This is a genomic window from Paenibacillus massiliensis subsp. panacisoli DSM 21345, from assembly GCF_000426545.1.
Lineage (GTDB): Bacteria > Bacillota > Bacilli > Paenibacillales > Paenibacillaceae > Paenibacillus > Paenibacillus panacisoli.
Genome location: NZ_KE384536.1, coordinates 164253 through 221923, shown reverse-complemented (window position 1 = coordinate 221923; position 57671 = coordinate 164253). Strand labels below are relative to the sequence as shown.

49 protein-coding genes, 1 tRNA gene and 1 other RNA gene (1 of these 51 only partly in view) are annotated in these 57671 nt (G+C 47.3%); 43 read left to right on the top strand and 8 right to left on the bottom strand.

Going from position 1 to position 57671, the window contains the following annotated elements:
- The 21 genes from K331_RS0128040 to K331_RS0127940 all read left to right on the top strand — a co-directional run.
- A protein-coding gene (locus K331_RS0128040) for an acyltransferase (RefSeq protein ID WP_028592894.1) crosses the window boundary here: on the top strand, nt 1-478 show its 3' portion. It extends 17 nt beyond the left edge of the window; the window shows 478 of its 495 coding nt (coding positions 18-495); its start codon lies beyond the left edge, outside the window; it ends in the stop codon at nt 476-478.
- A 292-nt stretch (nt 479-770) separates the two neighbouring features.
- Entirely contained in the window at nt 771-1961 is a 1191-nt protein-coding gene (locus K331_RS0128035) for an acyltransferase (RefSeq protein ID WP_084165608.1), read from the top strand.
- Nucleotides 1962-2399: 438 nt separating this feature from the next.
- Nucleotides 2400-3617: an ATP phosphoribosyltransferase regulatory subunit gene (locus K331_RS0128030; protein ID WP_028592892.1), complete on the top strand. Its 1218-nt coding sequence runs from the start codon at nt 2400-2402 to the stop codon at nt 3615-3617.
- 20 nt (nt 3618-3637) lie between these two features.
- Nucleotides 3638-4282, top strand: coding sequence for an ATP phosphoribosyltransferase (gene hisG, locus K331_RS0128025; RefSeq protein ID WP_025681433.1), 645 nt, complete (start codon nt 3638-3640; stop codon nt 4280-4282).
- Nucleotides 4283-4365: 83 nt separating this feature from the next.
- Nucleotides 4366-5655, top strand: a complete 1290-nt coding sequence (gene hisD, locus K331_RS0128020) for a histidinol dehydrogenase (protein ID WP_028592891.1) — start codon at nt 4366-4368, stop codon at nt 5653-5655.
- A gap of 7 nt (nt 5656-5662) precedes the next feature.
- A complete protein-coding gene (gene hisB / locus K331_RS0128015) occupies nt 5663-6271 on the top strand; it encodes an imidazoleglycerol-phosphate dehydratase HisB (protein WP_018888143.1) in 609 nt (202 codons plus the stop codon).
- Between the two features lies 1 nt (nt 6272).
- A complete protein-coding gene (gene hisH, locus K331_RS0128010) occupies nt 6273-6896 on the top strand; it encodes an imidazole glycerol phosphate synthase subunit HisH (RefSeq protein ID WP_028592890.1) in 624 nt (207 codons plus the stop codon).
- 54 nt (nt 6897-6950) lie between these two features.
- Nucleotides 6951-7685 (top strand): 1-(5-phosphoribosyl)-5-[(5-phosphoribosylamino)methylideneamino]imidazole-4-carboxamide isomerase, encoded by a 735-nt coding sequence (gene hisA, locus K331_RS0128005; RefSeq protein ID WP_028592889.1) that lies wholly within the window; start codon nt 6951-6953, stop codon nt 7683-7685.
- Between the two features lie 120 nt (nt 7686-7805).
- Nucleotides 7806-8564: an imidazole glycerol phosphate synthase subunit HisF gene (hisF, locus tag K331_RS0128000; RefSeq protein WP_028592888.1), complete on the top strand. Its 759-nt coding sequence runs from the start codon at nt 7806-7808 to the stop codon at nt 8562-8564.
- Entirely contained in the window at nt 8561-9265 is a 705-nt protein-coding gene (gene hisIE, locus K331_RS0127995; protein ID WP_028592887.1) for a bifunctional phosphoribosyl-AMP cyclohydrolase/phosphoribosyl-ATP diphosphatase HisIE, read from the top strand. Before hisF ends, hisIE begins: the two co-directional genes overlap by 4 nt.
- A gap of 184 nt (nt 9266-9449) precedes the next feature.
- Nucleotides 9450-10271 (top strand): histidinol-phosphatase HisJ, encoded by an 822-nt coding sequence (gene hisJ, locus K331_RS0127990; RefSeq protein WP_028592886.1) that lies wholly within the window; start codon nt 9450-9452, stop codon nt 10269-10271.
- Between the two features lie 236 nt (nt 10272-10507).
- Nucleotides 10508-11455, top strand: a complete 948-nt coding sequence (locus tag K331_RS0127985) for a ribose-phosphate diphosphokinase (protein WP_028592885.1) — start codon at nt 10508-10510, stop codon at nt 11453-11455.
- A 284-nt stretch (nt 11456-11739) separates the two neighbouring features.
- Nucleotides 11740-13485 (top strand): tetratricopeptide repeat protein, encoded by a 1746-nt coding sequence (locus K331_RS0127980; RefSeq protein ID WP_028592884.1) that lies wholly within the window; start codon nt 11740-11742, stop codon nt 13483-13485.
- 70 nt (nt 13486-13555) lie between these two features.
- A complete protein-coding gene (gene trxB / locus K331_RS0127975; protein ID WP_025681425.1) occupies nt 13556-14509 on the top strand; it encodes a thioredoxin-disulfide reductase in 954 nt (317 codons plus the stop codon).
- A 259-nt stretch (nt 14510-14768) separates the two neighbouring features.
- Nucleotides 14769-15719, top strand: coding sequence for an ROK family glucokinase (locus K331_RS0127970; RefSeq protein WP_028592883.1), 951 nt, complete (start codon nt 14769-14771; stop codon nt 15717-15719).
- A gap of 48 nt (nt 15720-15767) precedes the next feature.
- Complete coding sequence (gene rapZ, locus K331_RS0127965) at nt 15768-16667, top strand: RNase adapter RapZ (protein WP_018888153.1); 900 nt, start codon at nt 15768-15770, stop codon at nt 16665-16667.
- A gap of 15 nt (nt 16668-16682) precedes the next feature.
- Nucleotides 16683-17672 (top strand): gluconeogenesis factor YvcK family protein, encoded by a 990-nt coding sequence (locus K331_RS0127960; RefSeq protein ID WP_018888154.1) that lies wholly within the window; start codon nt 16683-16685, stop codon nt 17670-17672.
- Nucleotides 17673-17678: 6 nt separating this feature from the next.
- On the top strand, nt 17679-18614 hold the full coding sequence (gene whiA / locus K331_RS0127955; RefSeq protein ID WP_028592882.1) for a DNA-binding protein WhiA: 936 nt from the start codon (nt 17679-17681) through the stop codon (nt 18612-18614).
- 160 nt (nt 18615-18774) lie between these two features.
- Nucleotides 18775-19044, top strand: a complete 270-nt coding sequence (locus tag K331_RS0127950) for an HPr family phosphocarrier protein (protein WP_018888156.1) — start codon at nt 18775-18777, stop codon at nt 19042-19044.
- A gap of 271 nt (nt 19045-19315) precedes the next feature.
- On the top strand, nt 19316-20080 hold the full coding sequence (locus K331_RS0127945) for an SIMPL domain-containing protein (RefSeq protein WP_028592881.1): 765 nt from the start codon (nt 19316-19318) through the stop codon (nt 20078-20080).
- 213 nt (nt 20081-20293) lie between these two features.
- Nucleotides 20294-21370, top strand: coding sequence for a DUF3298 domain-containing protein (locus tag K331_RS0127940; RefSeq protein ID WP_028592880.1), 1077 nt, complete (start codon nt 20294-20296; stop codon nt 21368-21370).
- A gap of 227 nt (nt 21371-21597) precedes the next feature.
- Here the strand turns inward: K331_RS0127940 and clpP are convergent, their stop codons facing one another.
- Nucleotides 21598-22194 carry an ATP-dependent Clp endopeptidase proteolytic subunit ClpP gene (gene clpP, locus K331_RS0127935; RefSeq protein ID WP_018888159.1) on the bottom strand — a complete coding sequence of 199 codons (597 nt, stop codon included), beginning with the start codon at nt 22192-22194 and terminating at the stop codon, nt 21598-21600.
- A 224-nt stretch (nt 22195-22418) separates the two neighbouring features.
- A tRNA-Arg gene (locus K331_RS0127930) sits at nt 22419-22493 on the bottom strand.
- A 474-nt stretch (nt 22494-22967) separates the two neighbouring features.
- Between K331_RS0127930 and K331_RS0127925 the strand changes: the two genes are divergently transcribed.
- From K331_RS0127925 to eno, 6 genes are all read left to right on the top strand, one after another.
- Complete coding sequence (locus K331_RS0127925) at nt 22968-23996, top strand: sugar-binding transcriptional regulator (RefSeq protein ID WP_028592879.1); 1029 nt, start codon at nt 22968-22970, stop codon at nt 23994-23996.
- A gap of 104 nt (nt 23997-24100) precedes the next feature.
- Entirely contained in the window at nt 24101-25111 is a 1011-nt protein-coding gene (gene gap, locus K331_RS0127920; RefSeq protein WP_018888161.1) for a type I glyceraldehyde-3-phosphate dehydrogenase, read from the top strand.
- Between the two features lie 170 nt (nt 25112-25281).
- Nucleotides 25282-26463: a phosphoglycerate kinase gene (locus tag K331_RS0127915; RefSeq protein WP_028592878.1), complete on the top strand. Its 1182-nt coding sequence runs from the start codon at nt 25282-25284 to the stop codon at nt 26461-26463.
- Between the two features lie 22 nt (nt 26464-26485).
- Entirely contained in the window at nt 26486-27238 is a 753-nt protein-coding gene (gene tpiA / locus K331_RS0127910; protein WP_018888163.1) for a triose-phosphate isomerase, read from the top strand.
- 1 nt (nt 27239) lies between these two features.
- Nucleotides 27240-28784 (top strand): 2,3-bisphosphoglycerate-independent phosphoglycerate mutase, encoded by a 1545-nt coding sequence (gene gpmI, locus K331_RS0127905; RefSeq protein WP_028592877.1) that lies wholly within the window; start codon nt 27240-27242, stop codon nt 28782-28784.
- A gap of 85 nt (nt 28785-28869) precedes the next feature.
- Nucleotides 28870-30156, top strand: coding sequence for a phosphopyruvate hydratase (eno, locus tag K331_RS0127900; RefSeq protein WP_018888165.1), 1287 nt, complete (start codon nt 28870-28872; stop codon nt 30154-30156).
- A gap of 280 nt (nt 30157-30436) precedes the next feature.
- Here eno and K331_RS0127895 read toward each other — a convergent pair whose 3' ends face one another.
- The 3 genes from K331_RS0127895 to K331_RS0127885 form a co-directional block, all read right to left on the bottom strand.
- Nucleotides 30437-31066, bottom strand: coding sequence for a DJ-1/PfpI family protein (locus tag K331_RS0127895; protein ID WP_028592876.1), 630 nt, complete (start codon nt 31064-31066; stop codon nt 30437-30439).
- 27 nt (nt 31067-31093) lie between these two features.
- The gene (locus K331_RS0127890) at nt 31094-31570 is read right to left on the bottom strand and encodes a GyrI-like domain-containing protein (RefSeq protein ID WP_028592875.1); all 477 of its coding nucleotides are present in this window, start codon (nt 31568-31570) and stop codon (nt 31094-31096) included.
- Between the two features lie 66 nt (nt 31571-31636).
- The gene (locus tag K331_RS0127885) at nt 31637-32788 is read right to left on the bottom strand and encodes a DUF4261 domain-containing protein (RefSeq protein ID WP_028592874.1); all 1152 of its coding nucleotides are present in this window, start codon (nt 32786-32788) and stop codon (nt 31637-31639) included.
- 386 nt (nt 32789-33174) lie between these two features.
- On the opposite strand from K331_RS0127885, the gene secG reads away from it, so the two are divergent.
- From secG to K331_RS0127850, 8 genes are all read left to right on the top strand, one after another.
- On the top strand, nt 33175-33405 hold the full coding sequence (gene secG / locus K331_RS0127880) for a preprotein translocase subunit SecG (protein WP_028592873.1): 231 nt from the start codon (nt 33175-33177) through the stop codon (nt 33403-33405).
- Nucleotides 33406-33690: 285 nt separating this feature from the next.
- Nucleotides 33691-36294 carry a ribonuclease R gene (gene rnr / locus K331_RS0127875; protein ID WP_028592872.1) on the top strand — a complete coding sequence of 868 codons (2604 nt, stop codon included), beginning with the start codon at nt 33691-33693 and terminating at the stop codon, nt 36292-36294.
- Between the two features lie 567 nt (nt 36295-36861).
- Nucleotides 36862-37341: an SsrA-binding protein SmpB gene (gene smpB, locus K331_RS0127870; protein ID WP_028592871.1), complete on the top strand. Its 480-nt coding sequence runs from the start codon at nt 36862-36864 to the stop codon at nt 37339-37341.
- A 383-nt stretch (nt 37342-37724) separates the two neighbouring features.
- Nucleotides 37725-38089, top strand: a transfer-messenger RNA (tmRNA) gene (ssrA, locus tag K331_RS31795).
- 569 nt (nt 38090-38658) lie between these two features.
- Nucleotides 38659-40743 (top strand): carboxypeptidase regulatory-like domain-containing protein, encoded by a 2085-nt coding sequence (locus K331_RS31290; RefSeq protein ID WP_051290084.1) that lies wholly within the window; start codon nt 38659-38661, stop codon nt 40741-40743.
- 459 nt (nt 40744-41202) lie between these two features.
- Nucleotides 41203-41430: a DUF896 domain-containing protein gene (locus tag K331_RS0127860; protein ID WP_028592870.1), complete on the top strand. Its 228-nt coding sequence runs from the start codon at nt 41203-41205 to the stop codon at nt 41428-41430.
- A gap of 719 nt (nt 41431-42149) precedes the next feature.
- A complete protein-coding gene (locus K331_RS0127855; RefSeq protein ID WP_028592869.1) occupies nt 42150-43436 on the top strand; it encodes an SLC13 family permease in 1287 nt (428 codons plus the stop codon).
- Between the two features lie 52 nt (nt 43437-43488).
- Nucleotides 43489-44460 carry an alpha/beta hydrolase gene (locus K331_RS0127850; RefSeq protein WP_028592868.1) on the top strand — a complete coding sequence of 324 codons (972 nt, stop codon included), beginning with the start codon at nt 43489-43491 and terminating at the stop codon, nt 44458-44460.
- Nucleotides 44461-44738: 278 nt separating this feature from the next.
- On the opposite strand, the gene K331_RS0127845 is transcribed toward K331_RS0127850, so the two are convergent.
- Nucleotides 44739-46517, bottom strand: a complete 1779-nt coding sequence (locus tag K331_RS0127845) for a PrpR N-terminal domain-containing protein (protein ID WP_028592867.1) — start codon at nt 46515-46517, stop codon at nt 44739-44741.
- Between the two features lie 178 nt (nt 46518-46695).
- Between K331_RS0127845 and K331_RS0127840 the strand changes: the two genes are divergently transcribed.
- The 6 genes from K331_RS0127840 (at nt 46696) to K331_RS0127815 (ending at nt 52802) form a co-directional block, all read left to right on the top strand.
- Nucleotides 46696-47955 (top strand): four-carbon acid sugar kinase family protein, encoded by a 1260-nt coding sequence (locus tag K331_RS0127840; RefSeq protein ID WP_028592866.1) that lies wholly within the window; start codon nt 46696-46698, stop codon nt 47953-47955.
- Nucleotides 47949-49106, top strand: a complete 1158-nt coding sequence (locus K331_RS0127835; protein ID WP_028592865.1) for an iron-containing alcohol dehydrogenase — start codon at nt 47949-47951, stop codon at nt 49104-49106. Before K331_RS0127840 ends, K331_RS0127835 begins: the two co-directional genes overlap by 7 nt.
- A 47-nt stretch (nt 49107-49153) precedes the next feature.
- Nucleotides 49154-50050, top strand: a complete 897-nt coding sequence (dapA, locus tag K331_RS0127830) for a 4-hydroxy-tetrahydrodipicolinate synthase (RefSeq protein ID WP_025678111.1) — start codon at nt 49154-49156, stop codon at nt 50048-50050.
- 12 nt (nt 50051-50062) lie between these two features.
- Nucleotides 50063-51091, top strand: a complete 1029-nt coding sequence (gene pdxA / locus K331_RS0127825) for a 4-hydroxythreonine-4-phosphate dehydrogenase PdxA (protein ID WP_036636067.1) — start codon at nt 50063-50065, stop codon at nt 51089-51091.
- 16 nt (nt 51092-51107) lie between these two features.
- Nucleotides 51108-51554, top strand: a complete 447-nt coding sequence (locus tag K331_RS0127820) for a YhcH/YjgK/YiaL family protein (RefSeq protein WP_028592863.1) — start codon at nt 51108-51110, stop codon at nt 51552-51554.
- Between the two features lie 72 nt (nt 51555-51626).
- Nucleotides 51627-52802, top strand: a complete 1176-nt coding sequence (locus K331_RS0127815) for a sialidase family protein (RefSeq protein ID WP_028592862.1) — start codon at nt 51627-51629, stop codon at nt 52800-52802.
- Nucleotides 52803-52994: 192 nt separating this feature from the next.
- Here K331_RS0127815 and K331_RS0127810 read toward each other — a convergent pair whose 3' ends face one another.
- On the bottom strand, nt 52995-53465 hold the full coding sequence (locus K331_RS0127810; protein WP_028592861.1) for a DinB family protein: 471 nt from the start codon (nt 53463-53465) through the stop codon (nt 52995-52997).
- Between the two features lie 380 nt (nt 53466-53845).
- Between K331_RS0127810 and K331_RS0127805 the strand changes: the two genes are divergently transcribed.
- Entirely contained in the window at nt 53846-55006 is a 1161-nt protein-coding gene (locus tag K331_RS0127805) for a cobalamin-independent methionine synthase II family protein (protein WP_028592860.1), read from the top strand.
- 146 nt (nt 55007-55152) lie between these two features.
- On the opposite strand, the gene K331_RS31790 is transcribed toward K331_RS0127805, so the two are convergent.
- Nucleotides 55153-55350 (bottom strand): hypothetical protein, encoded by a 198-nt coding sequence (locus tag K331_RS31790; RefSeq protein ID WP_081625325.1) that lies wholly within the window; start codon nt 55348-55350, stop codon nt 55153-55155.
- 594 nt (nt 55351-55944) lie between these two features.
- Here K331_RS31790 and K331_RS30770 point away from each other — a divergent pair.
- Nucleotides 55945-57671: pectate lyase family protein (locus K331_RS30770; RefSeq protein WP_036636064.1), on the top strand; the 1727-nt coding region annotated here is incomplete at its 3' end.

Below are 57671 nucleotides of genomic sequence, written 5' to 3'. Positions count from 1 at the left end.
TTATCCTGTTGAAGGCGCGAATGCACTATGGCAGATCTACAGAAGTGTAAGCCCCTGGAAGGGCGTCAAGAATTTCATATGCATTCAGGCTGCACGATATTGCCCAGTGCTTCCCCTTAAGAACTGGATTTACCGCAGGCTGCTCGGCATGCAGATTGGTGAGCACACGGCCTTCGGGCTGATGGTCATGGTCGATGTCTTCTTTCCCGAGAAGATCAAGATCGGTACCAATAGCGTAATTGGGTACAACACGACCATTCTTGCCCATGAATATTTGATTCAGGAGTACCGCCTTGGCGAGGTCATTATTGGCGATGGGGTGCTGATTGGAGCGAATACGACCATCCTACCTGGTGTAACCATTGGGGATGGTGCAGTAGTTGCAGCTGGCTCTATTGTGCATAAGGACGTCCCGGCAGGAGCCTTTGTGGGAGGGAATCCTCTGCGGGAGCTGAAGCAGTCTGAGCCGCGTTCGTAGTACATACCGATTCAGTGCAGATACTTGACAGACGTGAAGTGATCGAACAAGGCCGGACAGCTTCAGTCGGGCCTTTTTTGTTGGTAAATGGCAGGTGCGTCTTTATAACATTCAGTTTGCTCTCAGGGTGCATTTGGCTAGTAGTCAGAATCAGCCTGTATACTAGCGAGGTACCGGCGAATGTGAAACAAGTTACATTGTGGCATTTAGGTAACTATTGGGATATTAGTTGATCTAACCTGGCGAATCGTCTAAGGTAATGGAGAGGCTTGTCTCAGAAGGAGGAATGATGATGGCACGGCAGCAAAAGGAAAGGTTGCCGCAACTTGATATATTCCGAGCCCTGGCTATTCTCGGCGTGCTCCATGTTCATGCTACATCCTATGCAGCAGGCATACAGGCAATGGAATCACCTTATTACTGGATATTGAATTTTGTGAATATCTTCTTTAAGTTCGGCACCCCTTCATTTATATTCTTGAGCAGCTTTGTGTTGTTCTACAATTATTATGATCGTCCGATTGATCGAGGGATGATTGGCCGCTTTTACGGGAAGCGAATGAGCTATATTCTCCTCCCCTATTTCATCATCTCACTTGGCTATTTCGTATTGGCCCAGACCGTGAACGGAGAGCTATATTTACCGATTACAGAGCAGTTGCAGTTTTTTTTGTACAGACTCCTGACAGGATCTAATTATACGCACTTGTACTTTGTATTCATCAGTATTCAATTCTACATTTTGTTCCCGTTCCTGTTGAAAATGTTTCAATCCTCACGCTGGCTTGTACGCTGGGCGATTCCCGTCGGACTTTTATTGCAGTGGGCATTTATCTTCATGAACAAATTTGAATGGCAGATTGTGAATAAGGGAAGCTTGTCGATCTCCTATCTTGCTTATTATTTTATGGGTGCTTTTGTGGCGGTTTATTTTGATCGATTCAAAGTATGGCTGAACTCTTCATGGTCTGAGCTATCTGCTACGCTTCGCTGGCGTACGATACTGCTGTGGGGAAGCTGGCTTATGGTATCGATTATACATGTACTCTTGTGGCTGTATGCCCGCCGAGATGGCGTATGGGTGGATACGCTATGGTACGAGCTGCTGTGGAACGCGCACACCATGCTATCGGCACTAGTCCTACTGCATAGCGCCTTCAGGCTGTATGCGAGAGCAAATCAGGCTGTGGTGACCTTCCTGATTCGGATGGGGGAGGCATCCTTTGCCATCTATCTGATCCATCCACTGGTGCTGGCTGTATATCGCCGTTTCCGGTACCACATCCCGATTGATTCCTTTACCTATGTTGTATGGATCGCTGGGGGGCTGGTGGTTGCTCTGTTCCTTACCTGGCTGATGGTTGCCTTCGGCTTCCGTTATGTCCCATTCGTTAGAATTTTCCTGGGGAGTGTGCCCAGGTCCTATCTGCCTACAGCAGGGAAGGACTCATCCAAGGTTCAGCCACGTCGAGCTAACATTTAGGGAACGCCCATTGAATCTATAGATTGTCGGCCGTCTTTGGGCATTGGGGCCGTTTTCGTATGATCAGGTTAGCCAGCAATTGCTGGTTGGCCTTTTTTGTGTATGTATTGCTATGATTCTTACTAGCTACGCAGACTATAGATAACATTGTAGATTAGAGATAACAATCGTATTTGTGCCTTGCCGCTCTAAGGCTAGCCAAAGGTTCGCAATTGACTGAATAAGGGTATTCATGTTAATATAGCGAAATATCGAACGCTTTAATTTGTTAGCACTTTACCATAGTGAAGTGAATTGCAGTAATGGGTACAATGTAGTCATGGATGTACACGTGACGATGAATATAAGTGTAATGCTGGTACTTTTAGAAAAGAACAAGACTTTCTACGACGAATTCTATTCAAACGATAACTGATCTTATAAATGGAGTGAATAAATATGTCCAAGCCGAAGGGCTTCGAGAAACCGATCGGGGTAAGAGATTATCTACCACATGTGGTGGCACGGCTTCGTGATATTGAGAGCAAGGTGCTTGCTTGTATGGAGCGCTGGGGCTATCAACAGATTATAACCCCGAGCATGGAATACTATGACACAGTTGGTGTTGCTAGCTCAACCTCGGATCATAAGCTCTTCAAATTGTTGAATAACCGCGGTACTACGCTCGTCCTTCGTTCTGATATGACGGCACCGATCGCTCGTGTTGTATCCTCTCTTCTGAAGGCAGAGGCCCTACCGTTGAGATTGTCCTATCATGCGAATGTCTTTCGGGCTATTGAGGAGGAGGCAGGTCGTGAGGCTGAGTTTTTCCAGACTGGACTGGAACTGGTGGGAGATGACTCTCCCGAGGCTGATGCAGAGGTCGTGGCACTGGCGATCGCTTCACTTCAGGCCGCCGGTGTGCAATCCTTCAAGATTGCAATGGGTCACGTCGGATTTCTGAATGGACTGTTCGAGGAGATTATTCCGGGTCAGACCGAAGATCAGAAGCTGCTGAAGGAGCTACTGCTAAGACGTGATGTGGTCGGCTATCGTGCCGCTGTGCAACAGCTGTTCTCGACAAATTCTGGGAAGGGTGCAGATGCTTCAGAAGAGTCACAGAATCAACTGGAGGCTATTCTGCGTCTGCGTGGCGGGAAAGAGATTTGCGATCAGGCTACAGAGCTGAGCTCGAATCCGCTGGCAGTGGATTCTGTCTCACATCTCTGCAAGGTATGGGAGGTGCTGGAGGCTTATGGTGTATCCGAGCATGTGCTCATTGACCTGACGATGATTGGCGATTTTTCCTATTATACGGGCATGATATTCGAGGGCTATGCTGCGGGAATCGGTTCTCCTGTCGCCAGTGGAGGAAGATATGATAATTTGCTGCAGCAATTTGGACGGGATGTGCCAGCTACGGGCTTCGCTCTGAAGACCAACCGGATCGTGGATGGAATGGAAGGACAACAGGTGACGGAGCAGCATACCGTGTTCATTCGATATGACGCTGAGAGTCGCAGAGAGGCTCTGACCGAGGCTACACGATTGCGTGAAGCGGGTAAGGTGGTCATTACTGGAATACTGGGAGGCACAGCCGATACGGAAGCCTCGGACACTGCTTATACTGAAATCATCACTTATGAAAAGGGATTGGCCATTCGGCCGGGAATATAACACGATAGGAGGGGTTACGAATGACCGAGATTCTGAAAGTCGCCATGCCCAAGGGGCGGATCTACAAGCAGGCTTCGGTGCTATTCCGGGAGGCTGGCATTCCGATTCCAGAGGATGTGGATGATACGCGCAAGCTGGTCATTCCATTGCCGGAACTGGGGATGGAATTCATCATGGCCAAGCCGGTAGATGTGCCGACCTACGTGGAATACGGTGTGGCTGATATCGGTATTGTAGGCAAGGATGTTTTAATGGAAGAGAACAAGGATGTGTACGAGCTGCTGGATCTGGGTATCGCACGTTGCCGCATGTCTGTCATCGGCTTGCCGAACTGGCAACCCGGCATTCGCCAGCGCGTGGCGACCAAGTATCCGCAGGTAGCCTCGCAATATTTTCGTGAGCATGGCGAGCAGGTGGAGGTCATCAAGCTTAATGGCTCCATTGAATTAGCTCCGCTAATTGGCCTCGCGGACCGGATTGTGGATATGGTCGAGACAGGCCAGACACTGCGTGAGAACGGGCTGGTAGAGCAGCACGAGATCTTCGAGATTACGAGCCGTCTCATCTCTAACCGGGTCAGCTACCGGATGAAGAATGAACGTATTCAAGCGATATGCGATCGACTGCAGCAGGTGATTCCTGGGGCGGTCAAGCAAGGCGGATAGTGTATCTGAGCTACAGCTAGAGTTCAGCTAATATAGTATTTGAGGATTCAAATGGATCGGATGTGTACGGAGGAGGAACGGTAATGAAGATAGTAGCAGCCCGTGACCTGCAGCTGCAGCGTGAAGTGGATTACGGAACACCAGAGCAGAATGCAGCGGTGAAAGACATCATTCGTGCAGTGCGTGAGGAAGGCGACCAGGCGCTGCAGCGATATACGGAGCTTTTTGACAAAGTAAGCTTATCTGGTGCCCCACTGCGGGTCTCACCAGAGGAGCTGACAGCAGCTTATGACCGGGTGGAGCCAACTTTCGTGGAAGCAATTCGAGCAGCGGCAGCGCAGATTCGAGCCTTTCATGCCAAGCAGAAGCGTACATCCTGGATGGATCTGCAGCCGGACGGTACGTTGCTGGGTCAAGTATTGCGACCTCTGCAGCGTGTAGGTGTATATGTGCCGGGTGGAAAAGCCGCGTATCCATCCTCTGTGCTGATGAATGTCATACCTGCACAGGTGGCCGGTGTTCCTGAGATCGTGATGGTAACGCCTCCGGCAACGAACGGAAAGGAAGGCATCGACCCGTATACACTGGTGGCTGCTGCTGAAGCAGGCGTAACTGAAGTGTATCGTGTAGGTGGTGCACAGGCAATTGCAGCCCTTGCCTATGGAACGGATAGCATTCGCCCAGTGGATAAAATCTGCGGTCCCGGGAACATCTACGTAGCTCTCGCCAAACGTGAGGTCTATGGTGCCGTTGATATTGATAGCATAGCTGGACCGAGTGAGATTGTAGTGCTGGCCGACAATACGGCCAACCCTGTCTACGTGGCAGCAGACCTGCTGTCACAGGCTGAGCATGATGAGATGGCTTCTGCCATTCTGGTTACGCCATCGCAGCAGCTCGCTGAGGCGGTATCTGCGGAGGTAGAGCGCCAGTTGGCTGATCTGCCACGCCGCGAGATTGCTGCTGCCTCTGTAGCGAATTATGGCTCTATTGTGGTCGTGGATGACATTACGGAAGGGCTATCCATTGTGAACCGCTTGGCTCCAGAGCATCTGGAGATTATGGTCGAGAATCCAATGGAATACGTTGGCCGAATCGAGAATGCCGGGGCAATCTTCCTTGGACCGTATAGCTCGGAGCCTGTGGGGGATTATTTTGCAGGACCAAATCATATTATCCCGACCAATGGTACAGCGAGATTCTCTTCACCTGTAGATGTGGACGATTTCATCAAGAAATCCAGCCTGATCTACTACAGCAAGGAAGCGTTGCTGAAGAACGGGGAGACCATCATGGAGCTGGCAAGACACGAGGGGCTTGAAGCGCATGCCAGGGCCATTCTGGTACGGTTGAATAATGAAGGAGAGGCGTGATCCCAAGATGGACAACAATAATACAGTACAAGCTCGGACGGCTGATATCAGCCGCAAAACAAATGAGACTGATATCCAATTGGCATTTGCAATTGATGGGACAGGCCAGACAGAGCTTGAGACCGATGTTCCTTTCCTGAATCATATGCTGGATTTATTCGCGAAGCACGGACAATTCGATCTGAAGGTGCAGGCACGAGGAGATATTGAGATCGACGACCATCATACGGTGGAGGATATCGGTATTTGCCTGGGACAGACGCTGCAGGAGGCGTTGGGAGACAAGAAGGGCATCAAGCGGTATGCGAGTGTATTTGTTCCCATGGATGAGGCGCTTGCCCAGGTGGTTATTGATCTGAGCAATCGTCCACATTTCGAGTACCGTGCTGAGTATCCTTCAGCTCAGGTGGGGAGCTTCTCGACAGAGCTCGTTCATGAGTTCCTCTGGAAGTTCGCACTTGAAGCACGGATGACGCTGCATGTCATTGTGCATTACGGTCAGAATACGCATCATATGATTGAAGCGGTGTTCAAGGCACTGGGACGTGCACTGGACGAAGCGACGTCTATTGATCCACGTGTGAAAGGTGTACCTTCGACGAAAGGGGTGCTGTAACGTGACCATCGCGATTGTAGATTATGGCCGTGGCAATCTGCATAGTGTCAGCAAGGCTGTAGAGCGGCTTGGATACGAGGCTGTGGTGACGAGCGATGAGCAGGAGATCCGTTCCGCTGCAGGTGTCATCCTGCCGGGGGTTGGCGCATTTGGCGATGCCATAGAGCAGCTGCGTAAGAGCGGACTGGATAAGGTGATGAAGGATGTAGCTGCCTCCGGGCAGCCGCTGCTAGGTGTATGCCTGGGGATGCAGCTGCTATTCAGCCGGGGTGAAGAATACGGTGAGCACGAGGGACTGGATATTTTGCCTGGTACCGTGGTACGGTTCGCCGCCAATTCTGGGCTGAAGGTGCCGCATATGGGATGGAATCGTCTGCATTTCTCCCAAGGAGATCATCCGCTATTTCGAGGACTAGAGGAAGGTCACGTCTACTTCGTGCATTCCTATCACGCACAGACGGAATCTGCTAGTGATCTGCTCTCTGTAACGGATTACGGCGGACCTGTTACCGCCATTGTAGGGCGTGGCACTGTCTATGGCATGCAGTTCCACCCGGAGAAGAGCGGGGAGCTGGGGATTGCCCTGTTAGGGAATTTCCTCGCCATGACACATGATAAAGCATAATCAGTGAGTCAATTGGACTCTCAACATATGAATTCAAGCACAGGGAGGCAGCGTATGTTCACGATCTATCCCGCTATTGATATTCGGGGCGGCAAATGTGTAAGGTTGATACAAGGGGATTACAACCGTGAGACGGTATACAACGACAATCCACTTGAGGTAGCTCGTGAGTGGGAGCGACTGGGTGGGACTTTCATCCACCTGGTAGATCTTGATGGGGCGAAGGCCGGTCATCCCGTGAATGATGATATTATCCGTAGCATCGCATCTGCGGTACAGGTGCCTGTTCAGGTCGGAGGCGGCTTGCGGACGCGGGCAGATGTGGACCGTGTGCTGTCACTCGGTGTAAGCAGAGTGATTCTCGGGACGGCTGCTATCGAGGATCGTGCCTTTACGGAAGAGGTGCTCGGCACCTACGGAGACCAGATTGCTATTGGATTGGATGCCAGAAATGGATACGTAGCGACACGCGGCTGGCTGGAGACCTCGGAGGTCAAAGCTGAGGAGCTAGCTCGTGAGCTGGCTGCCAAAGGCGCAGAGACGTTCATTTTCACCGATATATCGCGTGACGGTATGATGCAGGGGCCAAATGTGGAAGCGATTCTGTCATTGGCCAAGAGCAGCGGTCGTCAGGTTATTGCCTCGGGAGGAGTCAGCACGATGGACGATCTGCTGAAGCTGTCTTCTCATGCCAAAGAAGGCATTGGCGGAGCCATTGTGGGCAAGGCGCTATATACGGGCAGTATTCAATTGGATGAAGCAATTCGTGCCGTGGCTGGAGCCGAATAACAGAGCCAGAGTCGGGTACAGGATTCGAACTATTGTAAGAAGCAAACGACCGGAGCATGTCCTTTAGTGTACGTGATTCTGGTGTTAGGTAAATGTAAATCGTGGCGGGGAGGTAAGGAGATGCTGGCTAAACGTATTATTCCATGTCTGGATGTAAAAGACGGCCGCGTCGTAAAGGGTGTGAATTTCGTCAATCTCCGGGATGCAGGCGACCCAGTAGAATTAGCTGCGCTGTATGATCAGGAAGGTGCCGATGAAATCGTATTTCTCGACATTTCAGCCTCGGTGGAGGGGCGAGCGACCATGGAAGAGGTCGTGCGTCAGACCGCAGGTGAAATCTCGATTCCCTTCACTGTTGGAGGAGGAATATCTCACGTCGACGATATGAAGCGGATCTTGCGAGCTGGAGCGGACAAAATTGGTATTAATACAGCCGCGGTATTGAACTCGAAGCTGATTACGGATGGAGCCCGTGGGTTCGGATCACAATGTGTCGTGGTAGCCATCGATGCAAGATATAACGAAGCCTGGGGCGAGTGGGAAGTGTACACCCATGGTGGACGCAGAGCTTCCGGCATTCGGGCGCTACAGTGGGCAAGCGATGTGGAGAAGCTGGGAGCAGGCGAGATTCTGCTGACAAGCATGGATGCAGACGGAACGAAGGATGGCTTCGATCTCGCCTTGACTGCGGCGGTAGCTGATCGGATCAGCATACCCGTGATTGCTTCCGGTGGTGCTGGCAAGAAGGAGCACTTCTACGACGTGTTCACCGAAGGCGGCGCTGATGCAGGACTAGCGGCTACGATTTTCCACTATAAAGAGATTGCCATTCAGGAATTGAAGAAGGATTTGAAGAACAGGGGAGTGGAGATTCGATGACGAGTAGTGAAATTAACGAGCAAATCTCCCTAGAGCAGGTCGTGGAGAATGTGCGATGGGATGAGGCTGGTCTAGCGCCTGCGATTGTACAGGATGCAGTGACTGGGCAGGTACTGACATTGGCCTATATGAACAGGGAGTCTCTGCGTAAATCTCTGGAGAGCGGGGAGACCTGGTTCTGGTCACGCTCTAGACAAGAGCTATGGCATAAGGGAGCTACCTCGGGCAATACACAGCGGATTGCATCCTTGAATCTGGATTGCGATGGAGATGCACTGCTTGTACGTGTACACCCCGCTGGTCCGGCCTGTCACACAGGAGCCATTACTTGCTTCGACCGTGAGATTGTTCTTCCAGGCAAGGAAGTCTCCGCTACAGGTGAGACCTACAATGCTCGTTCGGATCGCTTCGCTGTACTGGCTGAGCTGGAAGCAGTAATTGCCGAGCGTGAGCGTACGCGCCCTGAGGGGGCCTATACCACATATCTGTTCGAGAAAGGCATCGACAAGATTCTGAAAAAGGTGGGCGAGGAGACGTCAGAGACGATCATTGCTGCCAAGAATCAGGATAATGATGAGCTACGGCTGGAGGTAAGTGATCTGCTGTACCATCTGCTGGTGCTGCTGCAGGAGCGTAAGCTTCCACTGGATGAGATCATGACGGAGCTGGAGCGCCGACACGAACGTCCTCGACGGGATTAATCGGGATCGGGGTGCGCTTATGGCGCATTAGTAATTCAGCTTGCATAACGTTTATCTAGAGTTTGTGAGAACTTATCTACAGCCTGCATAGCAGCTCATACAGCTGTTATATATCCGATTTATGTAGCTATAGCAGATGGACATATTCGGTACTGGATGTTGATCACATAAAGGGGGAAAGGCTGTGCGTATTGATTATCATACACACCATGCCCGTTGTGGGCACGCAGTCGGCAGTCTGGAGGAGTACGTTCAGCAGGGGATTCAGCTCGGCCTCGACCAACTGGGCTTGTCTGATCATATGCCTCTGCTTCATGTGAACCCTGCGGAGTACTATCCCGAGATGGCCATGGCTATGGAGGAGCTACCCCGTTATGTCGAGGAGTGCTTAAGCCTGAAGGAGCGCTACAGGGATCAGATTGATATTCGAGTTGGTCTGGAGGGCGACTACATTGAGGGCTGGGAGCGTGAGATCGAGAAGATCGTAAAGGCCTATCCGTGGGATTATGTTATCGGTTCGGTGCATTTTCTCGGGGAATGGGACGTAAGCGACTATCGGCAAGTCCATAACTGGGAAGGTCAGCGTGTCCTTGAGGTGTATGCAAGGTACTATGATGCTGTGTCCAAAGCAGCTGCCACTGGCCTCTACGATATTATGGGTCATCTTGATGTCATTAAGCGGTTCGGTCACTACCCGGAGCCATCCGAGGAGGAGGAGCTTCGGGAGCTGGAGCGCGCGACGCTGAATGCGATAGCACGTAGTGGTCGAGCAATGGAGCTGAACGCTTCGGGGCTATCGAAGCCGTGTGCAGAGATGTTCCCAAGTCGGCGCATTCTGGAAGAAGCACGGCAACTGGCGATTCCTGTAACGCTAGGCTCGGATGCGCATGATCCGCTCAAGCTGTCCGAGCATCTGGAGGAAGCGCGTGCGCTGCTCTATGATGTGGGATATCGGGAGCTGGCAGTCTTTCGGAATAGAGAGCGCTCATTCGTCGAGCTGGCATAAGACTCTAACAGGAATGGTTAGAATGACTTAGCCGGATATATAGACGCCGAATAACAAAAGGTAACTTACAGCAGTAACCGATCTCGATTCGAAGGCATACGTGTCTGAGCAAGATCGGTTATTTTCATAGCTCTAGCGGCTAAAGGGCGTTATAATCCACTTAGAGGAACATGAAGTATATAGAAGCTCAGATGACGTTTTTCTTATATTGAATGGAAGGTCGGGGGAGGACAAGCATGCAACAGAGTCTGCGGATTTTCTCGGGATCATCGAATCCTGAGCTGGCTGCGAGCATATGTGACAAGCTGGGTGTAGAATTGGGGCGCATTAAGCTATCGCGCTTCAAGAGTGGAGAAGTCTATGTTCACTATGAGGAGAGCATACGTAACTGTGATGTGTTCCTGGTGCAATCCCTCGCGCACCCTATCAATGAGCTGTTCGTGGAGCTGCTTGTCATGATTGATGCGGCTAAGCGTGCTTCTGCCCGGACAATTAATATTGTAGTACCTTATTACGGGTATGCGAGGCAGGAGCGCAAGGCGGCTCCACGCGAGCCAATCTCCGCCAAGATGCTGGCTGATGTCCTGACTACGGTAGGGGCTACACGTGTCGTGACGCTGGATTTGCATGCGGCAGCGATTCAAGGCTTTTTTAACATTCCGGTGGATCATTTGACCGCCCTGGATCTGATTAGTGAGCATCTCTGTTCGCAGTCTCTTGAACGTCCCGTAGTTGTATCCCCAGATGCAGGCCGTGCCTCCATGGCGGAGAAGCTGGCGAATCAACTGGATTCCCCGTTTGCCATCATGATCAAGAAGCGTCCAGCTCATAATGAGTCTGTCATTACGCACGTTATTGGAGATGTGGAGGGGCGTACGCCGATTATTATTGAGGATCTGATTGATACCGGAACTACGATTGTGAATGTGGTGGAGAGCTTGAGGGAAAGAGGCTCGCAGCCAGTCATTGTCTGTGCCACACATGGACTGTTCTCGGGCAGTGCTCTGAACAAGCTGAATCATCCGTTCATCCGGGAGATTGTCGTGACAGACTCCATCAAGCTATCCGCAGAAGGGATGGAGCGGCTTAAGGTGCTCTCCGTTGCGCCTATGCTGGCTCAGGCTGTTCGCATAATTATGGATGGTGGCTCGATTGCTACCCTGTTCAAGGACGCAGGCATTTAAATGCCATGCGTCTTTTTGGATTTTTTATTTCCGACATTTTCCAATTTGAGGGATTGTTAGCCCAACATAAAGTAGCTCCTATCTTAAACACTCAGTTCGATCTCCGGTCGGGGGTGAATTGCCCGTAATTGCAGTTAACAGAGAAGAGAAAAGTGAAGCATATTGTAGTGCGTTGTCCGGAGCTGGTACCAAAAATAACTTGCTGATTTCTGTGAGAAGTGGCAATCAAGTTATGTTATAATAGATAGGCTCAATAGCAAGTTAAAGGAGGTGCCTTTGTTATTATGAAAGGCAAAAACCTGCGGGTTACGGACACTCGCTCCAATATGATCACCTTGCGTCTCGACGCGTCCTTTTTCTTCGAGAGAGCCGTCCGCTCGCTGGATCGCAATCATTATGACAAGGCATTGAAATATTTTCGCAAAGCTGTGGAATATGAACCGGATAATCCGGTGAATCATTGCAATATGGCGGGTATATTATCAGAGATGGGGAATTATACAGGTTCCAACGAGGTTCTGGACCACGTGTTGACGCATGTCAATCCATCAATGACGGAATGCTACTTCTATATGGCTAATAACTATGCCAATATGGAACAATTTGAAGAGGCGGAGCGTGCCTTGGTCACCTATCTGGAGGAAGACGCAGAGGGGCAGTATCTGGAAGAGGCAGAGGACATGATGGAGCTGCTGTACTATGAGCTGAATCGTCCAACCAAGCTGAACCGGATCAAGGCTCGGGGTGGAGTCGTCGAGCATGATCAAGCCAGAAAGCTGCTGGAAGAGGGCAAGTTCGCCCAAGCGGCGAAACTGCTGGAGCAGATCTCGGGTGATCAGCCTGAACTGCTTGCAGCCCGTAACAATCTGGCGTTGTCCTACTACTACATGGGCATGTTCAAGAAGGCCAAAGAGACCATTCTCCAAGTGCTGGAGTCTGATCCAGGCAATCTGCATGCCCTGTGCAATCTGGCGATCTTCTATCAGAATGAGGGCGGTGGTCCCCATCTGGACGCATTGATCAAGACTCTCGCGGTCACAATTCCCTTCCAGCAAGATCAAGTGTTCAAGCTAGGCACAACCATGGGCATTCTGGAGCATCATGAAGAGGCGTATCACCATTTCCGGCGGCTGTTGAGGCAGACCGAGAGTGGAACGGACCCTTCCTTGTACCACTATGCTGCCGTAGCGGCCAGCAATACAGGACGATATGACGAGGCCGTGCGACTGTGGGCGAAGGTGCAGAAGCTAGATCCTTCCTCCGAGATTCCGAGGTTCTATCTATCCCGAATGGATGAGCTTAAGTCTCAGGGGAAGCAGCTTGAGAAGCTGAGCTATCACTACCATCTGCCGTTCGACGAGCAGTTCAAGCTGTGGGAGAAATATGGCTCGCGCAGTATGCCCGATGATATGAAGAAGGACCCGCTTGTGCGCTCTTCCTTCTTCTGGGCTCTGCATCATGGTGATGATGCAACCAGGCTTCAGGTGATTCATGCCCTGGAATTGATCGGTGATGAGGAAGTACGGCAGGCACTTGAGACATTCCTCACCGAGACGGGTCTGAGTGACACCTTGCATCAAGCGGCCACTAAGGTGCTCCGTGAGATGGAAGTAGAGCATCCTGAGCAGGAGGCAGCCCCCTCTGTCACGGTCATTCCGGAGAAGCTGCGAAGTGAAACGATGTTCTCGGATTCTGCCAACATTCAGCTTCAGGCTGTTCTCGACAGAGCCGTCTCCGTCATGGGACAACGCTATGACGCCGCCCAGATCAATGATCTGAAGCAGCTCTGGTCTGAGTATGTGAATCATGTTGGGCATGAGCTCGTGATTCAGCATGTAGAAGGCTGGTCTGCAGCGCTGGAGTACCTGACGGCTAAAATGAATCACCAACGCGTCACCTATCGTGAGGTTGCAGATTATTACGGGATATCGGTATCCACGATTAGTCGATATGCCCGGCAGATTGATTCGGTATGTGGCATCAGCACAAAGACGAGCAAGACCCTGAAGGATTTCACAGAACGAGTATAGTGTGGCAGCAAGGATGTACTCGGGTTGCACCCAGCACAGACGAAGCACTACTTTGAAGGAGGTCATTTCCATGTACAAATCCCTTATTATCGGCACAGGTCCTGCAGGCTATACGGCAGCGATCTACCTGGCAAGAGCCAATATGAATCCACTTGTCATTGAAGGCATGCAACCAGGCGGACAGCTTACGACAACTACCGAAGTAGAGAATTTCCCAGGCTTTCCTGATGGCATTATGGGGCCTGAATTAATGGATAACATGCGCAAGCAGGCCGAACGCTTTGGAGCCGAGTTCAAATCCGGCTGGGTGGAAGAGGTGGATCTGTCCAAGCGTCCTTTCAAAGTCAAAGTAGAGGGAGTGGGCGTCATTGAGACGGAATCCCTCATTATTGCTACTGGGGCATCCGCCAGATATCTGGGCATTCCAGGTGAGCAGGATAATGTGGGCCGGGGAGTGAGTACTTGTGCTACTTGCGATGGCTTCTTCTTCCGTAACAAGAAAATCATTGTTATTGGTGGAGGAGACTCGGCGATGGAGGAGGCAAGCTTCCTGACGAGATTTGCGTCCAGCGTTACACTGGTTCACCGCAGAGAAGAATTGCGTGCCTCCAAGATCATGCAGGATCGTGCCCGTGATAACGAGAAGGTGCTCTGGTCCTTGAATCGTACTCCACTCGAGGTCGTGGCTGAGGCGACTGGCGTGAAGGGCTTGAAGGTGCTCAACAATGAGACTGGGCAAGAGGAGTTCATTGAAGCGGACGGTGTATTCGTAGCGATTGGTCATACACCGAATACAGGCTTCCTCGCGGGACAGGTGACGACGGATAGCCATGGCTATATCGAAGTAAGACCTGGAACGACCGAGACGAACATACCAGGCGTCTTTGCATGTGGAGACGTGCAGGATACCCGATATCGTCAAGCTATCACAGCAGCTGGCTCCGGTTGTATGGCAGCTATGGATGCTGAGAAGTACCTTGAGGGTAGCATGGTGCATGATTGGAGCGAGACCCTGGATCAATAACCAGAAGCAGAGATCAGGCCAGGAATTTGGTCTTACATCGTTAATTGTATTCCCCACACCCACCTTGCTGGCAACATGCATGTGTGGGTGTTGCCAGTTTTCGGCCGGGGAAGCTATCCTTTCGGGTCTGCTTGACCGGATGAATAGGTTCGCTTATAGTTGGATACGTAGGTAAGACCAAGGCGGGAAACCCCTTGCTGTAAGCGCGATAATTTGAATTTTAGTCTCTTACTAAAGTTATAGAAGAAGGTGGCTTATTATGTCCGAGGGTATCTACGTTGGTGTTGACTTGGGTGGTACAGCAATAAAGGTTGGTATCTGTAACAGCGAGGGACAGCTTCTACAGACCTATGAGGGTCCGACAGGAACCGGTGAAGGTGTGGAGACAATCCTATCCAATATCGAGCAGTACGTCAGACAGATTGTCGAGGATTCTCCCTATAGCTGGGATCAGCTGCAAGGAGTAGGAGCTGGCATTGCTGGATTCCTGAATTCGGAGGATGGAGTTGTTGTACTGGCTCCCAACGTAGGCTTTAAGGACGTGCCGATTCGTGCTCTGCTAGAGAAGCGGATTGGTAAGCCAGTGAAGATAGAGAATGATGCCAATGTAGCAGCACTGGGTGAGGCATGGGCTGGAGCAGGCAAAGGCGTTGCCAATTGTGTATGCTTTACGCTTGGAACGGGCGTGGGTGGTGGGATCATCATAGGCGGCAAGATCTACCAAGGCTTCTCCGGTATGGCTGGTGAAGTTGGTCATATCGCAGTGGTTCCTGACCTGGAAGCCATTCAGTGTGGCTGCGGCAAGATGGGCTGTCTAGAGACCGTCTCCTCCGCAACCGGGATTATCCGTATGGCGAAGGATGCCGTGGAACGGGGAGAGCTTACTGCGCTGGCTCAGGTAGAGCATATCATGGCCAAGGATGTCTTCGATGCCGCAAAGCAGGGTGATGAGACAGCGGTCCGCATCGTTCGCCGCGCAGCCTTTTATCTAGGAAAGGCCATGGCTACTACGGCAGCTGTGTTGAATCCGCAGATGTTCATCGTCGGTGGGGGTGTCTCTAAGGCAGGGGATATCCTGTTCGATGAGCTACGTGAGGTTGTTCGTCAGCTGACGCCAGGACCGTTGTATCAGGGACTCACCGTTGTGCCCGCTATCCTCGGCAATGACGCTGGGGTCGTAGGGGCAGCAGGTCTGCTGCTGCGTTCCTGATTAGATAGCTATAATTCATTCAAGCGTATGGGGAAAGAGGGGAGCCGCATGTCGGAAAACAGCTCAATAGCAACCGCGACCGCAACACTAATCATCATTACAGGGATGTCGGGTGCAGGGAAGACGATTGCCGTCCAAAGCCTGGAGGACCTGGGATTCTTCTGTGTAGATAATCTTCCGCCCGTGCTGATTCCCAAATTTGCCGAATTGATTGAACAATCGAAAGGCAAGATTGCCAAGGTTGCCCTGGTCATTGACTTGCGGGGCCGGGAGTTTTTCACGGCGCTCTCTGAATCGCTGAATTACGTTAAGGATCATTTCACCATACATTGTGAAATTCTATTCTTGGATGCCAGTGATGCCGTCCTTGTACAGCGATACAAGGAGAGTCGTCGTCGTCATCCGCTTGCTCCGGAAGGAATGCCGCTTGATGGCATTCGTCTGGAGCGCAAGATGCTGGAAGAGCTGAAGTACTCGGCTACACAAGTGATCGACACCAGCTCGCTGAAGCCAGCTGTTCTGAAAGAACGCATTATTGCGCGTTTCTCACATCTTGAGGGCAGTCAGTTTTCGGTCAACATCACATCGTTCGGCTTCAAGTATGGAATTCCGATTGATGCAGATTTGGTATTTGATGTTCGGTTCCTGCCTAATCCGCATTATGTGGAGCAGCTGCGACCACGCACGGGACAAGATAGTGACGTATATGATTATGTTATGAAGTGGCCAGAGACCCAGTCATTCCTGACCAAGCTATTGGATATGCTGCATTTCCTTATTCCACAATATCGGAAGGAAGGAAAGAGCCAGGTCATTATTGGAATAGGCTGTACTGGTGGTAAGCACCGCTCGGTAGCGATATCAGAGTATCTGGGCAAAATGCTCGGTGCAAGCGAAACAGAGGTTGTCTCGGTCAGTCACAGGGATGCCGATCGGGATCGGCATTAAAATAGAGGTGAGTTTATGAAAACAGCGGGACAACAGCTGGAGCGTCCACGTATTGTCGTCATGGGCGGGGGTACGGGCCTGTCAGTCATGCTAAGAGGTCTTAAGCAGAAGCCGCTGGATATTACCGCCATTGTCACTGTAGCTGACGATGGCGGTAGCTCAGGGATTTTACGAAATGAGCTACAGATGCCACCGCCGGGGGATATACGAAATGTGTTGACTGCATTGGCAGATGTAGAGCCACTGATGGCGGATCTGCTCAAGTATCGCTTTGCCTCCGGCTCAGGGCTTGCAGGACATAGTCTGGGTAATCTGATACTGGCTGCCATGACCGATATTTCTGATGGTGATTTTGTTACGGCTGTGCGAGAGCTTTGCAGGGTATTTGCCGTTCGCGGGCGCGTGCTTCCTGCTGCGGGTGAGGGCGTCATTCTTCATGCCGAGATGGAGGATGGCTCCATCGTCACAGGCGAGTCCAAGATCCCGGAGGCGGGCATGCGGATCAAGCGAGTCTACCTTGAGCCGGATCACGTGGAGCCGTTGCCTGAGGCTGTGGAAGCGATCCAGAAGGCTGATGCGATACTCATTGGCCCGGGAAGTCTGTATACTAGTATTCTTCCCAATCTGCTGGTTCCCAAGCTGGCTGAGGCTGTGGTGTCGTCTGATGCGGTCAAGATTTTTGTCTGTAATGTGATGACACAGCCTGGAGAAACGGATAACTACAGTGTCGGCGACCATCTTCAAGCAATCGTGGACCATGTAGGACATCAATTATTTGACTATGTTATTGTGAACAATGGGGAGATTCCGCCTCAGGTGCAGGAGAAGTATGCCGAGCAAGGGGCAAGACCCGTACAGCTTGATCTCGGACCGGTGTCAGAGCGAGGATATAAAGTGGTGGCGGATACACTGGTGCTATTTCGAACGTACCTGCGCCATGATGCTGACAAGTTGAGCCAGCACATTTATCAGCTGGTACAGAATTGGATGTTCAGAAGGAGGTGAAATCCATTGTCATTTGCGGCCCAGACCAAAAAAGAGCTGACCCTGATTGAAGCTCAGGATTGCTGTGAGAAGGCAGAATTGTCAGCCCTGATTCAGATGCTTGGCTCAGTCCAGCTTACGAACAAGAAAGTCGTTCTGGACATATCAACGGAGAATGCCGCGATTGCACGACGGATCTATTCCTTCATCAAGAAGCATTTTCAAGTGCATACTGAACTGTTGGTTCGTAAAAAGATGCGGCTTAAGAAAAATAATGTATATATTGTCCGTATACCGAGCAAGGTACAGGAAATTCTGAAAGAGCTTCATATTGTGTCTGAGGGATTTGTATTTACCGAAGGGATTAATAAGGAGATCATTCGGAAAAACTGTTGTAAGCGGGCTTATCTGCGCGGGGCTTTCATGGCTGGAGGCTCCGTGAACAATCCCGAGGGCTCATCCTATCATCTGGAGATCGCATCGATGTATGAGGAGCATTGCCAGGCACTCGTAGAGCTTGCGAATGAATTTCATCTGAACGCACGTTGTATTGAGCGCAAGAAGGGCTTTATTCTTTACATCAAGGAAGGCGAGAAGATTATTGAGCTATTAAGCATTATTGGTGCACATCAGGCCTTGTTCAAGTTCGAGGACGTACGTATTATGCGTGACATGCGTAACTCGGTGAATCGGATCGTGAATTGTGAGACGGCGAATCTGAACAAGACGATCGGTGCCGCTGTGCGGCAGATTGAAAACATCAAGTTGCTGCAAAAGGAAGTCGGGCTGGAGTCTTTGCCTGATAAGCTGCGTGAGGTAGCGGAGGTTCGGCTGGCTCACCCGGATATGAATCTGAAGGAAGTCGGCGAGCTGCTGAAGGGTACAGTGAGTAAATCGGGCGTCAATCATCGTCTCCGCAAGATTGATGAAATGGCGGAGAAAGTACGTGCAGAACTGTCCTGACGGACTTCCAACTGCTGCATCTGGCATCTCGACTGGACGGTTGCTGTTTTTTTTCTAGTTAATGGCCCCGGTTAATGGTATAATGTGATAAATAAAATGGTGTATTTATGTTTCATTTGTGTTGATAGATTGCACTCTAAATAAGGGGGAGTTGTTGAACATGTCTAAACATCCGGTAGTTGTACGTTTGAAAACAGGACTGCATGCCAGACCAGCTGCATTATTCGTACAGGAAGCCAATAAATATTCTTCTGAGGTCTTCGTAGAGAAGGACGACAAGAAAGTAAATGCCAAGAGCATCATGGGAATTATGAGCCTGGCAATCAGCTCCGGGACAGAAATCTACATTAGTGCTGAGGGTGCGGACGCTGAACAGGCTGTAAACGCTTTAGTAAGCTTGGTAAGCAAGGAAGAACTCGAAAATCAATAATCGGCGCTCTGTCGGTGTGCAGCCCCTGAAGAGGGGCTTTTTGTATATAGTCAGAATAGTAATACGTAATTAGAATTGGAACTTATTTATTGAATTATGAAGTGCTATACATAGGGTGGAGAAGCTATACACATGATCAGGGAGAGATTCCGCTGATCTTTTTTTGTACTCTGGGTTTATGTAGTGCAACCTTTTTTGTGTAATTCCGTCTAGAGGTTAAAATTATCCAACTTCAACATAAGCAGGGCCATATCAAAGGAGGAGCATGTAAATGAAAACATGGACAAGAGCAGCAGGAGCAGCCTTGCTGGCAGGTAGCGTATTTTTGGGCGGTTTTGGAACCGTAGGACTGGGAGGACAGGATAGCGGCCGGGCGTATGCAGCAACAGCATCAGATGTAATCCGTAATGTCATCAGTGTTAATGGGTCTGGAGAGATTTCGATCAAGCCGGATATGGCTACTCTCTACATCGGTGTGCGGACTGAAGGGAAGACAGCGGCTGAGGCTCAGAAGTTGAACGCAGAAAGAATGACCAAGCTGAACGCACTGCTCAAGCAGACATGGGGCATTGCAGACAAGGATATCCAGACGAACCAATTCTATGTGCAACCTAACTATAGCTATACTGAAAAAGAAGGCCAACAGCTCATTGGTTACGTTGCTACTCACACGTTGAGCGTGAAATACCGCGATCTGAGCAAGGTAGGCGAGCTGCTGGACGCGGCAACCAATGCTGGAGCGAACAGCGTGGACAACATCCAATTCTCGGTAGAGGATACACAGCCATATGAGGAGCAAGTGATCGCGAAGGCGTTGGCTAACGCCCAGATGAAAGCTGGGGCAGTAGCCAAGGCTGCCAATCGCCAGCTTGGTACCCTGTTGAATGTGAATCTGGAGCAGGCCCAAGTACCTTTCGTGTACCTCAAAAATGAATTGATGGAATCCAGAGCAGGCGGCACTGCGGACTCCACATCATTCGAACCTGGTGAAGTGAAGATCAGTACGCAGCTTAGCGCACAATATGAAATGAAATAAATAACCTTAGCTATCCAGGTGTAATCCAAGCGGAGGCTGTCACTGAACTTGCATAAGAGAGTGGCAGCCTCTGTTTGATTTTCGACCCGTCTAAAGGCTGGCATAAGATTCTAACAATCTTGTAACCGGGGTTGTTACCCAATTCAACATGGGTCAGCGTAGAATAGCTTTTTGAAAAGGTACATAAATGTTGATAAAGGAGAGACGGATGTTATGAGATACTACACTAAGCCCATAGGGCACCTGCTGCTGGCTACAGCAGTAGTTACAGGGGCAATGCTGCCGATATCGTCTACCTGGGCCTCATCGACCGTACAAGAAGCTCAGAATCAGCAAGTGAAGCTGTTCTGGGAGGGACAAGAGCTTAAGGATAAGGGCTTGTTGATTCAAGGCAAGACTATGATTCCTGTATCCGCATTGCGTGATGACCTGAAGCTGGGTGTCTCTTATGATGCCGAGAGCTTGACCTATACAATTAATGGTGGACAGAACAAGGTTCGTATTTATGACGGGAGCGCTGAAGAGCTGTTTATGAACGTGAACCAGGTCTATACGAAGGGTATGGAAGGAACCAAGAAGAACGGTAAGCTCTATATACCGATTGGTGTGGTGAAGAATTATCTGGGCGTCCAGGCAGCGTGGGACGGTGCGAGTAAGCAGGTTCGGATGAGTGCGGGACAGAATCAGCTTTTAAAATGGTCCATGGAGCCTGTGCTGCAGCAGGAAGAGCCTACGGTTCAATATGATATTCATACATTGAAATTAGAGGGCGACTATCCCGGAATAGCCAAGATCAACGAGGTCCTGAAGAAGCGTGCGGAAGAGTTGGCGGCTGCTTCCAAAGAATCTGTAAAGACTGGCGGCCCGACGGCAGACCGTCCATTTCAATTTGAGAATAACTATTTGGTAACGGATCTTCAAGCTGATGTCGTCAGCCTGGTTGTGGATGAGTATGGATACCTTGGCGGAGCACACGGGATGACTGTCCGTAAAGGCTATACCTTCTCTCTGAAGGATGGACAGCTGCTGAAGCTGGAAGACGTATTGGGTGCGAACCCAAATTACCTGAAGGCACTAAATGACAAGCTGACTCCACAAGTTACGAACCACGGTGGCTATCTTGGGGACTTTAAGGGCATTGGCAAAGATCAGGATTTCTATCTGTCTCCTGCAGGCGTGGTGATCTTCTTCCAGCAATATGAGTACACGGCTTATGCTGCCGGGATTCCGGAGTTCGTATTCCCATATAGCTCATTGCTGCCACAAGGAAAGGGCCCCTTCTCTCGTTAAAGAATATCTGAGAATAGCTATTTTCACAGCGACTCATGAGAAGGCCTGAATAAGCAGTCAAACCAAGAAATTACACACAACGCATCAAAGGAAACATAACAAGCTACCTACAGGACAGGGTGAAAAAGCTAAACAAGCCGCCTTCGGCTATAACCGGAGGCGGCTTATCTGTTGCTGTCAACTATTTCCCTGACCCTAGGTCACGCCATACCCTCAGGCAAGGTGTATTAGACACCTTGTGGTGGAGTGCTGGAGATCACTTGGTCAACCAGACCATATTCCTTGGCTTCCTCAGCGGACATGAAGTAGTCGCGGTCGGTGTCCTTCTCAATCCGTTCCAGCGGCTGTCCTGTGCGCTCAGCCAGAATCTTGTTCAGCTTGTCACGCATCTTGAGGATGCGACGTGCACGGATCTCGATGTCTGTCGCCTGTCCTTGGGCTCCGCCCAGCGGCTGGTGAATCATGATCTCACTGTTCGGAAGCGCGAAGCGCTTGCCCTTGGCCCCTGCATTCAGCAAGAATGCGCCCATCGAAGCAGCCATACCTACACAGATGGTAGATACATCGGGCTTAATGAAATGCATAGTATCGAAGATCGCCATGCCGGCTGTGATCGAACCGCCAGGACTGTTGATGTACAAGTGGATGTCTTTTTCCGGATCTTCCGCAGTCAGAAACAGCATTTGAGCGATAATGGAATTGGCAACAACATCATTTACATCAGAACCGAGGAAAATAATGCGATCCTTCAGCAATCTGGAATAGATGTCATAGGCGCGTTCGCCGCGATTGGTTTGTTCAACGACCATAGGAATGTAACTCACGTAAAAACCTCCCTTAAATTAGTTCGATTATGTGTTGCGAAAGGTCTTAGAATATATTCTTCCAAAGTCCCTTCCCATTAAACTGTTACCTTAATAACCACATCATAAACAATTTAAATCAAAAAGTCAAAGAAAGTCAAACTAAAGAATCAAAAAAAGAGCGAATCCGCTCTTACATGGTTAACAATATAATAAGTGCTTATGTACAAGTTCTTAAGAAAGTATGGCGCGCCCGCAAGGAATCGAACCTTGATCTCAGGCTCCGGAGGCCTACGTCATATCCATTGGACCACGGGCGCATGCTATTTGTTAAAGCAATACTCAATCAATTATATCTCTCACTAACTAATTAAGTAGCTAATGAACGAATTGGCGAGCAAAGATGATTATATGCTAAGTGGAATGAAAAAGCAAGTATCTGATTAGAACGCACGCTTATTATATGATCTATGGATATTTACCGATATATAACATGTATAACATGCCATCTGGGGTAACGTAACTGACCAATACCTAACGGAAGATGTATCCTTTTGCAAAATTTATAGCCTGAATCTGTTTTTTTGACGTAAAGATTCCTTACTTATGTATAAAGGGCAAAAAGGTAGTGAAATATAGGTTCGGGGCACTTGCTTCTGAAGCAAATATTGGGTAGAATAACTGTGGGACTTAAAAAGTTAACCCGGGACATTTTGAGACCAGCTTGGTTTGAGATGGACTGTACCATCTGATTGTGAGTTAGAGCAGAATAGAAGTCTGCAGGAGTGGAAAGCATGCGAAATATATTAGAAATACAGAAGCAGCTTCTGCCTGATCTCACGGAAGTTTTGAAAAAAAGATATACCATCCTGCATCAGATCATGCTGTCTGAGGTGGTTGGCCGCCGAACGCTGGCGTCATCCCTTCATATGACAGAACGTGTACTGCGAGCTGAAACCGATCTGTTGAAGGCCCAAGGGCTTCTGGAGATTGATCATGTAGGCATGAGGGTGAGCGAGGCCGGATACGAGCTGCTAGAGCGGCTTGAGCCGATTGCCAAGGAATTGTTCGGATTGTCCCTGCTCGAGGAACAGATTCGTCAGATGTACAACCTGAGGAAGGTTGTCGTTGTACCCGGTGACTCGGATAGCTCGCCTCTTGCGAGAAGAGAGCTGGGAAGAGCGGGCGCCAAAGCCCTTCTGGGGATTATGGGGGATGAGGATATCATTGCCGTCACTGGTGGCACTACGATTGCCGAGGTGGCTGAGCAGTTGACTACACCGCCCACAGGCCCGATTCGCGGTGGATGGTTCGTACCCGCACGCGGCGGACTTGGCGAGAGCATGGAGATGCAAGCGAACACGATTGCTTCCACTATGGCACGCAAGGTTGGTGCCCAGTACCGACTGCTTCACGTCCCTGATCTGCTGAGTAACCATGCTTATGAATCATTGCATCAGGATCAGAGCGTTCAGGAGATTGTCAGTATTATCCGTAAAAGTCGAATTATCATTCATGGCATCGGGAATGCCAATGAGATGGCCCGCCGTCGCAGGCTGGAGCAGGAAGTCATTAATGAGATTCGTGCTGAAGGGGCCGTTGCAGAGTCATTCGGCTATTACTTTAACGAGGATGGTATTGTCGTTCACAAGATGCTGACGCTTGGGCTCCGACTGGAGGACATCAAGCGAACTGAGATTGTGCTGGCGATTGCTGGAGGTTCTAGCAAGGCTACGGCGATTCAGGCAGTTCTTCGTTTTGGTCATGAGGATATTCTGGTCACGGACGAAGCAGCAGCTAACATTATTGTGAGCAACAGCTAGATTGCTGTCTTAAGTAGCATAGGCAATCATTCATATTGTTGTCTTGACGGGCTTAACCGCTCTGTCTTGAATAAATAAAAACGAAACTTGGGAGGAACTTACTCATGGCAGTTAAAGTAGGTATTAACGGTTTTGGACGTATTGGACGCTTGGCTTTCCGTCGTATTCAAAACGTAGAAGGTATTGAAGTTGTTGCAATCAACGATTTGACAGACGCTAAAATGCTGGCGCACTTGCTCAAATACGATACTACTCAAGGACGTTTCGAAGGCGACGTTGAAGTACATGACGGCTTCTTCAAAGTAAACGGCAAGGAAGTTAAGGTTCTGGCTAACCGCAACCCTGAAGAGCTGCCATGGGGCGACCTGGGCGTTGATATCGTTCTGGAGTGCACAGGCTTCTTCACAACTAAAGAGGCTGCTGAGAAGCACCTTAAAGGTGGAGCTAAGAAAGTTGTTATCTCCGCTCCAGCTACTGGCGACATGAAGACGATCGTTTACAACGTAAACCATGATATTCTTGATGGTTCCGAAACTGTAATCTCCGGTGCTTCTTGCACAACGAACTGCTTGGCTCCTATGGCTAAGACGCTGCAAGACAAGTTCGGCATCGTAGAAGGTCTGATGACTACTATTCACGCTTACACTGGCGACCAAAATACATTGGATGCTCCACACGCTAAAGGCGACTTCCGTCGTGCTCGCGCTGCTGCTGAGAACATCATCCCTAACACAACTGGTGCTGCTAAAGCAATCGGTCTGGTTATTCCTGAACTGCAAGGCAAATTGGATGGAGCTGCACAACGCGTACCAGTAGCTACTGGTTCCCTGACTGAGCTGGTAACTGTACTGGACAAGAAAGTAACTGCAGAAGAAATCAACGCAGCTATGAAAGAAGCTTCCGACCCAGAAACTTATGGCTACACTGAAGATGAAATCGTATCTTCCGATATCAAGGGTATCACTTTCGGTTCCCTGTTCGACGCTACTCAAACTAAAGTTCTGACTGTTGGCGACAAGCAACTGGTTAAGACTGTAGCTTGGTACGACAACGAAATGTCCTACACAGCTCAATTGGTTCGTACTTTGGAGCACTTCGCCAAACTGGCTAAGTAATCCCTGAACCTGAGTAACACTATAGAGCGGAAACAGTCGTTATTGTTTCCGCTCTTTATCTATGAACTTGTTGCCAGATGACAACAGAGTTGTACTCACAAGTGACTCCTGTGGAATGCTCTTCCTTGGGGAATTCCCATTAAAATATTAAGGGTATGGAGGAACATACGATGAACAAAAAGAGTGTACGTGATATCGAGTTGAACGGGAAAAAGGTATTTGTCCGTGTAGATTTTAATGTGCCTGTAGAAAATGGTAAAATTACAGATGACAAGCGAATCCGCGAGACACTGCCAACAATCAACTATTTGATTGAGCAAGGCGCTAAGATCATCCTCGCTAGCCACTTTGGCCGTCCAAAGGGTCAAGTTGTTGAGGAAATGCGTCTGACTCCAGTTGCTGCACGCTTGTCCGAGCTGCTGAACAAGCCTGTTCAGAAGGTTGATGAGGCAATTGGCGAGAACGTGAAGGCTGAAGTTGCCAAGCTGAACAATGGCGATGTATTGCTGCTTGAGAACGTGCGCTTCTATCCTGGTGAAGAGAAGAACGATGCTGAGCTGGCTAAGCAATTTGCTGAACTCGCGGATGTATTCGTGAACGATGCCTTCGGAGCTGCACACCGTGCTCACGCTTCCACAGAAGGGATCGCACATCACCTGCCAGCAGTATCCGGTCTGTTGATGGAGAGAGAACTGGATGTATTGGGTAAGGCTCTGTCTAGCCCTGAGCGTCCTTTCACTGCGATCATCGGTGGATCTAAGGTTAAAGACAAAATTGACGTGATCAACCATCTGACTGAGCTGGCAGACAACATCATTATCGGTGGTGGTCTGGCTTATACGTTCTTCAAGGCTCAAGGACACGAGATCGGTAAATCCCTGCTGGATGAATCCAAGCTGGATGTGGTTCTGGGCTTCATCGAGAAGGCTGAGAAGCTCGGTAAGAAATTCTACCTGCCAGTGGACATCGTAGTGTCTGATGATTTCAGTGCGAATGCTAACACTCAAATCGTAGACATCGACAGTATTCCTGCTGAATGGGAAGGCGTGGACATCGGACCGAAGACTCGCGCGATCTATGCTGATGTTATCAAGAACTCCAAGCTGGTTGTATGGAACGGACCAATGGGTGTCTTCGAAATGGAGCCATTCGCTGGTGGTACTCGTGAAGTGGCTGAAGCTTGCGCGAACACAGAAGGTTACACTATTATTGGAGGCGGGGATTCCGCAGCAGCTGCAGAGAAATTCAATCTGGCTGACAAGATGAATCACATCTCTACTGGTGGCGGCGCTTCTCTTGAGTTCATGGAAGGTAAAGCACTTCCTGGCGTTGTAGCACTGAACGACAAGTAATAAGGCAAGGGAGCTGAACATATTGAGAACACCTATTATTGCAGGCAACTGGAAGATGTTCAAGACTGTTCCAGAGGCTAAGGACTTCGTTCAAGAAGTCAAAGGCAAAGCTGAAGTTGAAGGCGTAGAGAGCGTCATTTGTGCACCTTTCACGAATCTGCCAGCGTTGGTAGAAGCGGTTAAGGGAACGGCCATCAAAGTTGGAGCACAAAACGTCCATTTTGAAGAAGATGGTGCGTTCACTGGTGAGATCAGCGGACGTATGCTGGCGGATCTTGGCGTAGATTACGTCATTATTGGCCACTCCGAGCGTCGTCAGTACTTTGCTGAGACTGATGAGACGGTGAACAAGAAGGTTCATGCTTCCTTCCGTCATGGCTTGACTCCGATCGTATGTGTCGGTGAGAAGCTGGAAGAGCGTGAAGCTAACCAGACGAAGGAAGTCTGCAAGGTACAGACGGAAGCTGCATTTGCAGGTCTGGCTGCAGACCAAGCAGCTAAAGTAGTTATCGCTTATGAGCCAATCTGGGCGATTGGAACTGGCAAATCCTCGACTGCACAGGATGCTAACGAAGTCATTGCTTATATCCGTAGTCTGGTTAAAGGACTGTACGGTGAGCAAGTGGCGGATGCTGTTCGTATTCAATACGGCGGTAGCGTTAAGCCTGAGAATGTAGCCGAGTATATGGGACAAAGTGACATCGACGGGGCTCTTGTTGGTGGTGCAAGCCTTCAGCCTGCATCCTACATTGCACTTGTTGAGGGGGCGAAGTAAGATGACTGCACCCAAACCGGTTGCTCTCATTATCATGGACGGCTTTGGTCTGCGTGACAAGGTTGAAGGTAATGCTGTCGCACAAGCCAATAAGCCGAATTATGATAAATACTTGACTCAATATCCGAACACGACGCTCACGGCTTCTGGTGAAGCTGTAGGCTTGCCTGAAGGACAGATGGGTAACTCTGAGGTAGGTCATCTGAATATCGGTGCTGGCCGAATCGTGTATCAGGATTTGACTCGAATCTCCAAATCCATTCGTGACGGTGAATTCTTTGATAACCCGACATTGGTGGAAGCGGTTCGCCATGCGAAGCAGAACAATACCAAGCTTCATCTGTATGGTCTGCTCTCCGACGGCGGCGTGCACAGTCATATCGAGCATTTGTTCGCGATGCTGGACCTCGCCAAGAAGGAAGAGCTGCAAGAAGTCTACATCCATGCCTTCATGGATGGCCGTGATGTCAGCCCGGATAGCGGTGTTGGCTTTATGGAGAAGCTGATTGCCAAGATCGAAGAAGTAGGTATTGGTAAAATTGCGACGGTTCAAGGCCGATATTATGCTATGGACCGTGATAAGCGCTGGGAGCGTGTAGAGAAGTCCTACCGTGCCATTGTGTATGGTGATGGACCGAAATACACCGATCCACTGAAAGCACTCAAGGAATCGTACGAGAAGTCCGTATTCGATGAATTCGTAGAGCCGACAGTCATTACCAAGGCAGATGGAAGTCCAGTAGGCCTGGTAGAGACGAATGACTCGGTCATCTTCTTGAACTTCCGCCCTGACCGTGCAATCCAGCTGTCCCAAGTGTTCACAAGCAACGATTTCCGTGGCTTTGACCGTGGACCGAAGTTCCCGCAGCAACTGCACTTTGTGTGTCTGACCCTGTTCAGTGAGACGGTGAACGGCTTCGTGGCTTACGAGCCTAAGAATCTGGATAACACTTTCGGTGAAGTGCTTGTGCAGAACAACAAGAAGCAGCTGCGTATCGCTGAGACGGAGAAATACCCACACGTAACGTTCTTCTTCAGTGGTGGGCGTGATGTGGAGCTTCCAGGCGAGACACGTATCCTGATTAACTCTCCTAAGGTAGCTACATATGACCTGCAGCCGGAAATGAGTGCCTACGAGGTAGCTGATGCCTGTGTGAAGGAGATCGAAGCGGACAAACACGACGCGATCATCTTGAACTTTGCCAACCCGGATATGGTAGGTCACTCCGGTATGATGGAACCTACAATCAAGGCGGTAGAGGTAACGGATGAGTGTGTAGGTCGTGTGGTTGATGCAGTCAAAGCCAAAGGCGGCGTCGTGATCATCATTGCGGACCACGGTAATGCAGATATGGAGATTGACGAGCAAGGCCGTCCATTCACTGCACACACAACGAACCCTGTGCCATTCATCGTTACAGATGAGAATGTGGTACTGCGTGACAAAGGTATCTTGGCCGATGTCGCACCAACGTTGCTTGATCTGATGGGGCTGCCTAAGCCTGCCGAGATGACAGGCCAGTCCATGATTGCAAGCCGTAAGTAATTGGTACTGACGCTTCTTCAATCTCTGCTGAATGCGGGAGCGAAGAGGCGACCCTCATAACATAATTAAAGGAGACTGTGTACAAATGACTATTATTACTGATGTATACGCCCGCGAAGTCCTTGACTCCCGTGGTAACCCGACTGTTGAAGTTGAAGTATATCTGGAGTCCGGCGCAATTGGCCGTGCGATCGTACCTTCCGGTGCATCCACTGGTGCTCATGAAGCTGTAGAACTTCGTGACAACGATAAAGATCGTTACCTTGGCAAAGGCGTTCTGCAAGCTGTTAAGAACGTAAATGAAATCATCGCACCAGAAGTTATCGGTCTGGATGCTGTGAACCAAGTTGAGATCGACAAGCTGATGATCAGCCTGGACGGTACTCCAAACAAAGGTAAACTGGGTGCTAATGCGATCCTCGCAGTATCCATGGGTGTAGCTCGTGCTGCTGCTGAAGCTCTGGCACTGCCATTGTACCAGTACCTGGGTGGATTCAATGCGAAGCAACTGCCAGTACCAATGATGAACATCGTTAACGGTGGCGCTCATGCGGACAACAACGTTGACGTACAAGAGTTCATGGTTCTGCCTGTTGGCGCTCCAACTTTCAAGGAAGCACTGCGTATGGGTGCTGAAATCTTCCACAACCTGAAAACCGTACTGAAAAATAAAGGCCTGAACACTGCAGTTGGTGACGAAGGTGGATTCGCTCCTAACTTCACTTCCAACGAAGATGCTCTGTCCTCTATCATCGAAGCTATCGAAAAAGCTGGTTACAAACCAGGCGAAGACGTATTGCTGGGTATGGACGTAGCTTCCACTGAGTTCTTCAAGGATGGTAAATACGTACTGGAAGGCGAAGGAAAATCCTTCACACCTGCTGAGTTCGTTGACCTGTTGGCTTCTTGGGTGGAAAAATACCCAATCGTTACCATTGAAGATGGCTGCTCCGAAGACGACTGGGAAGGTTGGAAATTGCTCACTGAGAAACTGGGCAACAAAATCCAACTGGTGGGTGACGATCTGTTCGTTACTAACACTGAGCGTCTGGGCAAAGGTATCGAAGAAAACATCGGTAACTCTATCCTGATCAAAGTGAACCAAATTGGTACATTGACTGAGACTTTCGATGCGATCGAAATGGCAAAACGCGCTGGTTACACAGCTGTTATCTCCCACCGTTCCGGTGAGTCCGAAGACAGCACAATCGCTGACATCGCGGTTGCTACTAATGCTGGCCAAATCAAAACGGGTGCACCTTCCCGTACAGACCGTATTGCAAAATACAACCAACTGCTTCGCATCGAAGACGAACTGGGTGAATTGGCACAATACAACGGCCTGAAATCCTTCTACAACCTGAAAAAATAAGTAACGGTTCCTGACGTCTTCACCTGAAGACTTGGAATGTGTGCTTAGCATATGAATGAGTGCTGATGTACTGTAGTATCCTTACACAATAAGGTGCTTCTGTATGAGGGCTTATTCTACGACAAAAAGCGGACCTGCGGGTCCGCTTTTTCTTTTGCATATGGCTCGCAAACGTACCATACTTGCTGAGGTGTACAACCAAGGGTCGTCACCTGGCATCTAGATAACTAATCTGTATGTGCTCACTCTGAGTAATCGGGCTTGCACGGATGCATCCTCGTCAATCAGGAGCTTTCCAATCGTATTCCATGCGTCTAGCTGTCTGAAGGGCTGTCTCTACGTCTAGATAGCGACTGACGAGATGGAGGGACATATGTATACCTGCCGATATTCCTCCAGAGGTAATTATATCGTTCTCATCCACGTATTTGACGCCACTTTGGACCTGTACGACAGGATAGTCTCGGGCAAGGCGCTCCAGATCCATCCAATGTGTAGTGGCTGAACGACCGTCGAGTAGCCCAGCCTCAGCAAGCAGTAAAGCTCCTGTACAAACAGAGGCAATCTGCACCTTGTTCTGTGCCTGTTCACGCAGCCATTCCAGTACCTCTGGCTTGCGTATTTCAATTTCCTCCGCGCCATAGCCACCTGGGACAATGAGTAGATCAACTACAGGCAAGGTCTGAAAGCTGTGACCCGGCTGTACCTGAAGTCCATTGCGTGCCGTAATCATGGCTCCGTCCGCTGATACCGTATGCACGGTGAAGGCCTTAGCTGTCACGGCCGCCCCAGCTTCGTTCTTGTGGAAGGCTTGCGTCTCAGTGATCGAGAACACCTCAAAGGGCCCAGCGAAATCCAGCACTTCCACCTCGTTGAACAAAAATATGCCAACCTGATAAGGCACAGGCATGGACGCTCCTCCCCTCATTGAGCCGTTTTAATTAATCGCAATGTACAGCTCGATCTTATTCGCTTCGCTTTCGGGCTGGTAAGCAGCTCCCCATACCTCAAAATCGTAGTCCCGAAGCTCATAGCCTTGAGACGGAATCCATTCTTGATAAAGGTAATCATAGGTCTCATTTAATGCAGACTCGGGGCTAACATGCGTATATCGGACATAAGAGCTCTTATCGATATGATGAATAATGAGTTCGGACGGCGCCTCTACTATACCAGCTGTACGATATCCGATAATATGTGAGAAGGTGTCGCTCTTGGGATCGAATCCCTCATCTTCAGGGTATATTTGGATGAGTAATACCTCATCTTGATTTATGGAGGATAGCTCATGCTTACGATTGACCAGGGCATGATATGTGTCTTGGCCTAGTCCTGCTTCGAATTCCTCAACAGTGGCTTCCAATCGGTAGCCAACTACCTGAAATGCATCGAGTTGGATGGTCTGGGGCTGCATGGGAGCTTAACCTCCTGAATGATTGAATGTTATTCATGACAGTGTATAAGTCAGATACATGAGCTACTAGAACTGAATCTTAAGTGTGTCTCCCTGGATATTCACGCCAGCCGAGCGACGAATGGCCAGCTTCTGCTCCTCAGTGAAACCAATGGTCTCTCCATCGCGCAAGGTAACATTATAACTGATAATATACCAGGCTATATCCACCAGAAAATCGCGGAGCTCAGCAGGAGAAGCAGGGCTTTCGAGCACCTCGATCTCATCCTTGCCAAAGGAGTTCAGTCCAATCGTATAGCCACTCACTCCGTTCTCTGAACGCAACAAACCGAAGTATACCAGGTTTAACAACGGGAATTGCTCGTTAACCTTCATGTCCTCCGTTACTTCCTGGAAGAACGAAGGCTGGAATACCGTCCCCGAGGAGTATAGTCCGATCGCATTGGGGAGCTTAAGGCAGCTCGAGGCCAGCTTGGTGTATACGGCAGCGGTATCCAGCAGAGAGCTCTCGCGCTTGAATACAGCGATGATGATCTGGGCGACATGGGTGCGAGTGACCTCTTCTGCCTCGGGCCAGAGATAATTGCTTGCTGCATTACGTACCGCCTCATCATCAGGAACAGGGGCATTCACGAAGCTGACAGCGATCATACAGCCCTCTGCCTCGAAGACCAGGGGAGTCGGGCCGTCCTGATCTTCACGAGAATGGTCTTCCTCCGCCACGGCAGCATCAACCGAGATGCTCCAGTCTTGAAGCAGATTCGCTTTGATCTGTTCTTCATTGAACTCAGATGAATTCAGCAGCACGAATCCGGTAAATAGCCCCGGAGAGTCGTCGGAGTCATCGGAATCTGATGAGCCTCCCTGCGCTGGGGCTTCTCCAGCGGCTTCATAGGCTGCAGCTTGTTGCATCCAGTATTCACGAATCATTTCCACCATCGCGATGGCATCCTGCTCGGCTGTAGATGGATTATAAGGCTGCATCTCACTGAATACATGACCGCAGTGCTGCGTATCCTCGGGGCTCTCATAACCGCCGCATACCCCAATCAGCCAACCACCCAGTAGATTCTTCTTGTACTTAAATATGTAGTAGCGCATGCCGTGCAGTTCGAACTCTCCCGCTGGCTCAATCCTGCGAGGCTTATGCCCCAGCTCTTGCTCGTGTGACAACCATTCAATCAAGGACTCCTTGGCCGCTTGCTGTTGCACTGTCATGTAATTGTCTCCTTTGTTGTAGCTTGGAATTTTGTAGTATGAATGAATTGTCTTATTATACCAATACATGCAACGCCTTCTCAACCTAAATGCAAGTATCACAGAGGGCCTTGAAATTTTGTGAATTAAGAAAATGGAACTCCATTAGCATCCGTTTTTGTAAAGGTCTACTTCGTTGCTATCCCATGAGACGAATTTCATTGTAGGAGCGGCTGAAAAAGCCAATCACGTAAATCAGGTTGTCAACCTCCGTGGGGTATGATAGAATGAAATTGGTGTTTTAAGCATTATGCTTGGCCCTAATTACAGATAATCATCATTTGACATACATGTTGCTGTATTGGGTTCTTGAAGATCAGATGCAGTCTCATAGGAGGTGGATTAACATGGAATTGTTCTTGAAGATTGTGCTTGTAGTGTTGTCCCTGGCTGTGGTTACCGTAGTATTGCTGCAAAAAGGTAAGAGCGCAGGCTTGTCCGGTGCCATCTCTGGTGGAGCTGAGCATCTGTTCGGTAAGACCAAAGCTCGCGGTATGGATCTGGTGCTCCAACGTGCTACTGCAGGTCTGGGTGCGGCGTTCATGATCGTATCGGTTATCGTTGCTATCTATACTTAATCAAGGAAATATGAAAGCCTTCGTTTCACAATGAAACGAAGGCTTTTTTTGTGAATGAAAATGCGGGTTCGAATCTTAAAAAGGATAATGGGTCATCCTATACGGATGCTGTGGATTAATATGGTGTATACTAGGGTATGAGTATACTAAGGTCTGCTGTACAGGAAAGGTATGTTCTGGAGCAGACTTCGGATGTACCCGGCACAGCATTGACGCATTGGCCTGGGGCTACATCGCCAATACGCACAGGTCAAAATTACAGGGCACCCGAGGTGGACAATACACATGATAACGAAAGAAGCAATTTTGGAGTTTATGCGGGAGACCGCTTATAAACCTATGACCTACCAGGAGCTGGAGCAGCATTTCGGCATTGAAGAGGCATCTGATTTCAGGGAGTTCCTGAAGGTGCTGAATGCGCTGGAGGAAAGCGGACAAATTCTGCTGACACACAACAATCGTTACGGGGTGCCGGAACGGATGAACCTGATCCGCGGTCGGCTGCAGTCTCATGCGAAGGGTTTTGCTTTTCTCATTCCTGAGGATCGGGAATCGAAGGATGTATACATTCATGCGAATGACCTCAAAGGGGCTATGAATGGGGATACTGTTCTGGTCCGTGTCACATCGAGCGGACCTTCTGGCGGGCGCCTGGAGGGCGAAGTGGTGCGTATCGTTACCCGTGGCATCACCCAGATCGTAGGTGTCTTCCAGAGCCATGAGGTATACGGATTTGTACTGCCAGATGACAAGCGTGTGAATCGGGATATCTTCATCCCACAGCCATCCTTCAATGGAGCGGTGAACGGGCAGAAGGTGGTCGTCAAGATCGTCAATTATCCAGAGGGACGGGCAGCGGCAGAGGGCGAGATCATTGAGATTCTCGGTCATAAGGATGATCCGGGTATCGATATCCTCTCTGTCATCCGCAAGCACCAGCTTCCAGAGGCATTTCCGGAGGAGGTCATGGCTGAAGCAGAGGCTGCACCTGATGCCATTACGGAGGATGAGATCATCCGTCAGGGGCGCCGTGACCTGCGCGGCAAGACGATCGTAACGATTGATGGTGAGGATGCCAAGGATCTGGATGATGCGGTCAATGTAGAGCGACTGGAGAACGGACATTACCTGCTGGGTGTGCATATCGCCGATGTGGGCTATTATGTGCGGGAGAATTCCAAGCTGGACCAGGAGGCATATAATCGGGGCTGTAGCGTGTACCTTGTGGACCGTGTTATTCCGATGCTGCCGCACCGCCTGTCGAACGGAATCTGTTCCTTGAACCCGCAAGTGGATCGACTGACCATGTCATGCGAGATGGAATTCGATGAGCAGATGAAGGTCGTGCGCCATGATATTTTCACCAGTGTGATCAAGACGAAGGAACGGATGACCTATAAGAATGTTCGCATCATTCTGGAGGAAGAGGACCCGGAAGTGATGGAACGCTACGCCGACCTCGTCGATAACTTCCGACTCATGAAGGAGCTGGCGCTCAAGCTGCGCAACAAGCGGATGAAGCGTGGAGCGGTGGACTTTGACTTCGACGAGGCGAAGGTCATCGTGGACGAAGAGGGCAAGGCGGTTGATATTGTCAAAAGAGAGCGGACGATCGCAGAGCAGATCATCGAGGAATTCATGCTGGCAGCGAATGAGACTGTCGCTGAGCATTTCCACTGGCTGAAGGTACCGTTCATCTACCGGATTCACGAGGACCCGGATCAGGAAAAGCTGCAGAACTTCATGGCTTTTGCTGCGAATTTTGGACATCAAATTAAGGGTCGAGGTAATGCGATTCATCCGCGTGCACTCCAGAGCTTGCTGGAGTCGATCGAGGGTACCAAGGAGCAGACCGTCATCAGTACGATGATGCTGCGTTCTATGAAGCAGGCGAAATACGATGCGTCGATGACGGGGCACTTCGGGCTGGCAGCTGAATATTACTCCCATTTCACCTCGCCAATCCGTCGTTATCCGGATCTTGTCATTCACCGCGTCATTCGCGAGGTCATTGAGCATGGTGGGCTCCTTCCGGCCGATCGCCAGGAGTATTTGGCCAGCCGTATGCATGACATCGCACAGCAATCCTCTGAGCGTGAGCGGGTAGCAGTAGATGCTGAGCGGGATACCGAGCAGATGAAGAAAGCAGAATACATGCTCGATAAGGTCGGGCAGGAATTCGATGGGATTATCAGCAGCGTGACAGGCTTCGGTATGTTCATCGAGCTGGAGAATACCGTCGAAGGTCTGATTCGCTTGAGCGGATTGACCGATGACTTCTATCATTTTGATGAGCAGCATATGGCCCTGATTGGTGAGCGCACCTCCAAGGTGTTCCGCATCGGGGATGAGGTCAAGATTCGCGTCGCTCGTGTCAATATGGATGAGCATACGATTGACTTCGAGATGGTCGATATGAAGCCACGCCGCGAGCGAGGGCGACCAGATCGTGCGGATGGTGGCCGTTCTGAAGGTGGCGGCGGCAGATTTGGCGGAGGACGAGGCAAGGGCTCTTCACGTAGCGAAGATCACCGAGGTCGCCAAGGCGAACGCGGCAAGCCGAAGTCCAAGACCGGCAACCCGGCGAAGTCCGGTGGAAATGGCCGCAAAGGTGGCCCTGAACAGGGTACATCGCGAGCAGATCAGCCTGCACAGCAGCGTAGCTTTGCCTTCGGTAGCGGCAAGGGCGGCTACAATTCGCCAGCACCTGCTGGCGGTGGTAAGGGCTTGGGTGGTCAAGGGCGTCGCAAGAAGACCAGTGAGAGCGGGATTTTCATTGGTGAAGGAGCGGTCCCTGGAAGAAACGGTGGATCGCGCCGCAAGCGGAAGAGTAAGGGGAACGGCAATGGCAACGGCACAGCGGCTTTTGTTCGCAAGAAAAAGAAGTAATTCGGCAAGAAAAATGATATTGTGAAAAGGCTCAAAAGCTGCGAGGCAGAGATGGTGAGCGGGTAGCAGCAGTAGTAACAGTAGAACAGTAGTAAAAGGATAACATATCGGTAAACAGTCACGGCGTCGGTACTCCCTACAAGGATGGCCGATGCCGTATTGCTATTGTGAGATGGTTGTGATGTTAAGCCCTTAGCTTAGACACTTCCTTGGTTGCGTTAGAATGGACAGCAGTGGGTAAGTGATCAGTATGATTCACAGGAATGCTTCCAAGGCATAAGTGAACAGAGGGCATGAAATGCCTTTCATTGCAGGGTTGCCAATGCCTGTAAGTAAATGATGCGCTTCCTTGCCTTGAGGGAGCCAAATTTGGTACAATAAAGCTCTGACACAGACGGGATATCCGTAATATCAGACTTTTACATGCGGAGTAGAAATTATATTCCGGGGTTATTTTCGCGGTAATTTCTGCGCGACAGTCGTGACAGTGTAATAAATAAGGTAATGTACAGTATAAATTCTGAGATGAGTAGTTGTGTGCAATTAGTGGATGAAGGAGTGAATCTCATGGCGAAGAAAGCGGACGGAAAAGTGCTGGCCCAGAACAAAAAGGCCTCCCACGATTATTTTATTGAGGATACTTATGAGGCGGGCATGGTCTTGACCGGAACCGAGATCAAGTCGCTGCGCAATGGACGTGCGAACATCGGAGATGCTTTCGCCACTATTCGTAATGGAGAGATTCATATTCACAATATGCATATCAGCCCGTTCGAGCAGGGGAATCGTAGCAATCCGGATGATCCGACCCGTACACGGAAGCTGCTGCTGCACAAGGCGCAGATTCTGAAGCTGCTGGGCCAGTCCAAGCAGGAGGGCTACTCGATCGTACCATTGAAGATCTATGTGCGTAATGGCTATGCCAAGCTGCTGCTCGGTCTCGGTAAAGGTAAGAAGCAGTTCGACAAGCGCGACTCGGCAGCCAAGCGTGATGCACAGCGTGATATCCAGCGTGCGTTGCGTGAGAAGCAGAAGATCGCTCGTTAAGGCTTCGGGCTTTGAGTGACAGAGTTAGGGCAAGAGACATGGTGAATAACTTATCTGATGGAGAGACACCTGCCAATAGGATAAGTGGTAACTAGAGAAGTTGAGTGACTAAAGAAAAGCGGTGACTTAACAAAGTAGTCGATCTTCAGGCGGTCACCTGTAGTCCATGAAAGAGCTGGCAGGATAGGTGTTTCCTGCTGTGGTAGCCTTGATTGACCTGTTTTGGATGTATTTTATACATCTTCAGTATAGCAGGATGTCTGTATTTAGAGACGGAATTATGCTATACTAATTAAGCAGTATTGTTATTGAAGTTATTCTTACGGCTAGATTAGATGCTTATGCCCGGCCTTGCCGGATTTAATCCAGGCCCTTCTTAATGAGGGGGCGTTCTTGGATTCGACGGGGATAGTTCGAGCATGAGTAGCGGGTAGTGGGGACGCGTCCACTTCATCAACGCTAAAGCCTATTAAACGGCAAACAACAAACTAACTACGCTTTCGCAGCTTAATAACCTGTGAGCGTGCTCCTCTCCTGCATCGCCCATGTGCCGGATGTAGGGGCTAACCTATAGTGGGATACGCTGTTACATCTCCGCCTGGGGTGTACTGAAGAAGACAATCAGGCTGACCCAAAGTATAGCCGGTTACGGGGCGATACTCGGGTGACATCAAAACTGTGACTACACCCGTAGAAGCTTATGTGGCGTTATCTTCGGACAGGGGTTCGACTCCCCTCGCCTCCATATGTAGTAAGTCAAAGAGCCATCGGCCAGTCATCTGGTTGGTGGCTCTTTATGATATAATAAGCGCAATTATAAAGTCGGAGTGATTCAAGAAGTTCGCTAATCGAGAACAGCTCCAAGAAATTCTCAAAAAGCTAATCAACATGCACGCAAGCAAGCCAAAGAATCAGGTGTATCCATATATTATATAAAAATTAATAAACGTATACGAGAAGATGCAGAAGGGAATTATCTGTGGATTATCCTCGAACAGGAGTTCGACTCTTCTCGCTTTCATATGCAGTACCAGTAACGGACACTATTCGGTGTCCATTTTTGCTTTGTTCAGAATCAAAGGGGGAGGACTGCTTCGGCTCGATGGCTTCGGGCTTCTCTGCCATCGAATACGACATATTTCAGATATAAGTTGATATGGATAGGGCGATAATAAATTTTGACAGAATATTTATCGTGTGGGAATATTGGGGTATATAATTTTATAGTGAAGGGGTGTTGCCATTACCGACTAGTGGTAGTAACGTTAATTAATTCATAACTGAGTTGCACAATCTACTAAAAGGGGTCTGAGAGAGATGTCTAACCTGTTTGGAAAATTTAGATTGATAACCATGGTACTTTTAATGTTTTTTATGATGACTTCTAATACCTCAGGTTTTGTCTATGCTTCGTCCAACGAAATATCTGAATCTAATCCTTCACATCAGTTCATTAATGTTGCAGCTGACCCCCTCAGGTCATATGCAGTTAAATCAGACGGAACTGTATGGGGGTGGGGATTAGGGTTGAACGAAAGAGGCGAGTTGGCTGGTTACCCTAACTTTGTTGAAATTCCAGTGAAGATTCCAAATGTGAGTGAAATAACGAAAGTTGTTGGTGGGATGAATAGTTTTCAGCTTGCCCTGAAATCAGACGGAACTGTGTGGTCCTGGGGATATAACAGCGAAGGTCAGCTAGGCGACGGAACAAATACTTACAAATCGAAACCTGTAATGGTACATAATCTACATGATGTAATTTCTATATCAGCTGGAAGTCATCATTCGCTGGCTTTAAAATCAGATGGAACTGTATGGACTTGGGGCTATAACGCATATGGAATTTTGGGGGATGGATCTTATGTTGATCAATATACTCCAGTTCAAGTGAAAAATTTGTCAAACGTCGTTTCTATCACAGGTAGTTATGAAAAATCAAAAGCTGTCAAATCAGATGGGACTGTGTGGGAGTGGGGATACTTAGTTAATGGTTCAACTTATCAGACCACACCAACACAAATTTCAGGAATAGAAAATGTAAAAGCACTCGCTAATATTTCTACATCAGCTACACTGGCACTTAAAGTGGATGGTACTGTCTGGGTTTGGGATGACTATAGATCAACTCCTACACAAGTTAAAAATCTAGATAACATTGTAGCCATATCAAATGGAATGGCATTGAAGTCAGATGGGACCGTTGCATTAATTAAAGAAGACATATTCACTAATCAGATTGAAGTGACTCCAGTTGAATTAACAGATGTCACTCAAATATCTAAAACATACGCTCAATACCCCGGTCATCAACTAGCAATAAAAAAAGATGGATCGGTCTGGGCTTGGGGCGGTAACGATTATGGACAGTTAGGTGATGGTACACTTGATGATAAGCTCATACCAGTTGAGGTGAATTTCCCTGCTGATGAAATTGTCCATAGTGTTACAGGTTCCGTATACGGTATTGAAGGTATGCCAGTGGAGTATGCTACCGTAACAGCTAGCACGTATAACCAATCTTGGACAGTGACTACGGATGTGTATGGGAAGTACGCACTATTACTTCCTTCAGAAAGTTATACATTAAGCGTTTATGCAGATGGTTATGTAGATAATTCAAAATCAAATGTAAGTGTGACTTCAAGTACGTATAATATATTTGATTTTAACTTGGTGGGGTATGGTGGCTTTGTTAAATTAGTACTTAAAGATACTGATGGCAAAGCATTAATAAATCCAATGATATCTATAAAAAGAATAGATAATAGCACCGTCTACTCAGGAGTAATTTATGGGAAAGACGAATGGGTTTATCCTTTAGGTGTTGGGAGCTATAACGTTACAATTGGTGAAGTCACTCGTCTTGTTAATGTCGAACTAAATAAATTATACATTTTTGACCCAATGAACTCTAAAGCTGGAAGTGTAATAAAAGGTAAGGTAGGTGGAGTTGATGGCTATCCAGTGGAGCAAGCTACGGTAATTGCTAGTACGTACAATCAATTATGGACAGCTACGACCGATGTATATGGGGAATATATGCTCTCGGTTCCTTCCGGAAAATATACGTTGAATGCCTTTGCCAATGGATATATTAAGAGTTCCAAATCAGATGTGAGTGTTACTTCTAGTGTATATGAAACAGCTGATTTTAACCTGGTTGGCTACGGTGGATTTGTTAAATTCGTATTCAAAGATGCTGAGGGTAATCCTTTGTCAAATCCATATCTGTCCATAAGAAAAGCAGACAATACCTTTACCTACTCGGGGATCGTCTATGGAAAAGATGAGTGGACATATCCACTAAGTGTTGGAGAATATGATATTACGATTGGCGAAGTTACTCGACGCATTAATGCAAAGCTCAATGAACTTTCAATATTCAATCCAACTGATAAGTAATACAAACTTATTGATTTACATTGGGTATTTGGAAAATTTGTTGCCGTCACAACAAGAGAGTCAAACAATCTCTATGTGGGCGTGTTCCCACTAAAAAAGACAATCAGGCTGACCCAAAGTATAGCCGGTTACGGGGCGATACTCGGGTGACATCAAAACTGTGACTACACCCGTAGAAGCTTATGTGGCGTTATCTTCGGACAGGGGTTCGACTCCCCTCGCCTCCATATGTAGTACCAGTAACGGACACCATTCGGTGTCCGTTTGCTCGTTCACCACAAGCGGGAACAGAGCCCGCCTGAATCAGCTAAACGTATTTGCTTTGCTATAAGCAATCCAGAGTATTATCCTTCTTGGTACAAGGTATTGACAAAGACTACAAAATATTATATCTTTATATCAAGATAATTAAATTTGAAACATAATCAATTCCGAAATCTTGAATATGGAGGTATACACATGCGTATAATGTTAAACAGAATTAATCAGCTCGCAAGAAAAGCAAACGAAGTTGGATTAACTGAAATTGAAAAAACTGAACAGACTAACCTCCGCAAAGAATACCTTCAAATCTTTCGGGGGTCTGTGAAAAGCATCCTTTTGAATTCTACCATTTATGATCCGAATAATGATGATGTTACTCCTGAAAAGCTGAGAAGAGAGCAGGCTAGATTAGCTAACCAATAAATCTAATCATAAATCTAACACTGGCTAGTCAGTAAAATGAAGTAAATTAAGAATTGAAGTATATAAAGAATCCTATGTAATACCAGCAACGGACACGATTTAGTGTCCGCCTTTGCTTGTTCGAACTTGTGGGAAGCAGGTACGCTAGAAAGGGCAGGTGCTTCAGAATGGGCAGGTACGCCAAATGGTGTGCCTGCTTTTTCTATGCCTAAAAATGGCAGATGCTGCTCGTGACGGGCTGATGAACACCAGAAAGGAAAGGGTATCCAGTGGAAGGCTTTTATGCACGTGTCGTGTGACAGTAATGGCTTGCATCAATCACTGGGTTCAAAGCCAGCATCTCTTTCTGGTTGCGTGGTATCAAAGTTGTACGACAAATAAGATCATGAATGGTAGATCACACCACATCTACACATACTAAGAGCAGCAGAGATGACTTTTTAAAGCAGCGGAAATTCTTCAACATGTTTTATTGCACTACTAGTCAGCGTGTAAATACCGATATTTGGAATCCAAAAAATGAGTAATCGTTAACAAATGAAACGATTTATTATCCCATTCTTTAAAATACTCATATTTTTAACAAAAGTGTTCTAAAAAGAAACGAATGCATTCGTGTAATTTCTTAATTAGTGAAACGAAAAATATTATTATTTTGCATATAAAGCGCTTTCAACAAAAAACGATAAACTAACTACTTCAAGAGAGGATAGATAAAAATGACAATGGAAATGATTCTCGCCCTGGGTATCTTGGTCCTGATGATTGTAATGATCATGTCAGACAAATTTGCCTTTGGTGCACCGCCGCTCATTGCTTGTCTATTATTAGTAGTCACTGGTCTGGCAACGGTTCCAGAGGCTTTTGCAGGCTTCGTTAATTCCAGTGTTATTATGATTGCCGGATTCATGGTTGTTATGGCCGCACTTATGAAGACGCATTTCATTGGTAAGGTTCAGTCCGCTATGATCAAGTTGGTTAATAAGGGCGGATATAAAAGTTACGTTCTTTTAGTTATCGTGGTTATGCTCGGTGCCAGCTTGGCAGGCGCGGGTTCCACCGGCTATTATGTACTGATTCTGTCCATCGTATCGGCTATTCCTTACAATAAAAAAATGCCTACATCCAAGCTAATGTTGCCTTTAGGATTTGCGACGAACCACCCCTTGCTTCCCATTAACGTAGCACTTTTTTATGGTATTACTGTAAGCGTATTAGAAACAGCCGGATTCACCGGTGGGCTGTCTATGTCTAAATTCGCTGTTGTGAACCTCATCCTGGCTCTTGGATTTTTAGTGTGGGCCTTGGTCGCTTATCGTTTTCTGCCAGATTATCCAGACACCGAAGAGGGGAATGCTGGAGTTAAAGAGGCGGCTGCTACGGCTGAAGTTTCCACCATGCCTGCATGGAAGGAAACCGCTACCATTGCTGCTTTTATCATAGGCGTTGTTGGTATGATGCTGATGAGTGTATTAGGTGAGATTGCATATGTCATTCCTGGTATCGCAGCAGCATTCTTATTAATCATCAATGTGCTTGATTTCAAGGAAGTTCGAGATAATATGGGAGCACCTGTGATCCTGTTAATGGCGGGGGTAATCGGTGTAGCCAATACTTTAGCTGAGACTGGCTTTACGGCTATGGTTGGTGACTTTGTAGCGAATTCATTTGGGATGAATGTCAGTCCATTTATGCTGATCCTGATCTTTGCACTTTTAACTAGTACTTGCGCAACCTTTACTGGGGCAGCTATGGGTTCTGTATATATCTTTGCACCTATTGCGATTGCAGCCAGTATCAGTCTGGGACTGAACCCTACGGCAGCAGCAGTTGCAGTTGTTGTCTCCGCATGGAATGGCGGGTATATGCCAGTTGATGGAATGCCAGCAATGATCTTTGGAATGGGTAAATATAAGCTATCCCATTTCTGGGCGTTTTCAGTTCCGATGTATATCATTCGGATTTTGGCGCTGACTGTTGGTGCGATGCTTTTGTTCCCTGTATGATGGACAAAACTTTCTTTATAACTTTTAAATAGATTGTAAAGGAGGAACAAAATTGACTAAACAGATGCCTAAAAAACCATTATGTCCACCAGGGCGCCCGCCGCGCTTCAAGGATGTGCCCTTTGCGGATGTGACTCTGGACAATGGAGAGCCTCATACTTTAAAAATGGATATATATCAGGATCTGAATCAAAAAACACCAGGACCATGCATCGTTTATTACTTTGGTGGAGGCTGGATGCACGGAGAATACCAGCAGGTGACTCAAAAAGCAGTATATTTTCGCGAGCTTGTAAGACTAGTAGAGCAAGGCTTTACTGTTGTATCGCCATCTTATCGCTTGTCTACCCAATCTGCTTTCCCTGCGTGTATCCATGATTGCAAGGGAGTAATTCGTTATTTGAAAGCGAATTCAGAAAAGTATCATATTGATCCAGAACGGATTGGAGTTCTAGGGAACTCTGCTGGTGGACATTTAGCTGCCATGGTCGCGTTGAGTGCCAACAACAGTGAAATGGAAGGCGACGTCGGCGGTAATCTTGACTACTCCAGTGATGTAAAAGCAGCAACCATTTTTTATGCTCCAACTGACTTAATAGAGTTCATCAGGAACAGTGTGCATGAATCCGTAAATGTATCTGGAACTGAGGTCGACAATACCAGTCAATCTACAGAGGATGTAATATCCAACATTCTTGGTTTATCTGGATCAGGAAAGTCGATAAAAGATTTATATCAATTACTTGAGAGTGGCGACACAAATGATGAGGATTGGAAGTACCTGGAGTTGGCGAAGAAATGCAGTCCGATCACCTATGTAGACGCCGATGGTCCACCCATCTTAATTTTGCACGGGGGACAAGACCCGCTTGTGCCTATTGAGCAAAGTGAAAGGCTCTATAAAGCTCTGCTATCTGCTGATGCGGAAGCGATGTATATATCGGTCTCCCAAGCTAATCATGGCCCAACGATGGGAAATGAAGCTGACCAAATGGCTTATCAGTTCTTAATCAACAGACTGTAGAAAAAAACAAATAACGGTTAGGTCGGTTTCTCCCTCAGTTCAATGACAAGAGCTGGGGGATTATTTACATTGCAAAAAATCCCATCATAGTAGCAATAGAAGTTCCGATGTTTCTACCGTCTACTATGATGGGAGCAGTTCAGCGATCGTATTTACCGACCGCATGGGTGTACTTCTTCATTTATGGATCATGTATCGTGCCTGTATGCTGGCATCTTGACCGAACATGATTACAGTCGCTTGTAGAAGCTATCTTCTCATGTGACCCGGTCAAGGTACTAATCTATCTTAAGATATCGCCATAGCGTTGTTCTGCTTATACCTAGCTGCTTAGCCGTCTTCGTTTGATTGCCCTTGTTTTGCTCAAGAACAGCGTTAACAATTTCGGTAGTATAGTCGAAAAGCGTCTTATCCTCAACCAGATGCTGTGTCAAATTAGCAGTAATATTAGCGGACGGCAATTCAGTTCTTTCATGCTTTAGCACTTCCAGCACTTGATGCTCTGAAATGTAATATGAATTAGAATACAGAACTAACTTTTTAATTGTTTGCTCAAGCTGATTAAGATTTCCTGGCCAGTCAAAGTTCAATAATTCCCTTAAAGCTTTAGGATCAAAGCCGATGACTTCCTTGTTACATTCAATATTCGTTTTATTGAGCAGAAGGGTGATGATCCCAGACATTTCATTTTTTCTCTCTTCAATAGAAGGCGAGTAAATACTGCCACAATCCAATTGGGTCATGATTTGATTGAAGATTTGTTTGTCTTGATCCGCACCGTTCGTACTGTAGGTAAATAAAATATTATTTTTTTGCAGCAGCTTGGTATTACTAATAATAGTTAGCAGCTTCTCTACATCTTGAATGTTCATTTGTTCAATATCTTTGAATAATAGCGTATTACCCATTTCTACTAAAGGGCCATTCGATGAATTCAGCAGGTATTTCCATGTTCGTTCGTTAACGAGCTCAGAATGAATAACAATTAGATTATTCGTATGATTTTTTTGCTTAAGGTAGGCTGTGTAGGCCAAGCTGGTCTTAGCGGTGCCGCTCTCTCCAAAAATCAGCATGGCATTGTAATAGGAGCCTAACTTTTCGATCTGATTTTTAGAGGCTTCCTGGATATAAGAGGTAAATAAGAGCTTTTTATTTATAATTTCTTCGATCTCAGCTTTATTCAGGTACTTCACACCGAAGCTATTGTTGATTAGGGGAGGCGTTGAATGCTTCACTTCACAGAGCACGTACCCATCCTCTATGTCCAATTGCTTTATTTTGAGCTGATACACCTGTGTATTATGTGTGTGATAGAATTGTTGTTCACCGTTTAAAGTCCCTTTGGTTGTGAGAAAGTGACGAATAGATTTTTCTAGCTTCTCATCGATATTAGAGAAAACGCTTCCTAGTTCATTATTGAAAATGGCGACTTTCTGCGATTGCGTATGAAAACATGCGGTTAGTAGCTCATTCTTTTGTTTGATTTTTTTAAGATCATGTACCAGGGAAATAGCTTGTCGATAGGCATGCTTGATACTCTCAATCCCGGAGGTAATCAGTATCGTATTAATTGATTTACTCAGGGCAATCTTATGAGTAACGGCATCACACAGTACCATTTCGTAATGCTCATCTTTTAATTGGTCTAATAAGTTATCAGCACTCGAAGAGTTATCTAAGGTAATAATTTTTATATTATATTGCAAAATATCGCAGATCAGGTGGGCGGCTTCTGTAATGCTGGGATATCCTACAATGGCAAAGTTACTAGTATAGTTGTTAGCAAGCTTTATGGCACCCAAAATATCATACACGGAAATAGATACATCGATCACAGGGATGGAGACAGACTTATGAAGTAAGCTAGCCGTGCCACCTCTAGAAATAATAGCATCATAGTTGTCTACGGATAATTCAGAGACTAATTGTTGTCCTTCTTCTAAATCAGCAGTGTAAATCTTGATATCAATCTCCTCAAATTGTTCCCCGACAATTGTCATGGAATGATTTAATTCTTCGTAAGGTGCAATACCGAGTAATTTGATTTTTTGGGTCATCAGACTTCGCCTCCTCCAGAAAAACGTTTCATTTATAAACGATTATAATGCGAAATCAAAACTAATAATACAATCATTCATTAATCGTTTCAAAAAGAAACATTTGGTTCGTGTATAAGGTTACTTAATCATTAGTATGGCTATAAAATAAAATTGTAATCAAAGAGGGGGTGAGTTGATGCTGAAATTACTGGTGATCGCTGATGACTTTACGGGAGCTTTAGATACGGGGGTTCAGTTCGCGAACCTAGGCGTGAAAACCTTAGTCACAGCAGATCTAGTTATTGACTACGAATTACTAGAGGATGACCTGGAAGTATTGGTTATTGATACGGAAAGTCGCTATCTGTCATTCACCGATTCCTACACCATAATCAGTAGCCTTATAGAACAATCCAAGAAGGTTCAAGTGCCCTTCATCTATAAAAAAGTTGATTCTGCTTTGAGGGGGAATATCAGCAGTGAAATAAAAGCTGTTCTGGATCACTTCCCGGAGAGGACCATTCCTTTTATACCCGCTTTTCCAGAAATAAACCGAATTGTTCGTGACGGTAACCTTTACATCAATGGACAGTTGGTTGCGGAAAGTGTGTTTGGTCAAGATCCTTATGAGCCTGTTGCAGAAAGTAATATTCCCAAAAGGCTTCTAGACGAGGCCAATGTAGATACTCAATTGATTCGTGTTGATCAGATCGAAGAAGCCAGAGCGGGCTTGCTGCTCTTTGATAGTGAAACAGACGAACAGCTACTTCAAATCATGACTGCATTAAAGAAGCATAATATTTCAGACATTACCATTGGATGTGCCGGGTTTGCTAAGGTTTTAGCTGATACTATTTTTTCAAATAGAGCAGCTCACAAGGCAGTTATTCATGAACCGTTAGTTGTCATCTGCGGGTCCGTTAATCCTATTACCAGACAGCAAATTGAGTATGCTGAAACGAAAAAATGTAAGCGCTATTCATTAAGCCCCCGTCAACTGCTGGAGACAGATTATTGGGGAAGTAGGGATGGACAGGAAAGTCTCGAATCCTATCTTGTGGACATGCTCGAAAATGAGTTAATCATATTCGAAACACTCAGCGATTATACCATGAATAATTTGGAATCTTACGGAGAGTCTAATCATGTTCCATCTTCAGAATTTCGCTTTAGAATAGCACAGTCTTTGGGGAATTTGTCGAAACAATTACTTAATAGAAATATAAATCGGACCTTACTATTCACTGGTGGTGATACGTTATTCCAGTCGATGCAGGTCTTGAAGATTAATGAAGTAACACCACTCTGTGAAATCAGTCAGGGGGTTGTGTTATCCGAGATGATGTGGAAGGATAAGCCGATCCAGGTGATCACCAAGTCTGGCGGGTTCGGGCCTAAAGAATTATTTGACGATCTTAATAAGCAAATCATAGAGCAGGAGGAACAGACATGTTAGTAGATTACAGTTTGAAAATGCCTAAGAATATTTTCGCAGGTGAGCATGCGCTGGAACAATTGGACACCATTCTGTCAGCCGATATTAAAAAGGTTGTTATCTTCACGGATAAAGGTGTGTTGGGTGCTGGATTGATCGCAATTCCGGAACAAATTCTTACTAGTAAAGCTATTGATTATACTATTATTTCTGAAATACCAGCAGAACCTAGCTATCATCAAGCACAAGACATTGTGGATCGGTTCAAAAATGAAAAGGCGGATTTCATCATTGCGGTCGGCGGCGGCAGTGTGATGGACGTAGCAAAACTGGCCTCCATTCTGGCCACAGATGCTTACACGGTGAAGGATTTGTTGGACAACCCGCTTTTGGCCAAAAAGCAGGTAGCTTCCTTAATGATTCCAACCACTGCAGGAACAGGTGCTGAGGCAACACCAAATAGCATCGTTGCTGTGCCGGAAAAAGAGCTGAAAGTTGGCATTGTGAATCCTGAATTGATTGCTGATTATGTGATTCTGGATGGCCGCCTGATTAAAAAGTTGCCAAAACCAATCGCAGCAGCTACAGGGGTAGATGCCTTGTGCCACGCGATTGAATGCTTCACCTCAACGAAGGCTAATCCGTTCAGCAATACATTTGCAATGGAAGCACTTGATTTGATTATGAATAACATTATTGAAGCTTGTACCAATCCAGAAGCACTTGATGCGAAAAATAACATGCTACGGGGTTCATTCTATGCAGGTGTCGCGATTACATCTTCAGGTACGACAGCCATTCATGCTCTGTCTTACCCGCTTGGTGGCAAATATCACATTCCACACGGCGTGTCGAATGCCATCTTGCTGACACCGGTTATGCGTTTTAACGAGCCGGTCATTAAAGAACACTTAGCCAAAGTATATGATCGTGTAGTAAGAGGCGGTAACCCTAATCTATCCGTGGATGAAAAATCGAAATATATCATTACAGAGCTGGAACGAATCGTTGCCGTTCTTGAAATCCCAACAAGCCTGAAGACGTTCAATGTGCCAGAGGGTGATCTGGAGGGATTGGTTGAAGCGGGTATGCAGGTGACACGTCTGTTGGTGAACAATATGCGTGAAGTGACACCCGATGACGCAAGAAACATTTATTTAGAAGTGCTATAGGCATTGTAGAAGAGCCATAAGGATGAAACGATTAGGAGGAAGCCGGAATGGTAGATATTAAAGGAATTATCGCCCCGATTATTACACCTATGAATGCTGATGAAAGTGTTAACTATGATGAACTAAGAGTGCAGATTGACCGCCTAATTGGGCATGGTGTACACGGGATCTTTGTGTTCGGGACAAACGGTGAGGGATATATCCTGTCTGAAGATGAAAAGTGTGAAATTATGAAAACGACCGTGGATCAAGTGGCTGGTCGAATCCCTGTGTACGCTTCAACGGGCTCGAATAGCACACTAGATACCATTCGTCTATCGAAGAAAGCGAAAGACATCGGGGTAGATGTCTTGTCCATTATTACACCTGGGTTTGCAGCTGCTTCACAAGATGAACTGTACACACATTTCAAAACCGTCGCTGAACAGGTGGACCTGCCCATCGTTCTCTATAATATTCCGGCACGTACAGGGAATGCGATTGCTCCGGCAACAGTCGGCAAGCTGAGTACAATCGACAACATTGTCGGTGTAAAGGATTCCAGTGGGAACTTTGATAATATTCTTCAGTATATTGAACACACGCGTGATCAGGAAGGCTTTGCGGTCTTGTCAGGTAATGATTCTCTCATTCTGTGGACCTTATTGGCTGGCGGTACAGGTGGTGTGGCGGGCTGCTCCAATGTGTATCCTTTTACCATGGCACAGATTTATGAACAATTCCTTGCAGGCGACATTGCAGCGTCACGTCAGTATCAGGACTCCATTCGTTCCTTTAGAGATTGCTTCAAATTTGGTAATCCGAACACGATCGTGAAGTATGCTGTTGCTGAATTAGGATTCCCGGTCGGTAAATGCCGTGCACCGTTCAATCAACTTTCAGACCAAGGCTTTGAAGCCCTTCGTCGAGTGATTGCAGACAACCAAACCAATGGGATGAAATAAAGGAGACCAACCATGACAAAAATAATTGGTATTACATTAGGTGATCCTGCTGGCATCGGTCCTGAGATATCCATCAAAGCGTTCTCCAAGCCTGAATTGTATGACCGTTGTCGTCCGCTGCTGGTAGGTGATCAATCGGTTATCGAATATTATCTTGCACAGCATCCAGAATTAGACCTGAAGGTAAATGTCGTAGAGAATCCTAAAGATGGCCTTTACACGTATGGAACGATTGATTTGGTTGATTTGGGCCTTGTGAATATGGCTGATTTCCAAATTGCTGAAGTGTCCGTAACAGGCGGCGACGCGGCCTTCCAATATGTGAAGAAAGTGATCGAGCTGGCACTTGCGAAGGACATTGATGCGACCGTAACGAATCCACTGAATAAAGAAGCGATGAATGCTGCAGGGCATCACTATGCAGGTCATACGGAGATTTATGGTGATCTAACGAATACAGAGAAATATACGATGATGCTGGCTGACGGCAACCTGCGTGTAGTTCACGTATCCACTCATGTGTCCTTACGTGAAGCCTGTGACCGAGCAACCAAAGAACGGGTACTGGATGTCATCCGTATTGCTGATAAGGCATGTAAAGATCTGGGGATTGTTAACCCGAGAATTGCTATTGCCGGACTGAACCCTCACTGTGGTGAAAATGGTCTTTTTGGCACAGAGGAAATTGAGCATATTAATCCAGCAGTGGAAGCGGCGAAAGCAGAAGGCATTAATGCATTTGGTTCGTTGCCAGCGGATACGCTGTTTTCCAAAGCTAGAGGTGGCATGTACGACATCGTGGTTGCCATGTATCATGACCAAGGTCATATTCCGTTGAAATTGCTCGGATTTATCTATGATCAAGAGACGAGCTCCTGGAAAGCTGTAGAGGGCGTGAATATTACGCTGGGCTTGCCGATTATCCGTACATCGGTTGACCACGGCACGGCCTTTGACCAAGCAGGTAAATGGACAGCAAGTGAGCTTAGCTTGGAAAATGCCATTGATTATGCCATTAGACTTGCCGAAAATACACAATAGAAAGCGTGTCTGGACTATGATTATTGAACGAATTGAACGTTTGGAACACTATCAGTCCATTCTCCCTAATCTGGATAAAGCACTTACGACGATGCAAGGGATCGCTGAATGGAAGGAGGGAGAGCGCTACCCATTTGATGGGGGCTTTCTCTTCTTTCAGTCAGGCAATACGAAGCCTTTATCCGAAGCACAGTTCGAAGCACATCGGAAATATATCGACATCCAAGTGGTCCTCAAGGGAAGTGAGTATGTCGCTTTAGAGGATCTGAGTAACCTCTCGGTCGCCATTCCTTACAGCGAGGATCGAGATGTTGAAAAGTATGAAGGCGCGACGCAGCATGTCATGAAAATAACAGAAAGTATGGCGTATGTTCTCTTTCCGTGGGACGCCCACAAAGCCGTATTTCATATGGATCAACCGCTAGCCTTCACGAAGGCCGTCATTAAATTGGAAGTGAAATAACTTTATTGCTGAATCCATTTCATAATTAACTAGGTATTAGGAAATGGATTCTAATTGGAGGGAGATTGTAAAATGACCAACTTACCACGAGTTCGAACTTCTGACCCCAATGGCATTGTGTATCATGATGAATTTTTGAATATTGATTTTGGATTAATCCCTACAGGTGGAAATAGAACCGCGCATGCGCCATCCTTGATTGAAACAACAGACGGGGGCTTGCTCTGTGCCTGGTTTGCCGGCAGCTTTGAAGGCAGTGGAGATATTTCGATCGTCGTATCCAAGCTTGATCCTGACACACAAGTGTGGTCTATTCCTGTAACCGTATCCAAAGGTGAGGATCGTAGTGAGCAAAATCCGGCATTATTTAGATCGCCCGAAGGCTCGATTTGGTTGATTTATACCTCACAACTGAGCCGCCAAGAAGGCAAAGACAATATGCAGTTCACCTCCATTATTATGGTGCAAAAATCAGATGATGAAGGTCAGACATGGGGCGAGCCTGAAGTACTCTTTTCCGAAGAAGGTACGTTCTCGCGCCAAGAGATTCAGATTCTGAGCAATGGGCGCTGGCTGTTTGCAACCTGGCTGTGTGAAGATTCAGCAGAAGGGTTGACCAATGATCCAACGGAATTCCGTGTGTCTGATGACCAAGGCCACACATGGAAGAAAGTCAGAATGCCAGACAGCAATGGCCGTGTTCATGCGAATGTATTGGAAGTGGAACCTGGGCATTTGGTTGCCTTTATGCGCAGCCGCTTTGCAGACAATGTCTACTTTAGTGAGTCACACGATTATGGCGATTCTTGGTCTGTACCGTCAAAAACCGTGCTACCGAATAATAATGCGAGTATTAGTGCCATCAAGCTCCAATCCGGTGAAATTGCACTGGCCTATAATGTAAACGCTGCCCGTAATCCGGAGTTCGGAAAGGTGGCATGGCCTGGTCTGAGAAATCCGGTGGCTGTGTCGATCTCTGAGGATTTTGGACAAACGTGGCCAGTTGGCCGTGTATTCGAAGCGGCAGAAGGATACATTGGTGTAGAAAACAAGACAAACAATTCACAACATGAATATCCAACATTGTACCAGACGAAGGATGGATTATTGCATCTCGTATATGCATATAAAAATAGAGTGTGTGTCAAATATGTACGTTTCTCTGTCGATGATGTGTTTGGTGAAAAGCGTGAGGCGGACGGTGTCTATAATCCTACATCAGGTGAGGGCGTTGAAGCTTCTGAATAAGCACCGGATACAGCATTACGTAACGGCTTAGACAAATAGTCATGAAAAAAGATACTGCTTTTGTGATGTGATTGTTGACGCTAATGTGCTGCTATGATCGGATAGGAGTTCCATATCTCTCGCTTTCATTCTAAGAAACCCACAGTCACTCAGGCTGTGGGTTTCTTAGAATTGGTAGGATTTTCTCTATAATCATAGCCACTTTGCTGCTTCTAGGTGATTCGAGCTCAATATACTGTTGCAGTAACCTACATGATGTTGCACATGTCGGATCTGCATGAGGATTACATCCGTCTTGGTTATTTCTTCATAGAGTGCACATGGCTCTAGTAATCTGTCATCAGTAAGCTCATCAAAAAATTTGCGAGCCATACTCAATATATCCTCGAGGTAATTTGTCATTTCTTCTTTGGTAGGGTAATCAGGGCTTTCCTTATCTAAGTCTTCTACTATATCCTTACCAAAGTCAGGTATTTTGAATTCGTCATCCTTGTGCTGCCTGAACCAAAATTTCATACTGGTGGTAGCATGAAAGATATGTCTCCAGTATTTTTGCTCAGCATCCATCCACAAGTCATCAGGGCATACCTCGATCAGATTCTTCAACATTTCTACAGTCGGTTCAAACAGTCTCCATAAGACAGCTAGCATCTTATCACTCATGCTCATCAACTCATTTCTCGAAATTTAGAATCTTAGCAATATTCTAACCCTCAATAACGCAACCCTTCCTTTTCTTAGCAGTGATTATGGAACTTATGTGAAATATTACACTTGGTCTGGCAGTGACCAGGACAATCACAGGCTTGCTGTATAATCCTTCGAATGCTCATTTTGCTTCTGGCTATAGTTATTAGTTATAACCAGGTATGACTTTTCGGTGTTACATAATAAGAACTCTCTCATGCTACAATCAAACCAATAAAAAACACAACACACACAACACACACAACACACACAACACACACAACACACACAACACACACAACACACACAACACACACAACACACACAACACGTGAAGGATTGAGGGGGAAATCGTAATGAGTGATAAATTTCAAATCGTAGGTAGCCTGCTGCGACCGCCAGCGCTATTGAAATATAAAGAGCAAATTGAGCATCGTGATGACATCAACTATCCATTTTATCAAGAGTTTGAAGGATATGAGCAGTGTGAGACGGAGGCCATTCAGGCTGTAGTTGAGAAGGAAATTGAGCATGACCTGTCCATTATTACGGATGGTGAGCATTCCAAATCGATGTGGCATCTGGATTTTGTCTGGGGATTCCAAGGAATTAGCCGCTACATTGCAGATCATGGGTACTTTTTCCGGGATACCGATGGAACTTCCAAGTACGAGACACGGAAAGATATTGGATTGCATATTACAGATGAATTGAGTGGCAAGAACCATCATTTCATTACTGTATTTAAGAAGTTGCAAGCTCTTGCTGGCGGCCGTGAAACCAAGCTGTGTGTACCTTCTCCGTCGCATATTTTTGGTGAACTGTCATGGTCGGATAACATTGGCGGCAAAAATTCGGTGTATAAGAATGCACAAGAGCTTAAAACCGGCCTTGCCAAGGCATATAAGGAATTTGTTGAGGAATTCGCTGCTGCTGGTGGGAAAATCCTGCAATTTGATGATTGCCTGTGGGAACTATTTGCGGATGATAACCCGAATTCTCCGTTTACCGGTGAGAGTATCAATCAAGAGGAAGTACAGGCTCTTGCTACTGAATTTATTGATATTAATAATACCGTGATTGATTTTGGTCATAGCTTGGGTCTGAAAATGTGGACGCACAACTGCCGTGGTAACTATGATTCCCGTAATATGGGCGGTGGATCATATGTGAAAATTGCTAATCTGTTCCTGAAGCAGCTCAAATATGATCGCTTCTTCCTGGAATGGGATGACGAACGTGCAGGTTCGCTTGAGGCTCTAGCTGTCTTCAAGGATAAGCCTAACACAGAAATTGTGCTTGGATTGTTGTCCTCTAAGACCAATACATTGGATGATGAAGAGCGTGTACTCCGATTGCTGGATGAAGCTTCGAGCATTATTGACAAGGATCGATTGTTGCTCTCCCATCAGTGTGGCTTTGCCTCCTGTGATGGTGGTAACGAATTAACTGAGGCGGAACAGTGGGCCAAGATCAATCAGGGACAAAGAATTGCCCAGCAATATTGGGAAAATTAATGTGTAGTAAGTTGTAGTAAGTCATTCTGCTTCCCATGTTTCACTGTACGGGTCTTGAAGCAATAGTAGAAATACAAAGGAAGATAGCCTCCTGAACTGCATGATTGCAGCTTAGGAGGCTGTTTGCTATTGTTCTCTATTTCAATTCATAACTCATCCGGCTCATCCATGAACCAAGAAATATAGGAGCATCTCTCGCAGACCAGTATCGTTGCACTGCGGTTAGCCCAATCAATCCCGAAGAACGTTGCTCCTCTTGTATTCAGTTGGCGATAGTCGATCTCGAACGTATCGTTTCTGCAGCACGGACAATATATTTTAGTCTGATTAATGCTATATTCCACAAGTACCACCCTCTCCGTCTTAGGAATGCTATGAATACTTACGCCATAATTCTTAATTTGGTTCCTGTGATGCGGAATAAATGGAAGGAAAATGGATGCGCCATCAAAGCATCGTCTTTTTTAAGGGAATATTTTTTTGGTTTATAATTATCCAGCTAATTTACAGTGAAAAAAATAATAGGAAATATTTCGGAATTTGTGCTACAATCTTGAATGTTGAAAAGAGGAGAATATTGGCGAATGCTGACGATTGGTGTGACGTAACCTTAGAAGCCCTGCCTTTGCTCTTTTATATCTTCTTTAATTAATCCTCAGTGATGAATATCACACTATTAATTACAGGTGAGCCCATATCGAAGGTTCAACTCATAGGATTCATGAGGGACCGACCTACATAATACATTTATCAATTTTAATAGTCCATAGCGTGAATGAAAATGATGCTACATAGGGAAATCCTTGTATTATGCGGATGTAAGCGAATTCACAGTGCGTGTTACTCATATGATTATAACGAGGAGGTGATGTGGTACTGGTGTGCTCGTAATCAAGACTCAACGGTGTGTGTTACAAATTAAAAGTGGAGGATTGTAAATGAAAAAGAGTGCTACAAAAGTAATGAATATGGTTCTATTATTTTCTCTTGTACTAACGTTAGTTTCTGGAGGACTGCAAAGTCACACGGTTGTTGCTGAAGGTATTTCGATCACCAAGAATGGGGGCTGGAACGAAACTGCGTTTGTAGAATGGACACCTGTAGAACATGCGGAGGGATATAATGTATATGTTAAGCGTGCAAGTGCGTCAGATGCTTCCTACCAACAAATTGATAACGATCTGATTCGACAATATCCATCTTATTGGCGGGCTGATGCTGTAGGGCTCGCAGCCGGAGAGTATGTCATGAAGGTAGAAGCGAGACTTACAGATGGTTCTACGCTTCGCGCCATTTCTGATGATGTATCCGTTGCAGCTCATGACAGATCCGGATTTGCATTCTCATCAGATTCGCCATATGGTACGGGTTCAGGCGCTTATAATGAAGACGGAACACTCCAGAATGGGGCTCAGGTGCTGTACGTGACCTCCGAGACTGCAAAAACAGTAACTCTGGATGTCATCATCAATAACTCTGGACGTGTGCAGACTGGGGTAGGTATCGGCGAGATTCTGAAGCTCAGACAAAAAGGCTATGATAAGACGCCGCTTGCGATTCGTTTTATTGGTCAAGTCACAGGCGCTGATATGAGTGGACAGCTCAATAGCAGTGGTTATCTGGAAGTCAAGGGTAAGAACAACTATTCAGAGATGAACATGACGCTTGAGGGCATCGGAGAGGATGCCTATGCATACGGATGGGGCTTCCTTCTGAGAAACACGGGGAATGTGGAGGTCCGTAATCTGGGCGTGATGCTGTTCCCTGACGACGGAATCTCTTTGGATACAGCGAATGTGAATGTCTGGCTGCATAATAATGACCTCTTCTATGGCGCTGCTGGAAGCGATGCTGACCAGGTCAAGGGCGATGGCTCCACAGACGTCAAGAAAGGCTCGACCTATGTGACAATCTCGTATAACCATTACTGGGATTCCGGGAAGGCAGCTCTTGTCGGCTTGAGTGAAAAGGATGAGTTCTTTGTAACCTTCCATCACAACTGGTTCGACCATTCGGACTCTCGTCATCCACGGATCAGACTAGCTTCGGTTCATATCTATAACAATTATTTTGATGGAGTCTCGAAGTATGGAGTGGGTGTTACAACAGGCGCTTCCGCCTTTGTAGAATCCAATTATTTCAGAAATGCCAAAAACCCGATGCTGAGCTCCTTACAAGGTACAGATGCTAAGGGGGCTGGTACGTTCTCAGGTGAGACCGGAGGAGTAATCAAAGCTTATAACAATGTTGTAGTGGGCGCTGCCAGCCTGATCTATGCTAATTCTAACGACGGAACAGCAAAGGCACATGCAACGTCCTATGATGCTTACTTGGCTTCCACCAGAAATGAAGCTGTACCTAGCACGTACAAAGCATTAAAAGGCGGCACAGCCTATAATAACTTTGATACAAAAGTAGATACTGGAGTACGCACTGCTGATGTTGATAACGTCAATGATGTAGAGCAGATTGTTACGGAGAAGGCCGGACGTCTGAATAACGGAGATTTTACATGGCAATTCAATAATTCCGTTGATGATGCATCTTATGCAGTTAATTCAGCTCTGATGGCTAAGATCAGAAGCTATACAACCCAGCTTGTATCCGTAGGTGGGAACTCAACACCAGGACCGACACCAGAACCAACACCAGAACCAACACCAGA

Excerpts from the sequence above, each read along its gene's own strand:
- K331_RS0128035 (WP_084165608.1), top strand. The coding sequence starts at position 771 with ATGGCACGGCAGCAAAAGGAAAGGTTGCCGCAACTTGATATATTCCGA.
- K331_RS0128030 (WP_028592892.1), top strand. The coding sequence starts at position 2,400 with ATGTCCAAGCCGAAGGGCTTCGAGAAACCGATCGGGGTAAGAGATTAT.
- hisG (WP_025681433.1), top strand. The coding sequence starts at position 3,638 with ATGACCGAGATTCTGAAAGTCGCCATGCCCAAGGGGCGGATCTACAAG.
- hisD (WP_028592891.1), top strand. The coding sequence starts at position 4,366 with ATGAAGATAGTAGCAGCCCGTGACCTGCAGCTGCAGCGTGAAGTGGAT.
- hisB (WP_018888143.1), top strand. The coding sequence starts at position 5,663 with ATGGACAACAATAATACAGTACAAGCTCGGACGGCTGATATCAGCCGC.
- hisA (WP_028592889.1), top strand. The coding sequence starts at position 6,951 with ATGTTCACGATCTATCCCGCTATTGATATTCGGGGCGGCAAATGTGTA.
- hisF (WP_028592888.1), top strand. The coding sequence starts at position 7,806 with ATGCTGGCTAAACGTATTATTCCATGTCTGGATGTAAAAGACGGCCGC.
- hisIE (WP_028592887.1), top strand. The coding sequence starts at position 8,561 with ATGACGAGTAGTGAAATTAACGAGCAAATCTCCCTAGAGCAGGTCGTG.
- K331_RS0127985 (WP_028592885.1), top strand. The coding sequence starts at position 10,508 with ATGCAACAGAGTCTGCGGATTTTCTCGGGATCATCGAATCCTGAGCTG.
- K331_RS0127980 (WP_028592884.1), top strand. The coding sequence starts at position 11,740 with ATGAAAGGCAAAAACCTGCGGGTTACGGACACTCGCTCCAATATGATC.
- trxB (WP_025681425.1), top strand. The coding sequence starts at position 13,556 with ATGTACAAATCCCTTATTATCGGCACAGGTCCTGCAGGCTATACGGCA.
- K331_RS0127970 (WP_028592883.1), top strand. The coding sequence starts at position 14,769 with ATGTCCGAGGGTATCTACGTTGGTGTTGACTTGGGTGGTACAGCAATA.
- rapZ (WP_018888153.1), top strand. The coding sequence starts at position 15,768 with ATGTCGGAAAACAGCTCAATAGCAACCGCGACCGCAACACTAATCATC.
- K331_RS0127960 (WP_018888154.1), top strand. The coding sequence starts at position 16,683 with ATGAAAACAGCGGGACAACAGCTGGAGCGTCCACGTATTGTCGTCATG.
- K331_RS0127950 (WP_018888156.1), top strand. The coding sequence starts at position 18,775 with ATGTCTAAACATCCGGTAGTTGTACGTTTGAAAACAGGACTGCATGCC.
- K331_RS0127945 (WP_028592881.1), top strand. The coding sequence starts at position 19,316 with ATGAAAACATGGACAAGAGCAGCAGGAGCAGCCTTGCTGGCAGGTAGC.
- K331_RS0127940 (WP_028592880.1), top strand. The coding sequence starts at position 20,294 with ATGAGATACTACACTAAGCCCATAGGGCACCTGCTGCTGGCTACAGCA.
- K331_RS0127925 (WP_028592879.1), top strand. The coding sequence starts at position 22,968 with ATGCGAAATATATTAGAAATACAGAAGCAGCTTCTGCCTGATCTCACG.
- gap (WP_018888161.1), top strand. The coding sequence starts at position 24,101 with ATGGCAGTTAAAGTAGGTATTAACGGTTTTGGACGTATTGGACGCTTG.
- K331_RS0127915 (WP_028592878.1), top strand. The coding sequence starts at position 25,282 with ATGAACAAAAAGAGTGTACGTGATATCGAGTTGAACGGGAAAAAGGTA.
- gpmI (WP_028592877.1), top strand. The coding sequence starts at position 27,240 with ATGACTGCACCCAAACCGGTTGCTCTCATTATCATGGACGGCTTTGGT.
- eno (WP_018888165.1), top strand. The coding sequence starts at position 28,870 with ATGACTATTATTACTGATGTATACGCCCGCGAAGTCCTTGACTCCCGT.
- K331_RS0127895 (WP_028592876.1), bottom strand. The coding sequence starts at position 31,066 with ATGCCTGTGCCTTATCAGGTTGGCATATTTTTGTTCAACGAGGTGGAA.
- K331_RS0127890 (WP_028592875.1), bottom strand. The coding sequence starts at position 31,570 with ATGCAGCCCCAGACCATCCAACTCGATGCATTTCAGGTAGTTGGCTAC.
- K331_RS0127885 (WP_028592874.1), bottom strand. The coding sequence starts at position 32,788 with ATGACAGTGCAACAGCAAGCGGCCAAGGAGTCCTTGATTGAATGGTTG.
- secG (WP_028592873.1), top strand. The coding sequence starts at position 33,175 with ATGGAATTGTTCTTGAAGATTGTGCTTGTAGTGTTGTCCCTGGCTGTG.
- rnr (WP_028592872.1), top strand. The coding sequence starts at position 33,691 with ATGATAACGAAAGAAGCAATTTTGGAGTTTATGCGGGAGACCGCTTAT.
- smpB (WP_028592871.1), top strand. The coding sequence starts at position 36,862 with ATGGCGAAGAAAGCGGACGGAAAAGTGCTGGCCCAGAACAAAAAGGCC.
- K331_RS31290 (WP_051290084.1), top strand. The coding sequence starts at position 38,659 with ATGTCTAACCTGTTTGGAAAATTTAGATTGATAACCATGGTACTTTTA.
- K331_RS0127860 (WP_028592870.1), top strand. The coding sequence starts at position 41,203 with ATGCGTATAATGTTAAACAGAATTAATCAGCTCGCAAGAAAAGCAAAC.
- K331_RS0127855 (WP_028592869.1), top strand. The coding sequence starts at position 42,150 with ATGACAATGGAAATGATTCTCGCCCTGGGTATCTTGGTCCTGATGATT.
- K331_RS0127845 (WP_028592867.1), bottom strand. The coding sequence starts at position 46,517 with ATGACCCAAAAAATCAAATTACTCGGTATTGCACCTTACGAAGAATTA.
- K331_RS0127840 (WP_028592866.1), top strand. The coding sequence starts at position 46,696 with ATGCTGAAATTACTGGTGATCGCTGATGACTTTACGGGAGCTTTAGAT.
- K331_RS0127835 (WP_028592865.1), top strand. The coding sequence starts at position 47,949 with ATGTTAGTAGATTACAGTTTGAAAATGCCTAAGAATATTTTCGCAGGT.
- dapA (WP_025678111.1), top strand. The coding sequence starts at position 49,154 with ATGGTAGATATTAAAGGAATTATCGCCCCGATTATTACACCTATGAAT.
- pdxA (WP_036636067.1), top strand. The coding sequence starts at position 50,063 with ATGACAAAAATAATTGGTATTACATTAGGTGATCCTGCTGGCATCGGT.
- K331_RS0127820 (WP_028592863.1), top strand. The coding sequence starts at position 51,108 with ATGATTATTGAACGAATTGAACGTTTGGAACACTATCAGTCCATTCTC.
- K331_RS0127815 (WP_028592862.1), top strand. The coding sequence starts at position 51,627 with ATGACCAACTTACCACGAGTTCGAACTTCTGACCCCAATGGCATTGTG.
- K331_RS0127810 (WP_028592861.1), bottom strand. The coding sequence starts at position 53,465 with ATGAGTGATAAGATGCTAGCTGTCTTATGGAGACTGTTTGAACCGACT.
- K331_RS0127805 (WP_028592860.1), top strand. The coding sequence starts at position 53,846 with ATGAGTGATAAATTTCAAATCGTAGGTAGCCTGCTGCGACCGCCAGCG.